This is a genomic window from Pseudomonas sp. MWU16-30323, assembly GCF_020515595.1.
GTDB classification, from domain to species: domain Bacteria; phylum Pseudomonadota; class Gammaproteobacteria; order Pseudomonadales; family Pseudomonadaceae; genus Aquipseudomonas; species Aquipseudomonas yamanorum.
In genome coordinates this window covers 1-56,703 of the sequence record NZ_JAIWYM010000017.1, presented here as the reverse complement: position 1 = coordinate 56,703, position 56,703 = coordinate 1, and the positions used below count along the sequence as shown (strand labels likewise).

Below are 56,703 nucleotides of genomic sequence, written 5' to 3'. Positions count from 1 at the left end.
TTCATGTACGGCGCGAAAGGCCGTTGAATGGACGGGGACGCCGGCTGGTGTGAGGTCGTAATAGCCCACCGGCTGCATGCCCATCACCGCGAACAGGCGGCTGATGGTCGCCAATTCCTCAGCGGTGCCCAGGCGGATGGCGCCGTGGCGCTCCATGTCCAGGCGCTGGATTTCGCCGGTGCGCTGCAGTTGGTGAGCCAGCGCGGTGTCGGTTTCCAGTACCCGGGCATTGGTCTCGGCCACCAGTTCCATCAGCGCGCCGTACAGCGGCACTTCATCGCGGTACATGTCGGACATGGCTTTGGAGAAGCCTTTGCGAATGTCGTCAGGGCTGACATGGCGGGCGGTGGGCATAGAAAAATTCCTGGCGGCTGTTGAGGTGAACTACACGGTTGCCTGATTTTGTTGGGCCCGCCATGGCCTTGCAAACGAAGATTCCTCTGGACTTCATTCTGCAAATGAATGAGCTGGATGTTATTAGCTTCACGTGCATCTCACCGCCGATGGGCTCTACACTGGCCGTCACCTCTGAATGCGACGGAAGACTCGATGACGGCACAGCCTGCGACGAACATTCTGAACACGATTGAAGGCCAGCGCCTGGCCAAGGACGACGCCGAGCGCTGGCGTGACTGGGGCCCTTACCTGAGCGAGCGGCAATGGGGCACGGTGCGCGAAGACTACAGCGCCGACGGCGATGCCTGGCGCTACTTCCCCCACGAACACGCCCGCAGCCGCGCCTACCGCTGGGGCGAGGATGGCCTGGCGGGTTTCAGCGACAAGGCCCAGCGCTGGTGCCTGGGCCTGGCCCTGTGGAACGAGCACGACGCGATCATCAAGGAGCGCCTGTTCGGCCTGAACAACGCGGAGGGCAACCACGGCGAAGACGTCAAGGAACTGTACTTTTTCGTCGATGGCGTGCCGAGCCATGCCTACATGCGCATGCTCTACAAATACCCCCATGCGGCTTTTCCCTACGACGACCTGATCACCGAAAACGCCCGGCGTGGCCTGGGGGATGCCGAATACGAAATCCTCGATACCGGGGTTTTCGAAGACAACCGCTACTGCGACGTCACGGTGGAATACGCCAAGCATCAGCCCGATGACGTGTTCATGCGCATCACCGTCCACAACCGATCGGACCAGCCCACACGCTTGCAGGTGTTGCCGCACCTGTGGGCGCGTAACGACTGGAGCTGGACCCACGATGCCCCCAAGCCGGAACTGCGGCTGGAAGGCGATCAGGTGGTGGCCCGGCACCATGAACTGTTTGATCGCCACCTGAGTGCCTGGGGCCAGGACGGTGTGGAGTGGTTGTTCTGCGAGAACGAAACCAACTTCCCCAAGCTGGACGGGCAGCCTGGGCCGGGGCCGTTCAAGGACGGGATCAACGACTATGTGACCACGGGCCTGGAGTCGGCGATTCGCCGGGATTCGGGCACGAAAGTGGCCGCGCGTTTCATCCTGGAACTGGCGGGCCAGGAAAGCAAAATCCTGTACCTGCGCTTCGCCCCGGCGGAGGCGCCGTGGATCAACGCGCGCAAGCTGTTCGAAGAGCGTCGTCAGGAGACTGATGATTTCTACGCGGCGCTGCAGCAGGGCATCGCCGATGAAGACGCACGCAACGTGCAGCGCCAGGCTCTGGCGGGGTTGTTGTGGTCCAAGCAGCTGTATTACTTCGACGTGAATCAATGGCTCGACGGCGACCCGGCCCAGCCCGCGCCGCCGCCCGAGCGTTTGCATATCCGCAATACCCATTGGCGGCACCTGTCGAATTTCGACATTCTCTCGATGCCCGACACCTGGGAGTACCCGTGGTACGCCTCGTGGGACCAGGGTTTCCAGGCGGTGGCGTTTGCCCTGATGGATCCGGGGTACGCCAAGCAGCAACTCCTGTTGTTGGTGAAAGACCGCTTCATGCACCCCAACGGGCAGTTACCGGCGTACGAATGGCGTTTCGACGACGCCAACCCGCCGGTGCATGCCTGGGCCAGCTGGCGGGTGTATCAGCAGGACAAGGCGCTGAACGGCGTGGGCGACATGGATTTCCTCGAGCGGATCTTCCACAAGCTGCTGCTGAATTTCTCCTGGTGGGTTAACCGCAAGGACGCCGAGGGCCGCAACCTGTTCCAGGGCGGGTTTCTCGGGCTGGACAACATTGCGCTGTTCGATCGCTCGGCTGATTTGCCGCCGGGTTATCAGCTGGACCAAGCGGACGGCACGGCGTGGGTGGCGGCGTATGCGCTGGACCTGATGCGTATCGGCCTGGAACTGGCCAAGCGCAACGTGGTGTATGTGGATATCGCGGTGAAGTTCTTTGAGCACTTCCTGTATATCGCCGGGGCGATCAACCGCGTTGACGATGGCGCTGACGGCTTGTGGGATGAGCAGGATCAGTTTTTCTATGACGTGCTGCATCGTCCGGACGGTGAAAGTGAGCCGGTGCGACTGCGTTCTATTGTCGGTCTGATGCCGTTGTTTGCGGTGCTGGTGCTGGAGCAGCGCGAGCATGAAGGGCTGGAGGGTTTGCGCGAGCGGTTGCTGGGGTTTATGAAGCATCGGCCGGACCTGGCCAAGCTGGTGTCGCGCTGGAACGAGCCGGGGCAGGGAAATCGCCTGTTGCTGGCGCTGTTGCGGGGGGAGCGGACCAAGGATTTGCTGCGGCGCATGCTGGGTGAGTCTGAGTTTCTCTCGACGTTTGGTGTGCGGTCGCTGTCGAAAGCGTTTGCCGAAGAGCCGCTGGCGCTGAAGATGAATGGCAACACGCTGTGTGCCCGTTATGAGCCGGCAGAGTCGGATTCGCGGTTGTACGGTGGTAATTCCAACTGGCGTGGGCCGTTGTGGATGCCGGTCAACTACATGCTGATTGAGTCGTTGCGGGAGTTTCATCGGTACTACGCGGATAATTTCTCGGTGGAGTATCCGGCGGGGAGCGGGTATCTGGCTTCGCTGGAAGAGGTGGCGGATGGGCTCAGTCAGCGGTTGACGCGATTGTTTCTGAGGGATGAGAACGGTTCGAGGCCGTCAATGGTGGGGTATGCGCAGTTGGAGGCGGATCCGGGCAGTCGCGATCTGGTGTTGTTTCATGAGTACTTTCATGGCGAGACCGGGCGCGGGTTGGGGGCTTCGCATCAGACGGGGTGGAGTGCGTTGGTGGCGCTGTTGTTGCAGCCAAAAACCTGAAAACAGCACAATCAAATTGTGGGAGCGGGCTTGCTCGCTCCCACACGGGTCTGGCCAGGGTTGCCTTGATCAGGCCGGGAACAGCTCGCTCAATTTCATGGCCAGCATCATGTCGCCTTCAGTGCGCAGTTTGCCGCCCATGAATGCCTGCATGCCGTCGGTGGAACCGTCGACGATGCCTTTCATGGTTTCGCCGTCCATCACCAGGGTGACTTGGGCGTCTGGGTTTTCACCTTCCAGCAGTTCGCAGGTTTTGTTTTTCACGACCAGCGAGAAGTTCTGGGTGTCGTCGATGCGGAAACCGAACACCAGGTCCAGGCCGTCGGCAGCGGCTGGGTTGAATTTGGCTTTCATTGCTTCTACGGCTTTAGCTACGTCAGTCATGGTTTCGATCCTTTTATGGTGAGTCCAGTGACCTTGGGGTCACGGTTGGCCGCAATTCATCGGAAGGTGATGAGCTGCGGCGCCTTCAACAGTTGCAAATGGGTATGGCTGTTGAAGGAAGCCAGTGCCACCTCGCGACCACGGAATTTCAGCTGGTTGAGCGAGGTGTTAACAATTTGCCAGTTCAGTTCGAAGGCCTGTGCAGCAGGCATCCGGGTAATCAGGTGGAGCAGGGCCGTGATGGTGCCGCCGGAGGTGAACACGGCGATTTTGTCACTGTTATCGGCGGCTTCGAGCAGGCGTTGCAGGCCGCCCTGGACGCGCTCGACAAACCCCAGCCAGCTTTCCAGCCCCGGCGGGTCGTAGGTGCCGGCCAGCCAGCGTTCGACAATCAGGGAAAAGATGCGCTGGAACTCGCCGCGATTCTGCGCGGCGTTGCGCAATATGTGCAGGGCTTCGGGTTCGCTGTGCAGCAGGTCCGGGAGCAGGGCGCGAATGATCGCCTCGGCGTCGAACTCGTTGAACGCGCTGTCGATTTCCAGCGTGGGTACCGGCAGGCCGAGGGCGCTGTATTGTTCGAAGGCAGCGGTGGCGGTGTGCTGCTGCCGGCGCAGGTCACCCGACACGCAGCGGTCGAAGCTCAGGCCCAGTTCCGCCAGGTGGCGGCCCAGCACTTGCGCCTGTTGCACACCAATGGGCGACAGCACGTCGTAGTCGTCTGCACCGAAGGAGGCCTGGCCATGTCGAATCAGGTAAATGCTGCCCACGTCCGTTTTCCCGGTACGTTGAAAGTCTGGCGAGGTTATGAGGATGCCGGGAAGCTGTCAATGAAAAAACATACGCTTGTTTTAAAAGGTCGTTAGAGGCCCGCTGCTGGCGGTTTGATCACTGGCCCCCTGGCGGTGGCGTCGGTATGCTTGGGCAATCCGCGCCTGGCGCACTGCACTTGTAAGGAGTCACATGGATTTTCTGGCCGAGTACGCTACTTTCCTGGCTAAAACCGTCACCCTGGTCGTCGCCATCCTGGTGGTGCTGATCAGTTTTGCCGCGCTGCGCAGCAAGGGCCGCCGTAAAGCTGCCGGCCAGTTGCAGGTCAGCAAGCTCAATGATTTCTACAAAGGCCTGCGTGAGCGCCTGGAGCAGACCCTGCTCGACAAGGACCAGCTCAAGGCCCTGCGCAAGTCCGAAAGCAAGACCGAAAAGAAGAAAGGCAAGAAGAAACCCGAAGCCAAGCCTCGGGTGTTCGTGCTGGATTTCGACGGCGACATCAAGGCCTCGGCCACTGAAAGCCTGCGCCATGAGATCACCGCGCTGCTGAGCCTGGCCACGCCCAAGGACGAAGTGGTACTGCGCCTCGAAAGCGGCGGCGGCATGGTTCACAGCTACGGCCTGGCGTCGTCGCAACTGGCGCGTATCCGCGAGGCGGGCGTACCGTTGACCGTGTGCATCGACAAGGTCGCGGCCAGCGGCGGCTACATGATGGCGTGCATCGGCGAAAAGATCATCAGCGCACCGTTTGCCATCCTTGGCTCCATCGGCGTGGTGGCGCAATTGCCTAACGTCAACCGCCTGCTGAAGAAGCACGATATCGACTTCGAAGTGCTGACCGCCGGTGAATACAAACGCACCCTGACCGTGTTTGGCGAGAACACCGAGAAGGGCCGCGAGAAGTTCCAGGAAGACCTGGACATCACCCATCAACTGTTCAAGAACTTCGTGTCGCGCTACCGCCCGCAGCTGGCCATTGATGATGTGGCCACTGGCGAAGTCTGGCTGGGCGTCGCGGCGCTGGACAAGCAACTGGTAGACCAGCTGCAAACCAGCGACGAATACCTGGCGACCAAGGCCAAGACAGCCGAAGTGTTCCATCTGCACTATGCCGAGCGTAAAAGCCTGCAAGAGCGGGTGGGCCTGGCCGCCAGCGGTTCGGTAGACCGCGTTCTGCTGACCTGGTGGAGCCGCCTGACCCAGCAGCGTTTCTGGTAGTACCTTGTAGGAGCGAGCTTGCTCGCGAAAAACCTGAGAGCGCCGCGGGGAGTCAGGCTCCCCGCGTTATCGTTAACGTCCATCGCGAGCAAGCTCGCTCCTACAGTTGGGTATCGGTGCAGCGGGGATCGGATTCTTCATCAACATCCCCACCACCAAAGCCCCCAGCAACCCCAACAACCCTGCCACCCACAACACCACGCTGAACCCGCCGACAAACGCTTGCCGCGCCAGTGGCTGCACCATCACCCGTGCCGACTCAGGCAGCAGCGCCATGGCCGCCGGCATATCGCCTGCCACTACCCGTGAAGCAATTCCTGCCACCTGTTCCTGCCACTGGGAGCCGATGCTCGTGTGCAGCAACTGTTCGCTATGGCTGCTCAACAACGCCCCGTACACGCCGATGGCCAACATGATCGCGCTGAAGCGCATGGTGGTGCTCATGCCCGACGCCATCCCGGCGCGGTCCCGTGGCACGCAGGCCATGATGTTTTTCTGGGTGTCGCCATTGAGCAACCCGGCGCCGGCCCCCGTGACCGCTATGGCCAGGGCGAACGGCAGATAACCGCCGACATTCACCGCCCAGGCACTCAGCAGGTTGCCGCACCCCACCAACGCCAGCCCGGTCGCCATCATGGTTGCCGGGGCAAAACGGCTGGCCAGGCGTGCGCCAATTCGCGGGCAGATCAGCATGGTCAAGGCAAACGGCAACATGCCCAGCCCCGAGGCGATCGCGGAGAACCCCAGGCCGTTTTGCAGGTAGAACGGCAGCAGCGTCATCATCACCTGGGCGCACCCGGCATAGGCGAACATCCCCAGCAACGCGCCGATAAAGCGCGGGTGCTTGAACAACAGCAGGTCCACCATGGGCCGCTGTTGCAGGCGTTCGGCGAGTACAAACAAACCTAACAGCGCAGCACCACCCAGCAGCCGCGCGTAGGTCAGCGGGTTGTCCCAGCCGATGCGATTGGCTTCGATCAGGCCCCAGATCAAACACAGCAGGCTGGCGCTGAAGGTCAGGCTGCCCCAGGGGTCGAGCCGGGCGGACTGGGCGTCCCGAGACTCCGGAATCGCGCGCAGTACCAGTCCCATCAGCACCAGGCCGACCGGCAAATTCAGATAGAAAATCCAACGCCAGCCCAGGTACTGGGTGATCAAGCCGCCGAGGGTCGGCGCGGCAGTCATCGCCACGCCCATGCACGCCCCCCAGAAGGCCCAGGCCTTGGCGCGCTCCACTTCGTCATGGAATGTATGGCCGATGGAGGCCAGGGCCGAGGTCAGCAGCAGCGCCGCGCCGACACCTTTGACGGCGCGGGCGATATCCAGGAACAACGCATTCGGCGCCGCGCCGCAGCCAATGGATGCGAGGATGAAAATACCCAGGCCCCAGATCAGGGTCTTCTTGCGCCCAAAGCGGTCGGCAATGCTTCCGGCCGGCAATAACAGGGCGGCGAAGGCCAGCATGTAGGCGCTGACCACCCATTCGATATCGGCAAAGTTCGCCCCCAGGTCCCGGGCGATGCTCGGCAGGCTGACGGCAACGATATTGGTGTCGAGCACGATCAGTGAGCAGACCCCGGAGGCGGTCAGCAGCGTCAGGCGCGGGCTAATGCTACTCATGGTTGGATTACTTCTTGGGCAATCCTGAAACAGAATTTGACGTGCATCGCAAAGGCTCTCTAAGGTGGACCTGCTGCCAGCTTATCTACGACCTGGGGTGTGTTTATTAGGCGTGGTGGAGCACTTCATTACCTTTGAGCTAATCCTGTGATGGAAATACGTCATTTCCGCTACTTCCTGGCGGTTGCCCGGCAACGCAATTTCACGCGTGCTGCCGAGCAGTTGGGCATCGCTCCGCCGACCCTGAGCCGGCAGATCCAGGACATGGAAAACACCCTTGGTACGCGCTTGTTTATCCGCCAGCAGCGCGAAGTCAGCCTCACCGAAGCGGGGGCGGCGCTGTTGATCGAGGCAGAGGCCACGGTGCGTCAGTTCGAATTCGCCCAGCGCAATGCCCAGCGCGCCGGGCGCGGTGAGATTGGTCACATTGAACTGGGGTACGTTGCGTCGGCAGTCTATTCGGGTCTGTTGCAGCGCCAGGTGCAGGCGTTCTGCAAGGATTGCCCGGACGTGAGCCTCAACCTGCGCGAGAGTCCGATGGCGACGTTGCCGGGGCTGGTCGCGGAAGGGCGCTTCGATATTGGCTATATCCGCTCGCCGATGACATTGCCCGAGGGCGTTGAGGCAGTGCGCTTGATTAGCGAAGGGTTTGTGTTGGCGTTGCCCCAGGATTCCTGGCTGCTGGGATTAAAGGCAATCAGTTGTGAGCATCTGCAAAACGAGACCTTTATCTTGCCCGAACAGATCAGCGGCACGCTGCAGGTGGCTGCGCAGGGTGGTTATGCGCCGCGCTTGGGGCCGCAGCCGGGCGGGTTGGTGGCGGTGATTGCCCTGGTGTCACTGGGGCAGGGCGTGGCGGTGGTGCCGGCGTCGGTGGTGGGGCATGTGAGCTTGCCGAACGTGGTGTACCGCACGATTGAGGGCAGTGAGGCGTCGTCCTGGTTGTCGCTGATTCACCGGCGCTTTGAAAAGGCGCCGGCGGTGGCGCGGTACATCGAGCAGGTCAAACTGAGTGCGGCTGGCTTTGGTGATAAAAGTTAAGCCGGGTCGCGGCCATCGCAGGCAAGCCAGCGCCCACAGTTGACCGAGTTGTCCGGGCGTGCGCGGTCAGCTGTGGGCGCTGGCTTGCCTGCGATGAGGCCTGACCAGGCGCTACACCAACCGATGTTGAACCGAATCCGCCAATCGCGTCAGTATCAAGCAGCACGACACCGCTCCGGCATCCAGCACACCCAGCGAGCGCTCGCCCAGGCGGCTGGCGCGGCCGATTTTTGCCACCAGGTCCCTGGTGGAATCCCGCCCCTGTGACGCGGCACTTTTCATCGCGTCCAGCGCCTCACTGAACGACGCCCCCGCCCCATGGGCCTGTTCAAACGCTTCCACCGCCGGAATCAGCGTATCCATCAAACACTTGTCACCCACGCCGGCTTCGGTGATGTCTTGCAGCGACGTCAGCCCGCCCCGCAGCAAATGCGCAAAGGTCGCCGCGTCAATCTCTTCGCGGCCCCGCACCTCATCCGCCATGCCGATAAACAGGCTGCCATACAGCGGCCCCATGGAGCCGCCGATGCCTTCCATCAGGCTCAGGGTCAACTCATCCAGCGCTTCGGCCAGGGTCAACTGGCGGCCTTCAATGGTGCGCCCGCAATGGGCAAAGCCCTTGGCCATGTTGATGCCGTGGTCGCCATCGCCAATGGCGCCGTCGACTTCGCTCAGGTATTCGCGGTTGGCAACGATCACGCTCACCAGGTCGGCGACGATGGCGCTGCCGTCGTGGGTGGAGAAATGCTGGCTCATGGTTTAGTCCGCCTGGGTCATGCCGATGGAGCGGCAGGGTTGGTCGATCAGGGTTTTCAGCTCGGCGTCCAGGCCCAGCAAGGTCAGGGTCACGCCCATCATCTCCAGGGAGGTGAAGTAGTTGCCCACGTAGCAGCGGTGAATCTTCAAGCCCTTGGCCAGCAGTTGACGTTCAACCTCGGCGTAGAAAATGTACAGCTCCATCACCGGCGTCGCGCCCAGGCCCGAGACCAGCACCACCACGCTGTCATCCTGGCTGAAGTCGCGGTCGGCGAGGATCGGCGCCAGCATGCGGGCCGCCATGGCCTCGGCGGATTCGATGGCGATCACTTCAATGCCCGGTTCGCCGTGGTGGCCGATGCCTAATTCCATCTGCCCGTCGGGAATCTGGAAGTTCGGCTTGCCCACCGCCGCGATGGTGCAGGGCGTGAGGCCGATGCCGATGGAGCGGCAGTTGTCGACGGCCTTCTGGGCGACGCGAATCACCCCGTCCAGATCGTAATCCTGGGCAGCGGCAGCACCGCCGGCCTTCCACATGAAGATCTCGCCCGCCACCCCGCGACGCTTGGCGATGTCGGCCTTGGGCGCCGAGGCCACGTCATCGTTGGCGACCACGGTGCGAATCTGCATGTCCTTGCTGGCGGCCATTTTCATTGCCAGCTTCACGTTCATGTTGTCGCCGGCGTAGTTGCCGTACAGGCACGCCACGCCAGCGCCGTGGTCCGCGGCACGGAAGGCATCGAAGAAGCTTTTGGCGGTGGGCGAGGAGAAGATCTCGCCGACGGCCACGGCGTCCACCAGGCCTGGGCCGACATAGCCGAGGAAGGCGGGTTCATGGCCAGAACCGCCGCCGGTCACGATGCCCACACGGCCCTGTGGCGACGGCTTGGCCTTGCCGATCACCCGTGGATTGGCTTCGTATTGGCGCAGTTCGGGGTGCGCGACCAGAATACCCCGCAGCATGTCCTCGACCACCTGATCCGGATCGTTTATCACTCGATTCATAACGCGGTTTCCTGTGTTCTTATTCTTGGTGTGGGAGCCGGGCAAGCCCGGCTCCCACAGGGTTCTGTGTTATTGAGCAAATCAGGGTTCCAATACCACTTTAAGCGACTTGTCCCCGCGCTCCATCACCGCAAACGCTTCCTTGAAGTCTGCCAGGGCAAATTTGTGGGTCACCACGTCGCGCATGTCGATCTTGCGGTTGCCGATAAAGTCGATGGCACGCGGGTACATGTAGGGCCCGAGGTGGGAGCCCAGCACGTCCAGTTCCTTGCGGTCGCCGATGATCGACCAGTCCACCGTGGCCTCGTCGTTGAACACGCTGAACTCCACAAAGCGCCCCAGCTTGCGCAGCATCGCCAGGCCCTGGTTCACCGCCTTGTGGTGCCCGGTGGCCTCGATGTAAATGTCGCAACCGTAGCCGTCGGTGATCTCGCGAATCTTCGCCATCACGTCGACTTCGGCCGGGTTCCACACTTCGTCCGCACCCATGCGCAGGGCGAGGGCGGCGCGCTCGGATTTCATGTCGAGCACGATGAGTTTTTTCGGGTTGCGCATGCGCACCGCGCCGATGATCCCCAGGCCCAACGTACCGGCACCGGCCACCACCACGATGTCGTCGAAATCCACATTGGCCCGTTCCGCTGCGTGCAGCGAGCAGGCCAGGGGTTCAATCAGGATGGCTTCATCCGGGGCAATCGAGTCCGGCACTTTATGGATGATGCCTTCCTTGGTGAAGATCATGTACTGGGCCATGGCGCCCTGGACGTTGTTCTGGAAACCGTACAGGTCGTGTTTCTGGCACATCCAGTACTGGCCGTGGTTGCAGAAGCGGCAGCCCCAGCACGGCACGATCTGCTCGGAAATCACCCGGTCGCCGACCTTCACCCCACGCTTTTCCGCGCCGGGGCCGAGGGCGACCACGCGGCACACGAACTCGTGGCCGGGAATCATCGGCGGCTTCACGTAGCGCGGCTGCTCGGCGTCGCCCCAGAACGACGGTGCACCGCGATAAGTCTTGATGTCGCCCATGCAGATGCCGCACAGCTCGACCTTGGTCAGGATCTCGTCGGGGCCGGGCGTCGGCACATCGACGGTCTCCAGGCGGTAGTCTTCGGGGCCATGGCAGACCACGGCCTGCATGGTTTTCGGAATGACGGGTGACAGTTGCTCGGGCGTGCGCTCGGTAACGGTAGACATGACGATAAACCTCACGACAAAAGATGAATTACTGGATGCTGTAGCCGCCGTCGATCACCACGTTTTCGCCGGTGATCATCTGCGCGGCGTCGCTGAGCAGGTACAACGCCAGCCCGGCGATTTCCTCCGGCTGGGCAAAGCGGCCCGCCGGGATCTGCAATTTGGCCCGTTCCCCCAGCTCGCCGGCCCAGGCCTTTTTACCCAGGGCGGTTTCGACGATGGTCGGAGAGATGGCGTTGACGTTGATGTGGGGCGCCCATTCCATGGCGAGCACCTTGGTCATGCCGACCACGGCGGCCTTGCTGGCGCAGTAGGCGACGTGACGGTCCAGGCCGATCACCGCCGCTTGGGAGGCGAGGTTGACGATGCGCCCGCTGCCTTGGGCGAGCATGTGTTTGGCGCAGGCCTGGGCCACAAAGAAGCTGGCCTTGAGGTTGATGTCGAGGGTGGTGTCCCAGGCGTTTTCGCTGACGTCCAGGGCCTTGTCCAGCAGCGCGACCCCGGCGCTGTTGACCAGGTAATCCAGGCGTTTGAAATGATCGAATACGTAGTCGACGGTGCTGTGCACCTGGTCGAGTTGGCGCAGGTCCACGGCGATGCCGATGTTCCCGGCGCCGAGGCTGGCGGCGACTTCGACCACGGCCGGGTCGCGGTCGAGCAAGGCCACCCGCGCGCCGCGTTCCACCAGCAGGCTGGCACAAGCCAGACCGATCCCGGCGGCCCCGCCGGTGATCACGGCGCAGCGGCCGGTGAGGTCGAAGGCTTGATTCCAGAATCCAGACATGAACATGACTCCTCTTGCTGACAATCGAGATCTAAGGGTGGAGCCCGGTCAAATGTGGGAGCTGGCTTGCCTGCGATGGCATCACCTCGGTACTCCTGATAGACCGAGTCGTCTGCATCGCAGGCAAGCCAGCTCCCACATTGATCGTGTTTTTATTTCGTACCGCTCACCTGCTGGTACAGCGCATCCGCATTCGCATTGGTCACCGGTACCCACGGCAGGATGTAGTTCTTGGCAGTGCCATCGCCCCATTTCACGTCCTTGCCATAACGTTCCCAGATTACCGACTGCGGTTTGTAATCCTTGCCGGCCAGCGCCCGCAGCGCCACATCCAGCGCGCCTTGGGATTGCGCCTGGGCATCCTGCAGGAAGGTGGTCACTTCATCTTTCTTCGCTGCCTGGATCGCATCCGGCATGCCGTCGATGGAGGTCACCGGTACGTCCTTGGAGGTCAGCCCATGGGACTTCAATGCCTGCACCGCGCCGAGGGCCATGTCATCGTTTTGCGCGATTACCCCGTTGATGCCTTTGGGGTGGGCGTTCAGCCAGTCTTCGGTCAGGGCCAGGGCCTGGGCGCGGTCCCAGTTGGCGGTTTTCTTCTCGATGATCTTGATGTCCGGGTACTTGCCCAGCACTTCCATCTCGCCCTTTTCCCGGTCGATCTGTGCCGACTGGCCAATCGGGCCCTGGATGATCACGACGTTGCCCTTGCCCTTGAGCTTGTCGACCATGGCCTGGGCCTGGAGCCGGCCGCCTTCCACGTCGTCGTTGCCGACATAAGGCACGTTGGCGTCGGCCACCTTGGTGTTGGAGGCGATCACCACCACGTCATTGCTCATGGCCGCCTTCACGGTGCCGACGCCGGCCTTGGTGTCGATCGGTACAAACAGGATCGCGTCGTAGTGTTGGGTCACCATGTTTTCAATCTGGTTGTTCTGGGTCAGGGCGTCGTAGTTGCCGTCGAACACCGTCAGTTGCACGGTACCGTCCTTGACGGCCGGGTGTTCCTTCAGCTCGCGCACCCAGTTCTGCATGAACTGGCCCTTGAGGCCGTACACGGCGGCGCCGATCTTGTAGGTCTTGCCATCGGCGGCCAGGGTGACACTGCTGGCGAGCAGGGAGAGTGCCGCGACGGCGGCCAAAGTCGTACCAAGTTTCATGAGAGAACTCCGTTATTGTTGTAGTGGTAGTTTCCAGAACTAGCGTTTCTTCTTGCGCCACACGTCAATCAGTACTGCGAACACGATGATCAGGCCCTTGGCGACCTGCTGGTAATAGGAGGACACGCCGAGCAGGTTCAGGCCGTTGTTGATCACACCGATCAGCAGTGCACCAAACAGCGTTCCGACAATCGTGCCGGTACCGCCCGACAGGCTGGTGCCGCCGATCACCACCGCGGCAATCGCGTCCAGCTCATAAGAAGTGCCCGCCTGGGGCAGGGCGGAGGTGGTGCGCGCCGACAGCACCACACCGGCCAACCCGGCGAGCAACCCCGAGACCACGTACACCGAAAACATCACCTTGCGCACGCCGATCCCGGAGGTGCGCGCGCTCTTCTCATTGCCGCCCACCGCGTACACATACCGGCCGTAGGTGGTGTAGCGCAGCACCATCCAGAAGATCAGCGCGACCACGGCGAAGATCACGATGGGCACACCGATCGGCCCGATCTTGCCAATGCCCAGCGCCAGGTACGCGTCGGGCAGGTCGGTGATCGGGCTGCCGTCGTTGAGGATGAAGGTCATGCCCCGGGCAATGCTCAACATGCCCAAGGTCGCGACAAAGGGCGGGATCGACAGGTTGGCGACCATAAAGCCGTTCACCACCCCGAGCATCGCCCCGGCGAACATCCCGGCGCTGACCGCCGCCAGCACACCATAGCCCTGGGTCGCGACCATGGCGCTGCACAGCCCGGCAAACGCCAGGATCGAACCCACCGACAGGTCGATGCCCTTGGTCAGGATCACGTAGGTCATGCCCACGGCGAGGATCCCGTTGATCGAGGTCTGGCGCAGGATGTCCATCCAGTTGCGCCAGGTCATGAAGTATTCGCTGGCGAAGGCCATCACCAGGCACAGCAGGATAAACACCAGCGGCAGGCCGAAGCGGTCGAGGGACAAGCGCAGGCGACTGCGCGGTGCAGTGGTGATGGGGGCGGCTGCGGGTGTAGAAAGTGATTTGGCATTCATGAGGCAAGACTCAGCAAGGCTTCCTGGGAAAGGGCGGTATCGCTGCTGATGGTCACCAGCCTTCCGCCTTTGAACACGGCAATACGGTCACTCAGGTGCAGCAATTCCGGGGCTTCGGACGACACCACAATCGCCGCACCACCGGCACGCACGAACTGGTCCAGCAGGTGATAGATCTCCTGCTTGGCGCCTTCATCGATGCCCCGGGTCGGCTCGTCGCACAGCAGGCAGATCGGCTGGGTCGACAGGCATTTGGCGAGCACCACTTTTTGCTGGTTGCCGCCGCTCATGGATTCCACCGGCAGGTCCAGGGAGGTGGTCTTGATTTGCAGGCGCTTGACCATGTCCTGGGCCAGCTGGTTTTCCTTGCGCGCGTTGATCAGCGACCAGCTCGACAGCTGCTTGTACGCCGACAACGCGATGTTGGAGAGGATGCTGCCGCTGAGCACCAGGCCGCTGTCCTTGCGGTCTTCGGTGACCAGCGACATGCCGGCCTGGATCGTCGCCTTGGGCAGGCCGATGGGCATCGGTTTGCCTTGCAGGGTCACGCTGCCGGAGTCCGGAGTGGTCAGGCCGTAGATGCAGTTGAGGAATTCGCTTCGGCCCGATCCCATCAGTCCATAAATGCCGAGAATCTCGCCCTGGCGCAGTTGCAGGCTGATGTCCTGGAACTCGCCGGCGCGGCTCAGGCTGTCGACGTCCAGGCAGCATTCGGCGGCGCATTCGCGGCCGACCTTGTGGTCAATGCGGGTGAGTTCCTGGCCGACGATGCCGCGTACCAGATGGGCGCGGTCGATATCCGCCATGCGCCCGGTCTCAACGAAGGCGCCGTCACGAAAGATGCTGTAGTCGTCGGCAATCTGCGCCAGTTCACTGAGGCGGTGCGACACATAGATGATGCCGGCACCACGGGCGGTGAGGCGGCGGATCGCTTTGAACAGGGTTTCGGCCTCACGCTCGCCGATGGCCGAGGTGGGCTCGTCCATGATCATCACCTGACAGTCGTGGCTGAATGCCTTGGCGATCTCCACCAGTTGGATCTGCGCCACGCTCAGGCGATGCATGGGGCTGGTGGCGTCGACGTCGAACTCCAGGCCTTCCAGCAGTTCGCGAGTGCGTCGGTTGAGTTCCTTGCTGTCGACGATGCAGCCGGCGCGGCGCGGCTCGCGGCCCAGCCAGATGTTTTCGGCGACGGTCATGTAGGGGATGGGTTCCAGCTCCTGGGTGATCATCGCGATCCCTGCCGCCAATGCTTCGCTAGGGCGGTTGAACTGGACGGGGGAGCCGTTGAGCAGGATGGTCCCGGCGTCACGTTGGGTGATGCCCATCAGGATGCTCAGGAAAGTCGACTTGCCTGCGCCATTGCCGCCGCACAGGGCGTGGACGCTGCCGGCCCGCAGAGAGAGGCGCCCCTCACGCAGGGCAGGGATCCCGGCGTAAGCCTTGGCGACGTGTTCAGCCTGGAGCAGTAATGGCGTGGCCATCGGCGTGTCCTCGTGCTGTGAATTCTTATTAGGTCGCACAGTCATGTTTCGCTGTGAGCATATGTGTATCAAATGAAATTCTGATCAGTCAATCTCTTTCACTTAAAAGTTGTAAATGGGCGGATTTGCGCAAGGTTAGCCGGTTTAGAGGGCTTTGACTGTAAGGTCAGCTAAATCCTGCTTGACAGGGCGCCTGGAATGTTCGAGAAATGACTGAGCAAAATTTCATTGAGTGATCATATGATCATTCGAAAGTACCCAAAACGGCAGCGGAGCCAAACGCCATGAACACACCTTTCCCGGTGGCTATCGGATGCGATGAAGCGGGTTATGAGCTCAAAGAACTGTTGAAGCGCCATATCGAGGCGCTGGGTTATCCGGTGACCGACTTCGGCACCCATTCCACGGCGCCGGTGCTGTACCCGGACATTGCCCTGGCGGTGGCCACGGCAATCAATGCCGGTGAGCAGCGGCTGGGGGTGCTGGTGTGCGGCACCGGCATCGGCATGGCCATCTCGGCCAACAAAGTCCTGGGGATTCGTGCGGCCCAGGCCCACGACACCTATTCGGCGGAGCGGGCGCGCAAGAGCAACGATGCGCAGATCCTGTCCATCGGTGCGCGGGTGATCGGCGCGGAACTGGCCAAGAGCATCGTCAAGGCGTTCCTGGAGTCCGAGTTCGAAGCCGCGCGCTCCGGGGCCAAGGTCGACCGCATCAACGCGATCGAGCGTGACGGGCATCAGTAGTGGACGGAACGGGGCAAGAGTCGGGAGAATGCGCCTTTGACACCGAAACGGAAGCCCGTGCCCATGAGTGACAGTACCCAGCGCATCGCCAGCGACATCGACCTGATGACCGAAGTGGCGATGCTCTATTACCTTGAGAACGTCACTCAGGAAGCCATCGCCAAGCGCTTCGACCTGTCTCGGGCAAAAGTCAGCCGCCTGCTCAAACGCGCACGGGATGAAGGGATTGTCGAGGTACGGGTGTTGCAGCACCCGGCGATGAACAACGAACTGGAACAGGCGCTGGTGGATCGCTTCCAGCTGGACCGCGCCTTGATCGCGGTCGACCACAGCGACCCCGACACCCAGCGCTCGGCGGTTGCCAGCCTGGTGGCCAACTACCTGAACAAAACCCTGAGCGACGGGATGATCGTCGCGGTCGGCATGGGCCGTAACGTCGGCGCGGTGGCCGACAATGTGTTCTTGCCGGTGACCCGCAACTGCACGTTTGTGTGCGCCATCGGCGGTTCGCTCAAGGCGGGCGAATACATGAACCCCGACCACATCTGCCGACGCCTGGCCCTGCGCTTTGGCGGCGAGAGTGAAAGCTTGTACGCCCCGGCGCTGGTGGCCAACCCGGAACTGCGGGGCGTGTTGATCAGCAACGATACGGTGCGCTCCACCCTCGACCGCGCCCGCCGTGCCGACATGGCGTTGATCGGCATTGGCGACATGAGTGAAAACAGCAACATGGTGCGCATGGGCTGGTTCTCACCCCAGGAAATCGCCCAGGCGCGGTTGTCCGGCACCGTGGGCGACATGATGGGCTATGACTTCATCGACATTCATGGCCAGCCGGCGGTCAACGCGATTCAGGGGCGGGTGATCGGGTTGACGGTGCAGGAGCTGTTCCGCATTCCGGACGTGGTGGCGATTGCCAGTGAAAATACCAAGGCGGCGGCGACGCTGGGGGCGTTGCGCTCGGGAGTGATCAATACCCTGGCGACCACGGTGACCAATGCCCATACCATCCTTGCGCTGGATGATGCGACGCGTAAAGGCTGACACCCCCGATAGTCCAAGCCCTGAACATCACCTGTGGGAGCTGTCGAGCCTTGGCGAGGCTGCGATGGCATCACCGCGGTATGACTGGAGTACCGAGTTGTCTGCATCGCGGGCAAGCCCGGCTCCCACAGTTGACTGCCTCAGGGTTTCCACACCTGCACATCCTGCGCATCCACCGCCTTGGGCAACAACCCCGCCTTGAAGAACGCATCGGCAATCTTCTGCTGTTCACCCAACTGATCCAGCGTCACCGGCTGCACCTCATAACTGCGATGAGCATTGGCCGCCTCGACAGTCTCCACATCCAGGTTGCCCCACAAAGGCCCCAGCATTTTCGCGGCATCCCGCGGATGGCTCTTCACCCACTCACCAGCGTGGTGCAACTGCTCGTAAACCAGTTTCAACACCTCGGGATGCGCCTTGGCATAAGGCGTGCCCGTCAGGTAATAGCGCTTGTAACTGGCCAGCCCGGTACCGTCCGCAAGGGTGCGGGTGGGCAATTGGCGCTGCACGCTGGTGAGGAACGGTTCCCATGTGACCCAGGCATCAACCTTGTTGTTTTCAAACGCAGCGCGACCGTCGGCGGGGGTCAGGTACGCCGGCTCGATATCGGAGAAGGCCAGGCCCGCCTTGTTCAGGGCAGCGATCAATAAGTAGTGAGTGCCGGCGGCCTTGGTCACGGCGATTTTCTTGCCTTTCAAGTCCGCCAGTTGCTGGATCGGCGAGTCCTTGCGCACCACGATCGCCTGGGCTTGGGGCGAGGGCGCTTCCTGGGCGAAATAGGTGAGTTTGGCCTGGGCGGCCTGGGCAAAGATCGGCACGGTGTCGGCCACGTCGGCGCTGATGTCGACGTTGCCGACGTTGAGCGCTTCCAGCAGTGGCAGGCCGCTGGGGAACTCGTGCCAGGTCACGTCGATGCCGTCGGCCTTGAGGGCTTTTTCCAGGGTGCCCTGGGTTTTCAGCAAGGTGATCAGGGTCGAGGATTTCTGGTAACCGATGCGCACGGTTTCCTCGGCCTGAGCGCTCAGGGCGGTGCAGAGGCCCAGCGTGGCCAGGCCAGTGATGAAAAGACGATGGAGCGAAAACAGGGGCATGGCGTGCTCGACTCTTAATGGATTAAGGTCAGCTTATTGTTCTAAAAATTATTCGATAAATAATTTTTCGGTCTTAGCTTAGGGCTTTATCGGGTGCGCCGTTCGCGGCCTTTCAGCGTCAGGATGAAGGACACAATATGCAGTTGTAGCTTGGTTGCCCATGGGGTGGTGGCCAAGGTGATTCGCGCCTTGGTTCGCAATGATTTTTCAGACTTTTTCGACTGGCAGTTGCGCAATGGAGAAGTGCTGATCCTCAAAGCCGACGAAGAGCCCAATGTGGTGAGGGAGCTTGCTCCCGTTGGGGTGCGAAGCACCCCCTGGTAGGCCACTGCAGTCCTTCAGGGTGAGCCGGTCAATGCTTTCGGGGTTGCTGCGCAACCCAGCGGGAGCAAGCTCCCTCGCCACAGGGTTTGTGTGAGTCATGTCTTACAGAGCAACGCTCAACGCCTGCGCATCCGTCGTCCGGTCGAATCCACCGTGGTCGCGCGCAAGGTCCCGCGCATCGCCGTGGTGTTCGATGGGTTGGGCGCGGCCCTGACAGATTTCCTTCAGCCGCGATAACGCAGCGCGTCAACCAGCAATGCAAATGCGGGCGAGGCCTGGCGGCGGCTGGGGTAATACAGATGGAAGCCGGCGAACGGCGCACACCAGTCATCCAGTACCTGCACCAGTCGCCCATCCGCCAGATAAGGCGCCACCAGATCGGCAGGCACGTAGCTCAAGCCGAAGCCGTCGACCGCCGCCTTGAGCAATGGGTACACGCCATTGAAGGTCACCTGGCCAGACACCCGCACATTCAGGCTTTCGTCGCCTTTCCTGAATTCCCACACATACAGGCCGCCATTGGTGGGCAGGCGCAAGTTGTTGCAGGCGTGATCGGTCAAGTCCCGGGGCGTGCGGGGGACCGGGCGCTGGGCGAAGTAGGCCGGTGAGCCCACCACCAGCATGCGCATGTCCGGGCTGATGCGCGTGGCAATCATGCCCTGGGCCACATCTTCCCCAAGCCGTACACCGGCGTCGAAGCCGTGGGCGGCGATGTCGACAAAGCCATAGTCGCAACATACCTCCACGGCGATGTCCGGGTACTGCGCCAGGAACGGTTTCAACACCGGCCACAGGATGAATTCCAGCGCGTGGTCCATGGCGTTGATGCGAATGGTGCCGGACGGCCGGTCGCGCAAATTACTCAAGCCTTCAAGCCCCACCTGGATTTCATCGAAGTGCGGCCCGACCGTATCGATCAAGTGCTGGCCGGCTTCGGTGGGTGACACGCTGCGGGTGGTGCGAGTCAACAGGCGCAGCCCCAGGCGCGCCTCCAGGGCGCGGATGGTGTGGCTCAGCGCGGACTGGGAAACCCCGAGTTTGGCCGCCGCCTTGGTAAAGCTGCGCTCACGGGCTACCGCCAGAAAGGCAAGCAGGTCGTTGGCGTTTTCCCTGAGCATTGGTGAGTCATCCTCATAAGTATTTTCGGATTCTAGCGGCTAATTATCACAATTCGTAACTGTTAGATTGGATTCAGTCCCCTTACCCGGAGAATGACCATGCGCAAACGCACACTCGGTAACAGCCAACTTGAAGTCTCGGCCCTGGGGCTCGGTTGCATGGGCATGAGCTTCGGCTACGGCCCTGCGGCCGACAAACAGCAGATGATGGCCTTGCTGCGCGGCGCGGTTGAACAAGGCGTGACCTTCTTCGATACCGCCGAAGTCTATGGCCCGTTCATCAATGAAGAACTGCTGGGTGAAGCCCTGTCGCCGCTGCGTGAGCAGGTGGTGATTGCCACCAAGTTCGGCTTTGCCCCAGACCCGTCCGGCAATGGTAAATGGTCCGGTCTCGACAGCCGCCCCGAACATATCCGCCAGGTAGCCGAAGCCTCTCTGAAGCGCCTGAAGACCGATGTTATCGACCTGTTTTATCAGCATCGGGTTGATCCGAATGTGCCGATCGAAGAGGTGGCCGGTGCCGTGAAGGATTTGATCCTGGAGGGCAAGGTCAAGCATTTCGGTTTGTCGGAAGCCGGTGCCTCAACCATCCGCCGCGCCCATGCTGTTCAACCCGTAACCGCTCTGCAAAGTGAGTACTCGCTGTGGTGGCGCAAGCCGGAGGCCGAGGTGCTGCCGTTGCTGGAGGAACTGGGGATTGGCCTGGTGCCTTACAGCCCGCTGGGCAAAGGCTTTTTGACCGGCAAGTTCGACAGCCACAGCACCTTTGACAGCTCGGACTTTCGCAGCAATCTGCCAAGGTTTACCCCTGAAGCGTTGCAGGCCAACCAGTCTTTGGTGGAGTTGCTGCGCCAGGTCGCCCTGCGCAAACACGCCACGCCGTCGCAGATCGCACTGGCCTGGTTGCTGGCCCAGAAGCCCTGGATCGTGCCGATTCCAGGCACCACCAAAACCTCGCGCCTGACGGAAAACCTGGGTGCGCTCGAAGTGCAGCTCAGTGCGGCAGAACTCAATGAACTGGACGTGGCCGCCGCGAACATAGCCGTGCACGGCGACCGCTATCCCGAAGCCCTGGAAAGGATGACCGGCCTATGAACACCAGCTTCGCCGCCACTGCACTTTCACTTTCCCTACTTGCGTTGGATTCACCGGCACAGGAGACGCCCATGCTGACCATCACGCCCAACGGTTCCCAGCCTTCAGCCAAAGGCCCGGCGGATTGTTTCACCGGCACGGTACGCGTCGACTCACCCTTCAAGGGCACCGACGCCGCACGCGTGACCGGGGCTTTCGTCACCTTTGAACCGGGTGCACGAACCGCCTGGCACACCCACCCGTTGGGCCAGACATTGATCGTCACCGCAGGCCTGGGCCAGGTTCAGGAATGGGGACAGCCCGTGCGGGCCATTCGCCCCGGCGACACGGTATGGATCGCACCCGGGGTCAAGCATTGGCATGGCGCGACGGCGAACACCGCCATGACCCATATCGCGATCAACGAAATGCTCGACGGCAAGGTGGTGGACTGGATGGAGCAGGTCAGCGACGAACAGTACGCCGCGCAGTAATCGGTCTCACCGCCGCAACTGCGGCTCGCCTTCAATGCAACTCACCAAAAACTCCATCACCACCTTCACCGAAGGCGAGCGGCGCATGTCCGGGTAAACCGTCAGCCAGATATCGCGAACCGGGCCTTCGGTGTTCGTTGCCAACCGCACCAATGCCCCGTCGTGATCCCCCACCAGCGTGGGCAACACCACCGCACCCACCTGGGCCCGGGCGGCCATTTGCTGGGTGATCAGGTCGCTGGCGGCGAAGGCAATGGTGCGGTTGCCGCGCACCTGATGCATCCACGCCTGTTGGGGCAGGTGGTCGCGGGTGGCGTCATAGGCAATGAATGTCCACTGCTCGGCAGGCAGTTGTTTGAGCTCGGGCGTGGCATAGAGGCCGAAGCGCACGGCGCCGACCTTTCTGCGTACCAGCGCTTCCTCATCGGGACGCACCGTGCGCAGGGCAATGTCGGCTTCGCCTTTGTCGAGGGCGGCGAGTGTTGTCGAGGACATCAACACGATATTCAGCTTGGGATACTGCGCCCTGAACCGGGCGACATGGGGCGCGATGCAGTGGATGGCAATCGACGGCGGGCAACTGACCCGCACGGTGCCGGCCACCTCGATGGAGGCCACGCGGGACAGGCGCATCACTTCGGTGGCCATCTCGCCCATACCGGCCGCCAGCTTCGCCAATGCCAGCCCTTCCTCGGTGAGCGGCCGGCTGCGGGGCAGGCGATCCACCAACTTTACGCCGAGGGCTTTTTCCAGGGCATCGACGCGCCGGCCCACGGTGGCGTGTTCCACCTGCAGCTCGCGGGCGGCAGCCGACAGTGACTGGGTGCGCGCCAGTACGGTGAAGTAATACAGGTCCTGCCAGTCGAACATCGGGTTATTTCCGCACGGAGGGTGGGAGGTGTTGGGGAATTCTCGTACAGAGTAGCGCCTTTTACCATGGCGCATTCCCACCGCAAACGGAGTTGTCCCGCGATGAAAGCCCTCACCCTTGAAACCTATGGCGGCCCGGAGGTCGTTCAACTGCGCCTTGATGTGCCCAAACCCCCAGTGACACCCGGCCACGTGCTGATCAAGGTGGCCTGCGCCGGGATCAACTTCATGGATGTGCATACCCGTCAGGGCAAGTACGCCCAGTCGGTGACGTACCCGGTGCGAGTGCCTTGCACCCTGGGCATGGAAGGCGCGGGTGTGGTGGTGGAAGTGGGCGAGGGCGTTAACCATCTGGCGCCAGGTGACCGGGTGGCGTGGTGCATTGCCTGGGGCGCGTTTGCTGAATACGCCCGTGTGCCGGCCGCGCGAGTGGCGCAGATTCCGAATGCGATCGGCTTCGATCAGGCGGCTGCGGCGATGTTCCAGGGCTGTACGGCTCACTACCTGATTGAAGATGTCGCACGGTTGCAGGCAGGCAACAGCTGCCTGATCCATGCCGCGTCCGGCAGCATCGGCCAGTTACTGGTGCAAATGGCCCGTCGACTCGGCGCCACGGTATTCACCACCGGCAGCAGCACTGAAAAATGTGCGATTGCCCTTCAGCGGGGTGCTGATCACGCCTGGCCATACGACGGGTTTGCCGAGCGAGTCTTGCAGGTAACGCAGGGGCGGGGTGTGGACGTGGTGTTCGATTCGGTGGGCAAGGCCACCTTGCGTGAAAGCTTCAAGGCCTGTCGTACGCGGGGGCTGATCGTCAATTACGGCAACGTCTCCGGTTCGATCACTGATCTGGACCCGATGGAGTTGGGGGAAGCCGGCTCGCTGTTCCTGACCCGGCCACGGCTCAACGACCACATGGCCGACGGGCCGACGGTGCAGAGGCGTGCCAATGCAGTGTTTGCGGCGATGCTTGAGGGTTCGCTGACGGTGGATATCGAAGGGCATTACAGGCTGGAAGAGGTGCAGCAGGTGCACGCGCGGATTGAAGCCAGGCAGCAGATTGGCAAGGCGGTGGTGTGGCTGGATTGATCAGTCTTTCTGCCCCGGCCCCGGCTTGGGTTCTCCGAAGCTGGCGATGAATTCATCGAGGATGCGTTTGCTTTCGGCCGCCTCTTCGGGGCTAGGCCCGCGGGGGTTGAACCAAGGATCCGGCTTGGGCGCGACCGCGCCGTAGCGAATGCGCACGGACTTGAGGATCGCGTCCCAGACGGCCATGGCTTCGTAGTCGGTGAGTGAGGGGTTGACGGGCTCTGGCGTGGCCGGTTGTTGCCAGAGCGGCAGGTCGTAGCCTTTGTTGGCGAACGCCGGCAATGTCCAACGGACAAGATCGGCTTCGACATCAGGGTTCTTTGGCCTGCTTTTAACCCCCCCTGCTGACAAGCTGAAACTCATGAAGGGGCTACTTAATGAGCGCGCTTCACGGTAGTTTTCGGCGAGGAATAGCAGTTGACGATGGGTGTCATCACTGAAGCCAATCAAAAGCTCCTCGGCTCGCATACTCGCGATATTCGTAGTGCCTGCTCGCAAGCTGTCGTAATCGTCGGCAAGAAAAATCCTGGTTGTTTCTTTGGTGCGGGCCAGCAAGCGCTCACTCTCTCCTGGCGAAAGCGCATTGACGTAGACCTCCAGCGATACATCCGAAGCTGGTGGCCGAAAATTAAATGTCGCGATTTCCTGATCGTGATGGCTTCTGATGACGACGGGGCCCAAGGCGAAGCCCGCACCTGCGTTCTGCGGTGCAGTAACTTTGAAGATTTCCTTGGAGAGTTTTAAAAGGCGTGCTTCAACCGGGGCGGTGTTGCCATCATACGAATCAGCGCGGAGCATGACGTAGGCGTCGTCTACCAGAAGGTGAAATTCGTGAACGAAGGTTTGACGGCGCGACGCTTGCTTGAAGTACTGCAGCGTTACACTCTGCGGTGAGACCCGTACCGCCGAAACCAACATGGACACATCAGACTGCTTATAGTTTTTGAACGCAGCGATTCGATGTGACCGCTCATTTAACGCGGCATCAAATCGCGCCTGTGTCACACCCTCTCCCAACACACGCACTTCAACGGACGAGTGATCGGCACCTAGCCCATAGAAAAGCTTCACATCCCCGCCACCGCTCCAGTTCGCGGGCAAGTCGATCAAGCCACGGCCCAGCGCCCAGGTGCGCATGTGGGTAGTCATTTCGCTCACGTTTCGTTTCTCCTGTTCACTGGGTTGTTTGAAGGTGCTACAGGCAGTGAAGGAACCCAGCACCAGGCAGGCAAAAAAAATGGTCAGCTGACGCATAGGGGCCTCTTGGCATTTGCCGCTATTTTGATGAGTGAATAGAGGGTGAACTGCTGCGTCAGCGGGTTGGCGTAGGACGCTTCATGATCAAAACCGGGTGCCTTGATTTGATGGCGGACGCCACCATTGCGCGCCTGCTTTATCGGCGCGCTGCCAGAACTGACCGGTACGGTGCCATCGCCAGAGCCGTCCTGCATTTTGCAATGCAGCTCCCAATAGCTGGTCTGCACAGTTTTAACGGGCGCATTAGGATCGCCACGCAGGGGGGGTATGGGTTGCTCATGGCCGCCGACATACACAGGGCTGCGGCCATCATCCCTGACCTGATGCATCTGCAGATTGGAAACCGTGAAGCTATCCGGGCGTGAACCATGAGGGCCATTGACGTTAGCGCCGCGCGTCATTTGCCAGGTGATGGACTCGAAGCTGGGATGCTTGTCTTCACTGCCGTAGTAGACATAGGTTTGAGGGTGATATGAACCAGCGATATCCTGGTGAAACTCCTTTGCACTCCCGATGTTCTCGGCGAAATCTTTCCACGTAATCGCATCACCATCCTTGGGCGCCAACCATTCTTCGCGCAATAACCCCCACCAACGATCGCGGCGTAAATAGATCTCTTCATAAGGATCTTTTACGGGTTGGCGCGGCATGGCCGAAACGCCTTTATCGTCGATCAGCTTCAGCCAGCCAGGGGTGTAATCCTGGGTAGGCAGCAGTTGCAAGGCACCAGGTGCCTGCGCAAAAACGGCGGTTACTTCCTGGCCAGTCGGGCCAATCACTGCACCGGCAATCGGATCTTCGTCGCTCATACCGACCTTGCAACGGCGATACGCCACAGGTGCACCCGTGGCGGGCATTACCCCATGCACAACACCGGCAATTTTGGCGGCCATACCGGGCAACTGCGCACACCGCCGGGCCACCAAGCCGCCCATGGAGTGGGTGACCAGAATCACCTGCTGACAGTTGCGACCGTATTGACGCATCAATTCGTCAATGCGCTCAGCCAGCCTTAACGCTGCCTGCTCATTGGAGTCCAACCAGTTATACCCACACGCATGCACCGGCATGCGGTAACCACCTCGCGCTACCAGCTCATCCGACACAATCGACGGCAACTGACTGGCCAGGGTGGCACCCAGCCCTGGCATGCCAATGGGGATTTCGGGCTTTAACCGGGTGATATGCGTCGGCCCAGGTTCGACAGCAACGGTATGCAGGTGCTCGGGCCGGATGTCGAACTGTGGCCATTGGTGAGGCAGAAATTCGCTGTTCAGGGTATCTTCCAGCCAAAGAAGGAAAGCGTGATAGCTAGTTTCGCTGACCTCGCCCCAACCGCGTTCTATGTAGCGCTTGGTCAGTGCCAGAGTTGATTCTTTCTTGTCCCGCCCAGGCGGCACCAAGACCGTGCCCGCAGATCGCTTGGGCACAGCACCTTGGTTATCAACATCAGTCCGAAGCGGGTGAAGTTTTTTCTGCCTGACACCCGCTGACTTTCGAATCCAGTTTGTGGCCAGCCACATATTTTTACCCAAGAATCCGGCATCCAACCTCCAGACTGGGACGCCTGAAACTTCAAGGTTTTCAGGCTTACTCTTTAAATTCGACCCCATAATCCCCGGCACGAATATCACCGGCAAAATTCCATCCGGCGGCAATATGCAGTGCACCGCGTCCGTCATGCTGCTGGGCGTCATCGTCCAGGTATGCACGGGATTACCCCGGGCGTTATAGGTCATGGGCGCCACACGAGGCGCCGATGGGTTGTCGGTCATGCGGGTTCTCCGTTATCCAGCCATTCGAGCCTCACGCCCCGTATCAGCCAAAATGGCGCTTGAAGCAGGCCGGTCCGCAGTGCTGGACACTTTAGGCAGGCGGGACTTGAGTCTCAATCACGCGTCGACAATCAAGAGCGGTCCTACATTTTGGTTGTAATAATCTGTCGGATATACCGCGCCATTGAGGCTGACAGGCACCGTCGCAAGCGCGTGATCCTCAATAACTGCAGACGAAAAAAAGCCGGCTGATCAGGCCGGCTTGGGGTGAACCGCAAGCAGCAGCGGTTATGCGCGATTTTCCATCAGGCGGTCTGCACCACCTTCAGCTACACGGTTGCCTTGAAGACGCTCAGCACCACCTTCAGCTACACGGTTGCCTTGAAGACGCTCAGCACCACCTTCAGCTACACGGTTTTCTTGAAGACGGTCAGCGCCACCTTCCGCTACACGACGTTCCAGCAGGCGATCAGACCCACCTTCAGCAACACGACGTTCCAGCAAACGGTCAGAACCACCCTCAGCCACGCGGCTGTCCATCAGGCGATCCGCGCCGCCTTCAGCGAGGGCAGGTTGGGTAAAGGCGCTTACAGCAAGTACCGAGAAAGCGAGGCTAAGCAAGAGTTGGCGTTTCATGAGGGTGTGCTCCGGGATGTCATTGGTTGGTATGGATGCGATGTTACGCGGTGGATTTTTTTAGAGAACTTCATTGGGCTGATGGTGACTATCGACGCCAGCGATGGCCCGTTTTCGCGGGCCATCGCGCCGATCATCACGGCATTTCAGGCCGTTCCTGAGGGCGCAGGTCGAACACCAGCACCTCGGCATTTTCGCCATGGCTCAGGTGAATCTCCCGCTCGTCGCGCACTCGGGCACCGTCGCCCTCGTGCAAGCGTTGGCCGTTGACTTCAACGCTGCCCCGCGCCACATGGATGTAGGCGTAGCGCTCCGGGGCCAGTGGCAGGCTGGCGGTTTCAAAGCCGTTGAACAGCCCGGCATACACCCGCGCATCCTGGCGCACGCCGAGGGAGCCGTCGGTGCCTTCCGGCGAGATGATCAACTGCAACCGGCCGCGTTTCTGCGCCTCGGTGAAGTGCTCCTGCTGATAGCGCGGTTCCGCGCCCGCCACCGCCGGCACGATCCAGATTTGCAGGAAGTGCACGCCCTGGGTGTGGCTGTGGTTGAACTCGCTGTGGGCCACGCCGCTGCCGGCGCTCATCAGTTGCACATCGCCGGGGCGAATCACCGAACCGGTGCCCAGGGTGTCCTTGTGTTCCAGGGCGCCTTCGAGCACATAGGAGAAAATCTCCATGTCGCGGTGCGGGTGTTGGCCGAAACCCTTGCCGGCGGCAACCCGGTCATCGTTGATCACCAGCAGGTCGGAAAAACCCTGTTCCTTGGGATTCCAGTAGTTGGCAAACGAGAAGGTGTGGAACGACTTCAACCAACCGTGATTGGCGGCGCCGCGTTCCGAGGCTTTGCGAAGGGTCAGCATGGGGTGTTCTCCTTAAGGGAAGCTGGGCTGCGAGATGCAGGGCTTCGGTGTGAGGAGAAGATTACTGGTTAGCAGCAGGTTGATTAAGAAGCTGAAATCGGAATGACTGTCCTGTGTGAGTTGACAGTGGGCGGCGTGCCATAATGCTCGGATTCACCTCCTGAACGGACAATTCCTGACAATGAAAACCGTGGCCATGGCGCTGTTTCCTGATTTCCTTCTGCTGGATATGGCCGGGCCGCTGGAGGTGTTCTCCATTGCCAATCGCTACCTTGAACCGCCAGCCCATTATCAGATCCTGACCATCGGTACCGAGCCCGGGCCACTGCGAGCCTCCAATGGCGTGGTGGTACACCCCGACCTGCAGCTGGACCAGGCCCTTGAGGCGTATGACTTGCTGTTGGTCCCCGGCGGCCCCGGCGCCTACAACGAATGCCATCCCGCCCTGTTGCCCTGGCTCAAGGCCGCTGCGCCCCGCGCCCGGCGGTTCGGCTCCATCTGCACCGGCGCCTTTGTGCTGGGGTATGCGGGCTTGCTGGACGGCCAGCACGTGACCACCCACTGGCATTACACCGAACGGCTGATCAAGGCCTTTCCCAAGGCCATCGTTGAGACCGACCGCATTTACCTGCAGGACGGCCGGCTCATCACCTCGGGCGGCGTGACGGCGGGCATCGACCTGGCGCTGTCCATCGTGTCCCAGGACCACGGCAAGCAGGTGGCTGTCGACGTGGCCAAAGTGTTGTTGGTGGTCATGAAACGCCAGGGTGGCCAGGCCCAGTTCAGCCCGATGACCGCCGCGGTGGCCCCTCAGGAAACCGCGATTACCCGGGTGCAGACCCAGGTGCTGGAGCGACTGGAACAGGCCTTTACCATCGAATCCATGGCGCAGTTGGCGGGCATGAGCACGCGGCACTTTGCGCGGGTGTTTGCCAAGGAAGTGCAGATGACCCCGATGGCGTTCCTGCAAGGTGCGCGCATCGATCGTGCCCGGCACTTGCTGGAAAGCACCGACCTGCCGCTCAAGACCGTTGCGTTCCATGCGGGGTTCGGCAGCGTGCGGCATATGCGGTTTCTGTTCAGTGAAAAACTCGGCTTGAATCCAACTCAATACCGCCAGCAATTCAGCTGATGTCCGTCTGGCGCACCTGAATGTCCGTGTGGATCCCCGTGCCAGCATTGTCCTGTCTCCGGTAGCTGGCAAGATAGCGGTCAGTCCCATGGAAAAGGATGCGCAGGCGCCCAAGAACGGGTGTTTCAGCGCTTTGACGAGCATGAACAGCCTTCATACGATTGAACCGGAATGCGCAGTGCGCTTCGGACCCTTCACGTTCTACCCCCAGCAGCGCCTGGTGTGCGCAGAGGGCCGGCCGCTGCCGCTGGGCGGGCGTGCGCTGGACATTCTCGCGCTGCTGGTGGAGCAGGCGGGGCAGTTTGTCAGCAAGGCGGTCCTGATCGCACGGGTGTGGCCCAGCAGCGTGGTGGAGGAGAACAACCTGCGGGTGCACATCGCGGCCCTGCGCCGTGCCTTGGCCGAGGGCGAGGGCGAGGGCGGGCGGCGCTACATCATCAACGTGCCGCAGCGCGGTTATTGTTTTGTCGCGACGCCACCCATGCAGGCAGAAGCTGCACAGCCCTTGCCTCAACATAACCTGCCAGCACGCCTGGTGCCGGTGTTCGGCCTGGAGCCGCTGGCGCATGCCCTTGCCCGGCGGTTGCCGGGGCAAACGCTGATGACGCTCACCGGGGGCGCCGGCATCGGCAAAACCACCCTGGCGCTGTACCTGGCCGCACAGGTTCTGCCGCGCTATCGCGACGGCGTATGGTTGGTGCAGCTGGCCGGGATCAGCCAGTTATCCGGCGTGCTCCGTCAGTTGGGCAAGGCGCTCGGGATGGAGGTTGAAGCGGGTGCTACGTTGCAAGGCGTTTGCCGGCACCTGGCGTCGCGGCAATTGCTGTTGGTGCTTGATGGGTGCGAACAGGCGGTGGCGGCGTGTCGCAACCTGGTGTCTGCCCTGCGGGAAATGGCGCCCCGGGTGACGCTGTTGTTGAGCAGCCGCGAAGCGCTGCATACCCCCGGCGAATGGGTTCAGCGCGTGCCTGCGATGGCGGTGCCGCCGCTGTCGGCATTGGCCTCTGTCGAGCAAGCGCTGGCTTATCCTGCGGTGCAGCTTTTTGTCAGCCGGGCCCAGGCCTGCCAGCAGGGCTTTGACTTGCGCAGGCAAGACCTGGTCCCCCTGCGGGATATCTGCCGGCGCCTCGACGGTATCCCGCTGGCCCTGGAGCTGGCAGCGGCCCAGGTCGATGCCCTGGGCATCAAGGGCTTGCAGGTACAGTTGGCGAACGGCTTGCTGGTGCTGACTCGCGGGCGGCGAACCGCGGTAGGGCGGCATCAATCCATGAACGCGGCGCTGGACTGGACCTACGATCGCTTGAGCCTGCCGGAGCGCTGGCTGTTCCTCCAGTTAGGCTTGTTCAAGCTGGCGGTGACTTTGCCGAGACTGAGCGCGCTGATTGCCGGTACTGAACTGGAACACGCCGACTTGCCCTATCTGCTGGCACGGTTGGTGGACACCTCGCTGCTGACCGTCGAACCCGGTCCCGGCCCCCGGCGTTATCGCCTGCTCAATAGCGTACGTGCCTATGCGCTGGGCCGCCTGGGTGACCGGGCACAGGTGAGGTTGTTGCAGCAAGGCTACGGGCATTATCTTGGTCCGTTCTCAGGCCGGCAGTTTGTGGTGCAGTTCGTCGAGCAGGCGGCGCACGCTCACTAGGTCCGGCGTGGAAAACCCTTCGGTAAAGCGCCCGTGGACGGCTTGCAACAGGTCGCGCGCGGCGGCGTGCCGGCCCTCGCGTTGCCATAGGCGGGCCAGTGACAGGGCGCTTCGCAGTTCCCAGGCCAAGGCGCCCTGATGACGAGCCAGCCCCAGCGCTTCCAGCAACAGGCTTTCAGCCACCTGCGTCGGGGGCGGGTCAGCCCGCTGCAGCAGGGATTCGGCGCGCACCCGCAGGATTTCTGCGGTGCACCATCCCGCATCGCCCCGCCGGGCCCGTTCGAAGCAGGCCTCATCCACGTCCCTTGTGTGCAGGGTCACAACGATGTCCTTGATCAGGCCCAGGCCTTCGACGTTCTCTTCGTGCACCACGCCGTCCAGTGCCTGGGTGTAATGCCTGGCCCAGGTGTCGAACAGCAGCACCGAGTGCTTCTGCGCCTGCTGTGACAGCAGCTCCAGCATCGATCTCGCCGCTCGGTCGTCACCGTTGTATTGAGCGATGACGACACCCGCGAGGGCCAGGGTGTAGCAGATCGAGGTGCCGTGATTGATTTGCAGCGCGAGCTCCAGCGCCTGACGGGCGGTGCGCCAGGCGCGCTCCGGGAAACCCTGGAGCCAGAGGATGCGCGCCAGCACCGTCAGCGACGCCACGCTCTGGTCGTATTGCACGCCAAACCCATGGGTAAACCGATTGCGGTGGCCGCTCTGCGCCATGCGCTGCATCACCTGTTCAGCGTTGTGCCGTGCCAGGGCCTGGTTGCCGGCAAAATGTTGCGCCAGTACCCGCAGGCGCTGTGCGCTCAAGCCCAGCAGTGGTGGGGCGTTGGGGGCCAGGTGATCGAAGTGCAGGCTTTGACGCAGGGCTTGCTGGTAGTTACCGCTGCACAGGTTGACTGCCAGGTGGCCGGACACGGCCCTGAGCTGGCCGGCGACATCCTGGCTGTTTTCAGCCAGTTGCCTGGCGCGCTCAAAGGCCTCGATGGTCTGTGGGGTTGCGCCCTGGGTGTGATAGGAAAAACTGCCCAGGGCCAACTGCAGTTGCAGGTGCAAGTGCGCGCAGGGCGTGGTTGATTGCTGGAGCAGGGCCAGGGCCTTGCCCACATACAAACCGTGCTCGGCGAGCAGCGACAGCTCCTGCCACAGCGGCATCGCGCTGACCGTCAAGCGGATGGCCAGCAACGGCGCGCCTGCCTGGCTCAACCCCCAGTCGAGGGCGGCACGCACGTCTTCGCGGCAGGCGGCATAACGGTCGAGCCACTGCTGGGTGGACACGTGTTCCCAGTCGGCCTGCGCTTGATTCATCAGCGTCAGGCACCGGGCAGCGTGGCGCTCACGACTGGCCTCAAGCTCACCGGCGGCGCTGAGTTTCTCCAGGGCATAGGTGCGGGTGATGTCCAGCAGTCGATACGTCACCGCTTCATCGCCTACCTCAACGTTGAGCAGGGACTTGGCCACCAACTGCGTGATCGAACCCAGTACCTCGGTCGGCGCAATGTGTTCACCGCCGATCACTGCCGCCGCCGATTCCAGGGTGAACACACCCCGGAACACCGCCAGGCGCCGCAGGCAGACCTGCTCGCTGGCGGTCAGCAGATCGAAGCTCCACTCCAGGGTGGCGCGCAGGGTCTGGTGCCGGGGCAGGGCGCTGCGCCGACCGCGGGTCAACAGGCGAAAGTTATCCTCCATCTGCACCAGCAAGCCCGGCAGGCCAAAGCGTTTGATTTGCGCCGCCACCAGCTCGATTGCCAGCGGAATGCCGTCCAGGCGTCGGCAGATGTCGATGGCCAGGGGCAGCTCGGCGTCACTCAGTTCAAAGCCGTCCCAGCGCGACAACGCCCGTTCCACCAGCAATTGCAGCGCGGGGTACGCCATCGCTTCGGTGCGGTCGCCCGTGGCCGGCGGGCACGCCAGAGGCTCCAGGCGTTGCACGAACTCGCCTTCGGCGCGCAGCGCTTCGCGGCTGGTGGTCAGGATGTGCAGCTGGGGGGCATTGCGCAGCAGGGTTTCGCTGATCAGCGCGATATCGTCGAGCAGGTGCTCGCAGTTGTCGATCACCAACAGCATCTGGCGCTCGCGCAGCAGGCTGGCGAGGCCGCACAAGGGCTCGTGGCTCGGTGGCGTGAGTTCCAACAGGGCCGCCAGGTTGGGCAGGATCATCGAGGGTTGGTTCAGGGGGGCCAAGTCCAGCAGGCGGATGCCGTCGCGGTAACGCCCGATCAGCAGTTCGGCCACCCGCAAGGCGACGGTGGTCTTGCCGATACCGCCGGCCCCCGTGAGGGTGATGAAGCGGTGTTGAGGCAACTGCTGCACCAGGCTTTCGATCAGGGCCTGGCGTCCCAGCATTCGGGTGCGCCGCAGTGGCAGGTTGTGCCCTGGATGAGCCCCTGTACTGTCGCCTTCCAACGCCGTGGGCTCGACGCTCAGGGGCGCAACAAAACTGTAGCCACGCTGGGCCACGGTGACGATATAGCGCTGCCCGGCCTGGCCATCGCCCAAGGCCTTGCGCAGGGCCGCCATGTGCACCCGCAGGTTGCCGTCTTCCACCACGGTCCTGGGCCAGACCCGGGCGATCAGCTCCTGCTTGCTCACCACCTGGCCGGCGTGCTCGAGCAAAATCAGCAGGATATCCACCGCCCGGCGGCCCAGGCGCAACGGTCGGCCACCCTCCAGCACCGCGCGCTGGCGCGGGTGGATCCGGTAGGGGCCGAAATGCATGGCCTGGTCGCTGGGGTTGCTCATGCGCGGTCTCTGGAACGAGGTCTGTGGTGCATATTCCAGAGGTTTGCGCTGGGGTGCAATCACCACTAGGCGGCGATCATGCGAAGTTGGTGGTTACGCCAGGTCATCGGGTTTACGCCTTCGCTGCGGCTGAATATGTGGCAGAAGTGCGCCTGGTCGCAAAATCCGCATTCCTGGCTGATTTGGGTCAGGCTCAAGGCGGAGTGGATGATCAGCTCCTTGGCCCGCTGGATGCGTTGCTGGCGAATCCATTCCTGGGGAGAGAGGCCGGTACTGCATTTAAACGCGCGGGAAAAATGGCTGCGGGACAGGGCGCAGGCCCGTGCCAGTTCGGCGACTTCCAGGCTGTCCCCGAGGTTGGCCAGGATCAACTGCTTGACCATGCGTTCGCGGCGGGGGCACAGGCCGCCGGTGGCAGGGGCTCGGGTGTGCGGTGTGGGTGCGATTTGCTCAAGTCGGGCCATGACAGATTCCGTGGTCGATGGGAGCGTGTCCTGTTGATGAAAATCCAGTGTAGACCGCCGTATTCTTGGTGCCGGACCGTCTGGCTGGCGAGTTAATCGTTGTTAATTTCGCCAGGTGCCTGCGCAAAAAAGACAGCACAGGAATGCAATTGCAGCGGCCTTGAGCGTGGTTAGCTGACGGGGTGCTCACCTCCCGGGAAACCCTATGAATCGCAACGACTTGCGCCGCGTCGACATGAACCTGCTGGTGATTTTCGAGGCCCTGATGTTCGAAAAGAACCTGACCCGGGTTGCCGAAAAACTCTTCATGGGCCAGCCAGCGGTCAGTGCGGCCCTGGGTCGGTTGCGCGACCTGTTCGATGACCCGCTGCTGTTGCGCAATGGTCGCGGCATGGAGCCCACGCCACGGGCCGTGGCGATCCTCAAGGAGTTGCAACCGGCCATGGACATCATTTCCGGCGCCGTGAGCCGCGCCAAGGACTTCGACCCTTCCACCAGTTGCGCGGTGTTTCGCATCGGGCTGTCGGATGACGCCGAGTTTGGATTGTTCCCGCCGTTGCTCAGCCAACTGCGGGAAGAGGCGCCCGGGATCATCGTGGTGGTGCGGCGTGCGAACTACTTGCTGATGTCGGCATTGCTGGCCAGTGGCGAGATCTCCGTGGGGGTCAGCTACACCACCGAGCTGCCAGCCAATGCCAAGCGCAAGAAGCTGCGGGATATTCCGTGCAAGGTCCTGCGGGGGGACGACCGGCCGGAGCCGTTGACCCTCGACGACTACTGTTCACGGCCCCATGCCATGGTGTCGTTTTCCGGTGACTTGAGCGGCAACATCGACCTGGACCTGGCGCGGGTTGGCCGGGCGCGGCGGGTGGTGTTGGCGGTGCCGCAATTCAGTGGGTTACGGGACCTGTTGGCCGGCAGCGAGATGATTGCGACGGTGCCCGATTATGCCGCCTGCGCGTTGACCCAAGGCAGCGGCTTGCGGGCCGAGGACCCACCGTTCGCCATCGACGCGGCAGAGCTGTCGATGGTGTGGAGCGGGGTGCACGACAACGATCCGGCGGAGCGCTGGTTGCGATCGCGGATTGGCGAACACATGTCCCGGACGCTTTAACAGAGCACGTACATCCAATTTTTACGCTGCGCGACGCCCCACACTGCGGCCATCGCTCACGTATTCAGGGGGGAGGGGCACGATGGACTCAGTCACGCAGCAAGGCGGCCCGGACGAGGTGGTCACCTTGGTGGTCAAACACCGCATCAAACCCGGCCACGAAGCCGATTACGAAGCCTGGCTGCGGCGCATCGTGCGCATTGCCGGCGAGCGCCCCGGCCACCTCGGCGTTGACGTGGTGCGCAGCAAGCAGGGCGGCCTGGCGTTGTTCACCTGCGTGCTGCGTTACCGCTCCACCGATGACCTGGAACGCTGGCTGGAGTCGCCGCAGCGCCTGGCGCTGATCAATGAAGCCGCACCGATGCTGGCCGACGGCGACCAGACTGAAGTCGGCGCGGTCAACGAGTTCTGGTTTTCGCCCCTGGCCGATGCCGCTGCCAAGCCGCCGCGCTGGAAGCAGGCGGTGGTCACGCTGCTGGTGATCCTGCCGCTGACCTTGCTGGTGCCGATCATCTGGGGCCCGGTACTGAGGCTGCACCCGTTCTTGTCCAACTACATCGTCGCCACCTTTCTGGTCACCCTGACCATCGTCGTGCTGGTGGTCTACCTGCTGATGCCGGCGGCCACCCGCCTGTTCGCGCCCTGGCTTGAAGCCTCTGTAAAGGAAAACCTATGAACGCCGATCTGATTCTGTTCAATGGCCAGTTCCACACCGTGGACCGTGAAAATCCTCGCGCCACGGCAGTTGCGATCCACCAGGGACGCTTTGTCGCGGTGGGCACCGACGGCGAAGCCATGGCCCTGCGCGGCAGTGGTACCCAGGTCATCGACCTCAAGGGCCGCACCGTGATCCCTGGCCTCAACGACTCGCACCTGCACCTGATCCGTGGCGGCTTGAACTACAACCTTGAACTGCGCTGGGAAGGCGTACCGTCCCTGGCCGATGCCCTGCGCATGCTCAAGGACCAGGCCGACCGCACGCCCACGCCGCAGTGGGTGAGGGTGGTGGGCGGCTGGAACGAATTCCAGTTCGCTGAAAAGCGCATGCCCACCCTCGACGAACTCAACCAGGCCGCCCCCGACACGCCGGTGTTCGTGTTGCACCTGTATGACCGTGCCTTGCTCAACCGCGCGGCCCTGCGGGTCGCCGGCTACACCAAGGACACACCGAACCCGCCCGGCGGCGAGATCGTGCGCGACCACAACGGCAACCCCACCGGCATGCTGGTGGCGCGGCCCAACGCGATGATTCTCTACGCGACCCTGGCCAAGGGCCCGAAACTGCCCCTGGAATACCAGGTCAATTCCACCCGCCAGTTCATGCGTGAACTCAATCGCCTGGGGCTGACCAGTGCCATCGACGCCGGCGGCGGTTTCCAGAACTACCCCGACGATTACGCCGTGATCGAACAGTTGGCCAAGGACCAGCAACTGACGGTGCGCATCGCCTACAACCTGTTCACCCAGAAGCCCAAGGAAGAACTCAGCGACTTCAAGAACTGGACCGGCAGCGTGACCCTGCACCAGGGCGACGACTACCTGCGCCACAACGGCGCCGGCGAAATGCTGGTGTTCTCGGCAGCCGACTTCGAAGACTTCCTCGAGCCACGCCCGGACCTGCCGCTGACCATGGAGCAGGAGTTGGAACCGGTGGTGCGCCACCTCGTAGAACAGCGCTGGCCGTTCCGCCTGCACGCCACCTACAACGAGTCGATCTCGCGCATGCTCGACGTGTTCGAGAAGGTCAACCGCGACATCCCGTTCAACGGCCTGCCGTGGTTCTTCGACCACGCCGAAACCATCACCCCGCAGAACATCGAGCGGGTGCGGGCGCTGGGCGGCGGCATCGCGATCCAGGACCGCATGGCGTTCCAGGGCGAGTACTTCGTGGAGCGCTACGGCGCCAAGGCTGCCGAGGCCACGCCGCCGATCAAGCGCATGCTCGCCGAGGGCGTGCCGGTGGGCGCTGGCACCGACGCCACCCGGGTGTCGAGCTACAACCCCTGGACCTCGCTGTACTGGATGGTCAGCGGCCGCACCGTGGGCGGGCTGGAACTGCATGCCGAAGGATTGCCCCGGCTGACCGCCCTGGAACTGTTCACCCACGGCAGCGCCTGGTTCTCTTCCGAGCAGGGCAAGAAAGGCCAGATCAAGGTCGGCCAATTGGCGGACGTGGCGGCGTTGTCGGCGGACTTCTTCAGCGTCGACGAGGAAGCCATCAAGTGGATCGAATCGGTGCTCACCGTGGTCGGCGGCAAGGTGGTCTACGGCGCCGGCGACTTTGAAGATTTCGCGCCCCCCAGCGTGCCGGTGCTGCCGGACTGGTCGCCGGTGGTCAAGGTGCCGGGCCACTGGCGCCCGACTTCACCGCTACAGGCCCAGGTGCACCAGTGCAGCGGCCCCTGTGGTGTTCATTCCCATAGCCATGAACGGGCGCGTCTTTCGAACGTGCCGGTCAGCGACTTCCAGGGTTTCTGGGGCGCGTTTGGCTGCTCGTGTTTTGCCTTCTGAATCTAACCCCAAAGGAGTGTTCCCATGACTTACAAACGCCTGAACAAAGACGACGCCGTGGTCCTGCTGGTGGATCACCAGACCGGCCTGATCTCGCTGGTACAGGACTTCTCGCCCAACGAGTTCAAGAACAACGTGCTGGCCCTGGCGGACCTGGCCAAGTTCTTCAAACTGCCGACCATCCTCACCACCAGCTTCGAAAACGGCCCCAACGGCCCGATGGTGCCGGAGTTGAAAGAACTGTTCCCGGACGCGCCGTACATCCCACGTCCTGGCCAGATCAACGCATGGGACAACGCGGATTTCGTCCAGGCGGTGAAAGCCACCGGGCGCAAGCAACTGATCATTGCCGGTGTGGTGACGGATGTCTGCGTCACCTTCCCGACGCTGTCGGCCCTGGCGGAAGGCTTTGAAGTGTTCGTGGTCACCGATGCGTCGGGCACCTTCAACGAAACCGTGCAACAGGCCGCCTGGGCGCGGATGACGGCCGCTGGTGCGCAACTGGTGAACTGGTTCTCGGTGGCCTGCGAGCTGCAAGGGGACTGGCGCAACGACATGGAAGGCCTGGCCAACCTGCTGTCGCCGCGCATTCCCAACTATCGCAACCTGATGAACAGCTACTCGGCGCTGACGGCCAAGTAACCTCAGGGTTGAAGCAACCTCCTTGTGGCGCGGGAGCTTGCTGTGGTGAGGGAGCTTGCTCCCGCTGGGCTGCGTAGCGGCCCCAGAAATCCTGGGAGCGCTTCGCACTCCAGCGGGAGCAAGCTCCCTCGCCACAGCAAGCTCCCTTGCCACAGTAAGCTCCCTGGCCACATGGGTATCGATATTTGATTGGTGGTGATGCGACAACCCGGTTATAAAGAGCTTCAGCGTCCACCGAGAAGCGACAATGAACCCCTTCGAAGACATGCGCCTGTTTTGCCAGGTCATGGAATCCGGCAGCTTCACCGCCGCCGCCGAACACCTTGGCCTGTCCAAGCAATTTGTCAGCCGCCGCCTGATCCAGCTGGAAGAGCGCCTCGGCGTACGCCTGCTCAACCGCTCCACCCGCCGCCTGGATGTCACGCCCCTGGGCCAGAGTTACTACGAATCCGCCCTGCGCCTGCTCAGTGAAGTCGAGCAAGTGGAGCAGGGTATCGCCGGGCAAAACACCGACCCCCGCGGCACCCTCCGCCTGAGCGCGCCGTTGTCGTTTGCCATGGCGCACCTGGGCAGCCTGTTGCCGTTGTTCCTGCAACGCCACCCCCACGTCACCGTGGAAGTCGACCTCAGCGACCGCCCGGTAGACCTGATCAGCGAAGGCTACGACCTGGTGTTGCGCATCGGCGCCCTGGAAGACTCGACCCTGATCGCCCGGCGCATCGCCAGTGTGCAGCGCGTCTACTGCGCCAGCCCGGACTACCTGGCCCGCCACGGTACGCCGCAGAGTCCCGATGACCTGGCCGATCACGCATGCCTGCCTTACGGCCATGGTCGCCAGGTGCAATGGCACTTCAAGGTCGATGGCAAACCCCACACACGCAACGTCAGCGGACGCATGCGCGTCAACAACGGTGAGCTGCTGCGGGACGCGGCGATCGCCGGGTTGGGTATCACGTATCTGCCAACCTTTATCGTCGCCCAAGCCTTGCAGGACGGCCGGCTGGTGACGCTGCTGGAAGACTCTACGCCGGACTCCCTGACCCTGTCAGCGGTGTACCCCCAGCACCGCCAGAGCTCGCGCCCGGTGCAGGCGTTGATCGAGTTTCTGCGTGAGCGCCTGGCCGGCGGTTGTTGAGTCAGAACGCGTACTGCACCCGGCTGTAGTAATACCCGCCGGTAAACCCGAACGGCGAATAGCTGCCCCAGTTATCGCCGAACGAAGAGTTCTTCACGCCGATATGATCCGGGTATTTGTCGAACAGGTTCTGCGCACCCACGGCCACTGTCAGCTGTTTGGTGATTGCATAGGCCACATCGAGGTCGGTGATCCACTTGGCCGAATACGTGCGGTCCAGGCTCGGGTCGCTGGAGCTGTTGACCTCGGTGTAGTTGCCGTAGCGGGTCAAGCGCAGGTTGACGTCGACGTCGTGGATCGCCCAGTCGGCGGAGAAGATCATCTTGCTGCTGGGTGAGGTTTTGGTAATCAGCGCCCGGGACTGGCGGCCCATCAACTGGAAGTCGCCCAGGGCGGCGAGCTGCGCCGGGGTGTCGTTGACGCTGAGGATTTGCGTGTGGTTGTAGTTCAGCGCCGCGGTCCATTTCACCGAGCCGTAGCGGTCGAGGTTTTGCCGGTAGTTGCCCACCACGTCCACCCCGGAGGTGCGGGTGTTGGCGCCGTTGGTGAAGTACTGCGCGCCCGCCGTGGCCGGTACGCCGATGCTGTCCAGCAAGGAGGCAATGCCCGGGCCCTGGAAGCGTTCGCTGAGTACCAGGCGGTCCCGCAGGTTGATCACGTAGCCGTCCACCGTGAGGCTCAAGTCATCGCTTGGGGTAACGGCAAACCCGAGGCTGAAGTTGGTCGAGCGCTCCGGTTTCAATGACTTGGCACCCAAGGCCTGGGCGCCGGCGGAATCCACCGGCAGGATCACGTAGTTATACGATTGGTACACGCCATTGATGGTGTCGAACCCGGTGGAGCGCGCCGTGAAAATCTCGTTGGCCAGGGACGGCGCACGAAAACCGTTGCTCACGGTGCCGCGCAGGGCAAACACCGGGTTGAACGCATACCGCGTGCTGAGCTTGCCGCTGCGGGTGCCGCCGACGCCTTCGTTGTAATGCTCGTAGCGCCCGGCCACGCCGACGTACCACTGCTCGGTGGGGTAGAACCCGAGGTCGACATAGCTGGCGACGCTGTTGCGGCTGACCTTCTGCGCGTCTTCGGGGCGGATGCCGTTGGTGACCTGGGCGCCCGGATCGGGACGCTGCCCGGCCCGTGGATGGCCCGCCGGGAACACGTAGCCGCCATCGATATAAGAGGCCTCGGAACCGGCGCGGGTCTCGTAGCTTTCGCGCCGGTGCTCCAGGCCGAACGCCACGTCCAGCGGCTTGGCCAGGCCGATCTCGTAGGTGTTTTTCAGGTCCAGGTTGGTGGTGAGCTGGTCGGCAATATAGATCCCGGAGGTGAACCTGTTCGGCGTGCTTTCACCCAGGGACGGGTTCTGGTTGTCGTAGGTACGCTGCTTGGCATAGTTGCGCCCGTAGGTGCTGCTCAAGTCCCAGGCCCAGCCGCCGCCGAGGTCGTTGCCCTTGGCACCGAAGGCGGATTGGAAGTCGGTCTCGTTGACCAGCCAGTACGGGCTGTAGCCATTGGGGTAACCATTGGGCCCGGTGGTGATGGTGTTGCGGCCATTGGGCAGGCGGAAGTTCTGGCCGTCGTTGTTCTCCCGGGTGGCCAGGGTGGAGAACGAGTACAGCGTCAGGTCGTCGTTCAGGGGCAGGTCGAGGTTGTAGGCGACGTCGGCCAGTTGGCTGCGGGGCGAGCCGTAGCCTTTGTAGGTGTGGTGGCTGGAAGTTGCTTCGCGCGGGTCGGGGGAGCCATCCGCCAGCGGGTAGTAATGGCTGCTGTAGCCGTTGCTGCCGGCCTTGTTGTCGCGCTCCTGGTAGCGGGTATCGAGGGACACGTTGAGCACCCCGGCTTCGCCTACCTGGAAGCCATAGTTCAGGGCCTCCTGGCCGGTGCCGCGCTTGCCGTCGTAGTTCTGGCCCAGGGTGGTGTCGGAACTGCCGCCGGTGGTCTGCTTGAGGATGATATTGATCACCCCGGAAATCGCATCCGAACCGTACTGCGCCGCCGCACCGTCGCGCAGCACTTCCACATGGTCGATGGCGGCCACCGGGATCAGGTCGAGGTCGCTGGGAGCGGCGCCGCTGTTGATGCCGTTGATGTTCAGGGTGGCGCTGGTGTGACGGCGTTTGCCGTTGACCAGCACCAGCACATGAGAGGCGGTCAAGCCGCGCAAGGTGGCCGAGCGCACCACGCCGCTGGCATCCCAGCCGGCGCGGTCGGGCAGGTTGAACGAGGGGATGAGCTTGCCCAGGGCTTCCAGCAAGCTCGGCTTGCCCACGGCCCGCAACTGTTCGCCGCTGATCACATCAATGGGCGTGGGGCTGGTGGTAACGGTACGTTGTTCGGCGCCACGGTTGCCGGTGACGACGACGGTGTCGAGGGTGGGAGAGCGGTCTTCGGCGGATTCGACGCCGAAGGACGCCAGGCCGCACGCCAGCGAGAGCGGCAGGAGTTTCAGATGATGGTGCCGATGTAGCCTGTTGCGGTGAGCGAGCTTGCTGTGGTGAGGGGACTTGCTGTGGTGAGCGAGCTTACTGTGGTGAGGGGGCTTGCTGTGGTGAGGGGGCTTGCTGTGGTGAGGGAGCTTGCTGTGGCGAGGGAGCTTGCTCCCGCTGGGCTGCGTAGCAGCCCCAATATCGACGCCACAGTCAGAGTCAGGCTTCAGGGCCGCTACGCGCCCCAGCGGGAGCAAGCTCCCTCGCCACAGAGGTGCCGTCAGCCAGTTGAATGTTCGCATGAGAGTGGAGCTCCTTGGTCTCGAGTGATGTCCCTGTCAGCGTTTGCGCGCGGCAACCGCTTCGATTTCTACCAGCCCACCGGGCAATGGCAGGGCGACGACTTGCACAGCGGTGCGGGCCGGTTTTTTCGGCTGCTCGGCACTGCCGAAGAACGGCGTGTAGCCTTCCTGCAAACCGGCGAAGTCGAGCTTGCCGCCCTTGGCGGGATCGCCCACCAGGAACACCCGCAACTGCACCACATCCCCCAGATCCAGGCCCTGGCTTTGCAGCACGCCCTTGAGCTTATTGAGGATCGACGTGGTCTGGATGGCCGTGTCGCCATAGGCGGCAAACGAGTCTTTCGGTGCCTTGGGGTCATGCAGGTCGGCCAGCAAGCCGCTGACAAACAGCAGTTCGGTCTGCGGCGGCACCGACACCGCCAGTGAGATCGGGAAGTTCGAGTTGGGCAGCGGCACGCGCTTGATCTCATCGGCGTGGGCGGCGAGGGTGGTGGCGGTCATCAGCAGTCCTGCAAAAAGAGTTTTCATCGGTCATTCCTTGAGTGAGCAATTTCAGGCGGCGACGCCCGGTTGCTGGCGTTCGGCATGCCGGCCGATCAGCGAGACGATGCGCCGCGCCGAATCGGCGGCGCTGTTCTGCCAGATGCCGACACCGCCGTGGGCGAGGGCGTCGCTGGCCAGGTACGTGCGGCCCTGGGGCTCGTTGAGCAGGCGGTAGGCGCTTTCGCCGACCTCGTCGTTAACGATCCACGGGCCTTTGCTGTAGCTGACTTTCGACCAGTTGATCGCCACCGGCTTCTGCAGTTTGGCGCTGTGGCCGGGATGCAACAGTTCCACCGCCTGGCGTGAAGAGGCGAACTGTTCGGCCAGGGATTTCTGGCTGAAGGCCTGGGCCGATTCGCTGGTGTTGTAGGCCGCCACCAGAATTCCCTGGGCGCTGTTGAGGCGGTCGCTGGGGTACCACAAGCCTTTGACTTCATGGTCGAGGTACGACAGGCCGCCATAAATGTTGAAGTCGGTCTCCCAGAAGCGCGGCGCCTGCCAGGCCACCTTGTTGGCCTGGTCGCTTTGCGCGGTCTGGATCGCCTGCTTGAACGGCGCGGTGAAATTGCTCGGCAGTTTCGCCAGCAGTGGCAAGGGCACGGTGACGATGGCGTAGTCGGCGCTCAGGACCTGGGTCTTGCCGCTGATACGGTCGCGGTAGCTGATGCGGCTGCCTTGTTCAGACGTCTGGATATCACTGACTTCAGCGTTGAAGCGCACCGCATCCTTGAGGTGTTCGTAGAAGGCATAGGGAATGCGGTCCATGCCGCCCACCGGCTGGAACATGGTGGAGGAAAACTCCGGGATTTCATCGAACACCAGCGCGCCCCACAGCTTGGGATTGAGCAGGGTTTGCAGCTCCAGTGGCGCGCGGGTCACGCCAGTCTGGTCGCCTGCACCGGGCACGCGGGTGTAGCCGGAGCGTACCGAACCCTTGTATTGCAGGTCGCCGTTGAGGTCGCCGTACACTTTGAGGAAACTCAGTAGCGCCTTGCGGTCATCCACGCTCAGGTCCTGGTCGAGGGCCTTGCGGCTGACGGTGCGCGCGAGCAGTTCCGAGAGCTGGCCACGGGTGTCATTGACCGCCTGGCGCAACTGGAACGCCGGCTGTTGCGTATCCGGCCGGGCCAGGGCGTTGCGGCTGCTGTTGACCAGTACTTGCAACTCCACGCCCAGCTCGCGGCAGTAGCCGAGAATCGTCTGGTGGTGGCTGGGAATACGCGCGGGGCCGGCGTTGAAAAACTGCCCGTCATCAAAGTCGACGGTCTGGCTGACGCCGTCGTCGAAGTCGACCTTGGTGCCTCGGCGCAGGGTCCAGTTGCGTCCACCCACCCGGTCGCGGGCTTCCAGGATCGTCACGTTGAACCCGGCCTTGCGCAGCTCGTAGGCGCTGACCAGCCCAGAGATCCCGGCGCCGACCACCACCACGTTCTTGCCTTTGCCGGTGCTGCCCAATTGCAGCGGGGTAAAGCTCGCGGCCACTGCCTGAGGCGTCAGCCCCAGCGCGCCCAATGCGCTGACAGCGGCGGAATAACCGCCCACGGCGGCAATACGGGAAATCAGTTCCCTGCGGGTAAAAGCCATGATTCGCTCCTTGAGATAGCGGTTTGTCAGAGGTCGTAGCGCACGGTCAGCAACAGGGTTCGCGGGTCGTTGACCGAGTAGTAGCGGGCGCCGCTGGAAGGCACGTAGCCCACCGACTGCGGGTAGGCGCGGTCCAGGAGGTTTTTCACCGCCAGGGTGGTGGTCCAGTGGCCGTCGCCGCTGATGTAGCGGGTGTTGGCGTTCCAGAAGGTCTGCTGCGGAATTTCCTGGATGTCGTCATTCAGCGCGTTGGCATAGGACTGGGTCTGGAACTGCGCATCGGTGCCTGCCAGCCAGGTGCCGGGCAGCCCGGCGGGGATGGTGTAGTTGAGGCCCAGGCTGGCGTTCCAGCGTGGCGAGAACACCAGCTGCTTGCCGTTGGCATCCACCCCCGCGCCGCTGGCGTTCTGGAAGTCGTCGTACTTGCTTTGCAGGTAGCCGAGGTTGGCGGTCAGTTGCAGGTCGCGGCTCAGGGCGGTGAGGGTTTCCAGCTCCACGCCGTAGGTGTGGGCGCGGCCGACGTTGGTGCGCAGGCTCACCCCCAGCGCCGGGTCATAGGCGTTGGTTTGCAGGTCTTTGTAGTCGTTGTAGAACACCGCGACGTTGGCCCGCAGGCGTTGGTCGAAGAAGTCGCCTTTGACCCCGGTTTCCCAGGTGGTCACATCCTCCGGGGAGAACGCCTGTTCGGCGGCGGCCTGGGTCGGTGCGCGGTTGTCGTAGCCGCCGGCCTTGAAGCCTTTGGCGACGTAGGCGTACTGGTTCAAGTGAGGGGTCCAGGCGTATTCGAAGCCGATTTTCGGGCTGGTGGACTGCCAGGATTTGCTCGATTCGGCGGTGAAGTTGGTGCCGGTGATCTGCCGGTCGGTGTTGATCGCGTAGTTGGTGAAGTCGAAATTCTTGTGCTCGCGGGTAAAGCGCAGGCCGGCGATCAGCGACAGTTGCGGCGTCAGCTTGTAGGTGCCCTGGCCGTACAGCGCGTAGCTTTCGGTGTTGGTGGTGCTGTATTGGCCCTGGCCGATCACCCGGTTGCGGGCGACGGAATAGGTGAGGTTGTCGCGGTCGGCGTCGAACTTTTCGCGGTACAGGTACACGCCGGTGCTGAAGCTGAAATCGTCGTAGTCACCGTTGAGCTGGAATTCCTGGGTGGCGTAGTTCTGCTTATACAGGATCAGGTTGTTCTGGATCAGCGCGGCTTGCCCTGAGTTGTCGTAATCCACTGGTTGGTGGAATGCCGAATAGGCGGTCACCGATTTGAAGTTCAGGTTGTCATTGATCGCGTAGATCGCCCGCAGCACCGAGCTGCCCTGGTCCAGGCGGTTTTTCGGGTCGAGGCTGCTGTAGCTCTTGAACTTGTCGAAATGCCCGTTGGCGTCGAAGGGCGTATAGCTGGTGGTGTCGCCCCGGTCGAAGGTACCGGCCAGGGTCAATTGCACATCCCAGGGCGAATCCACCGGCTTGTAGCGCAGCTTGCCGCGATAGGACTGGATGTCGACGTTGTTCACGTCCTTGCCCCGTGTGGGATCGGACACGGTGCCGTCGCGGCTCAGGCGGATAGCGGAGAAACTGCCGAACAGCGCGTTGTCCACCAACGGGCCGCTGATCAGCAGGCGTGCGTTCTGCGCGTCGTAGTTGCCGGCGCCCAGCTCTACAAAACCGCGGGTTTCCTGGGTCGGGTCGCGGGTGATCACGCGGATCGCACCGGCGCTGCTGTTGCGCCCGTACAGCGTGCCCTGGGGACCACGCAGCACCTCGACGCGCTCCACATCGTTGAAGTCGAGCATCGAGGAAATCGCACGGGGGATGTACAGGTCATCAGCGTAAACGGCGACGGCGGCTTCCTGAATCGGGTCGGTTTCACCGATGCCGCGGATGCCGTAGGTCTGGGCGCTGTAGGAGATCGACTGGCGGCTGAGTGTCAGGTTCGGTACCTGGCCCGCGAGGTCGCGCACGCTGTTGATCTGCTTGTCTTCCAGGGCCTTTTCATCGAACGCGGAAATCGCCAGCGGGGTCTTTTGCAGGTCTTCGCTGCGGTGCTCGGCGGTGACGTTGACCACCGGCAGGGCGGTGTCGTCGGCATGGGCGGCGAGGCCGAACAGGGCGAGGGAAATGGCCAGTGTCAGGCGATTGGGTACGGCGGTAGGACTCATGATGGACCCCTGGGGTGGTTGACGGTTTAGGCAAAGTCGGGCCTCCACCTGGTCAGGGGTCGGTATTGGATGTAACAGTATTTGTATAAATGCTGGGCGTAAAAGTCCGATTAGTTATAAGTTAATTATAAAAAATGGGTATGTAGTGGTTTGTTTGTAATGCGTAAGGCTGATGATATTTTTCAGCTGATGAAAAACAAATGTGGGAGCGGGCTTGCTCGCGAATACGGTGGATCAGTCAACATTGATAGTGACTGACACCCCGCATTCGCGAGCAAGCCCGCTCCCACATTTTGATCTCTATTCGGCTTAGTAACCGCGTTGGGTATCAGCGAGGTTCTCCAGCGGCCGATCACTCAGATACCTTTCCAGGTTGCCCAGGAAACTGTCCGCAATATCATGCCGGCTATTGGTCGAAATCGCCGACGTATGGGGCGATACTCTGACCCTCGGATGGCCATACAGCGCATGCCCATCCGGTAACGGTTCCGGCTCGGTCACATCCAGCGAGGCCAGTCCGAGGCTGCCGTTGTCCAGTGCTTCCAGCAGCGCCTCATGATCCACCAAGCCACCTCGGGCAATATTGATCAGGTGCAACCCTGGCTTGGCATTCTCCAGCGCCTCCCGATCCACTATATGCCGCGTGGCTTCGGTCAGTGGCGCGGCCAGCACCAGGTGGTCGGAGCGAGCAAACAGATCATGGATATCCCGCGCCGCCTCCACACCCTCCACGTCAAACGGTGTGTCACTTTGGCGTAAGGCCACGACCTTGATCCCCAGCCCATGAGCTTTTTGCGCCAGGCTGCGGCCAATCGCGCCAAACCCGAGAATCCCCAGGGTGGTGCCCTTGAGCGGGCGCAACGCAGTGAACTGCCACTGGGAATCCTTTACCCAGATATCCGGCAAATGCTTGGCCGCCGCGAAGATTGCCGCCAGGGCGAACTCCGCGATGTGCTCGGCGGCGCTGCCCCGCGAGGTGCTCACCGGCGGCCCGTTGAACAGCCACTTGGGGTAGAAATCGATACCCGACGACACCACCTGAATCCACTGCACACCGTACGGCCAACCCGGTGGTGGTGTGTCCGGGGCGGTGTAGCCGCGCACGTTGATCGGTCGGGCCAGCAGGATATTGGCCTGGGGCGGCAAGTCGCTGGGCACGCCGGCGGGTACACCGATGACCTCGGCGCCAGGGTGCGTCAGGGCCAGGCGCTGGCGGATCACTTCATTGAAATCTTCGTCCAGCTGGCTGGCGATAATCACCTGGCTCATGTGCGTTCCTTCTGACGTTGCGCGAAGACGGCTTTGCCGACGCCCTGCAGCACGGCGTCGTTCTGCGGTGTATGCACGCGGCTGCACAGCACGTCGCGGTAATGCCGTTGCAGCGGGCTGTGGCGCGACAGGCCGGGATTGCCGGAAGCCTCGATGGCCAACTCGACGGCGCGTATCGCGTTGCCGGTCACCAGGTATTTGATCTGCGCGGCATTGGCCGCCGGGGTGTGCCCGTCGGCGGCGGCATCCAGCAGGCTGCGGTTGGCAAACAGCAGGGTGTCGATATGCCCGACGGTCTCCTGAAAGCGCGGCAAGGTCGACAGCGCTGCGCCGAGGTTGGAGGGCTTGCGCTGTTCCAGCCAGTCCACCAGCCAGTCGCGCGCGGCCTGGGCCACGGCGTCGTACACCGATGAGAGCAGCACCGACATCCACAGGAAACCATCGCCGTCCAGTTCCGCCTGCGGCGCGCTCCAGGGGCTGACGCTGACCGCGTGGTCCAGCGGCACCAGCACGTTATCGAACACCACTTCATGGCTGCAGGTGGCGCGCATGCCCAGGTGGTCCCAGGTCTCGATAATGCTGATGCCGGGGCTGTCCTTGGGCACCAGCCAGGCCCCCACCAGCGGGTCTTCATCGCTGCTGCGGGCCCAGACGCTGAACCACGTCAGGCCGTGGCTGCCGGTAGAGTAGATTTTGCGCCCGCTGATGCGCCAACCGGCGGAGGTACGCCGGGCGATGGTCGCTGGCAGCCCGCCACGGGCCGGGGTGCCGAGGTCGGGCTCCACACGCAGTGCGTTGATCAGCGCGCCGTTGCGCACGGCGTCTTCGGCGACTTGGGTGCGCAGGGCGGGCGGCCAGGTTTTGCTGTCTTGCAGGCGAGCGTGCTGCAGGTACTGCATCACCAAAATCAACGCGGTGGAAGGCTCGCCCTTGGCGATGGCGCTGATGGCCTTGCGTGCCTGGGCGAGGTTGGCACCGCCACCGCCGAGGGCCTTGGGCACGGTCAGGGCGACGAGGCCGTGTTCGTGCAGCAGCTTGAAGTTGTCGTGGGGGAAGGTGCCGCTTTCATCAACGATGTGTGCAGTGGCGGCGAGCTGGGCGCTGAGGCGTTCCAGCAAGGCTTCGAAATTGGCCACTTCCACGGAGCGCAGTGACGGTTGAGAAGAAAAGCTCATGGTCGGTTCACTCTGGATGGGTGTACACCGATCAATGTGGGAGCTGGCTTGCCTGCGATAGCGGAGTGTCAGCCGCTGAAAATGCAATCTGATACACCGCTATCGCAGGCAAGCCAGCTCCCACACTGGATCGTGTTCGTCTTCTAAATGGGCAGCAACTTGAACTGCCGGTCCCACAACGGGCTGACATCCAGCCGCTCGCTCAGCACCCCGGCGTTGAAGAACAGATCCGCCACTTCCTGCTGCGAAGCGATGGCCTGGTCGTTCACCTCGATCACGCTGTAGGGCTGGCTGCGGTTGTTGTACACATCGAGGAACACCGCTTTATCCACCCCCAGCAACTTCGCCGATTTCTCGGCCCAGGGCTCGGGGTTGTTGTTCATCCATTCCAGGGTGCGGGCCTGGCGCTGCAGGTAATCCTGGATCGCCTGTTTGCGCAGCGGGTCTTCCAGGGCTGCGGGGCGGGCGCCGATCAGGTAGTTGCCGGAGAGGTAGCCAAGGGCGGTTTTCAAAACTCGGGCACCGCTGCGGAATTTCGCCAGTTGGATAAACACCCCGTAGATCACCCAGGCGTCCAGCTGGCCGCTCTGGAACGCGCTGAAACCATCCTGCGGCGTCAGCGCCACGGGGGTGATGTCGTTGAAGGTCAGCCCTTGCTCCTTCAAGGCCTTGATCAGAAAGTAGTGGGAGGTGGTGGAGCGTACGTAGCCCACACGCTTGCCTTTGAGCTGAGCGATGGATTCAATTTTCGACTCCTTGGGAATCAGGATCACCTGGTTATTCACGTCGCCTTGCAGCACCGCGATCAACTTCGGCTCGCGGTGGCTCTGGATCGAGAAGATCGGCGGGATCTCACTCATGCCGCCAATGTCCAGGCTGCCCGAGGCCAGCGCTTCGACGATCAGGTTGCCGCCGGCAAACTCGGCGTAATCGACCTTGTAGGGGGTGTTGGAGGTGCCGGCGTCGTCGGTGAAGTACGAGTCCTGGCCACGGTAGGTGGCGACGGCCAGGGTCAGGTCTGACAGCTTCGCAGGTGCAGCGAAAGCCCGTGGCACCAGCGAGGCGAGGCCCAGCGCGCCAAAGGCAATCGAACTGGCGCCCAGGAAGCCGCGACGATTGAACTGTCCGTGTTTGATCGTGTTCGTCATGGTCGTGCCCTGGTCAGATGGCGATCTGTGTGGGTTGGGTTTCAAGGGCGGCGCTGTAGCGGTTGGCCGGCACGTCCAGGCCAAGGTTTTCCCGCAGGGTGACGCCGCTGTATTCACGGCGGAACAGACCGCGTTGTTGCAGCACCGGCACTACCAGCTCGGTGAAGTACTGCAGGCCATCGGGCAGCAGTGAATTGATGATGAAACCATCGGCGGCACCCGCTTCGAACCAGGTCTGGATTGCGTCGGCGACCTGCTCCGGGGTGCCGACGAAATCACGCTTGGGCCGGGAGAACCGCAGGGCCACTTCCCGTAGGGTCAGGCGTTCATCGCGGGCCAGTTGCTTGATGCGGTCGGAGCCGCCTTTCTGGCTGTTGGAGCCCAGGTCGCCGAGTTCCGGGAAGGGTTCGTCCAGCGGGTACTGGCTGAAATCGTGGTCGTTGAACGGGCGGCCCAGGGCGACGATTGCGTCCTCGACAGTCACCAGCTCCACGGCTTGCTGATAGCGGCGTTCCACCTCAGCTTCGTCGCGGCCAACAATGGGCCGGATGCCCGGCAGGATCGACAGGTGATCGGCAGCGCGACCGAAACTGCGGGCGCGTTTCTTCAAGTCCTGGGCGTAGGCTTTGGCTTCGTCGAAGGTCTCGGCGTGGACAAAAATTGCGTCGCTGTACTCGGCGGCAAAATTGCGCCCGTCCTCGGAAGTGCCCGCCTGGAAAATCACCGGCTGGCCCTGGCGTGACCGGGCGATATTCAGCGGGCCCTTGACCGAGAAAAACTCGCCCTTGTGCCCCAATGCATGCAGCTTGCCGGGGGTGAAGAACTCGCCGCTTTGCTTGTTGTAGGCGAAGGCATCGTCTTCCCAGGAATCCCACAGGCCCTTGACCACATTCACGTGTTCCTTGGCGATGCGGTAGCGCACGGCGTGGGGCGGGTGTTCGGCCTTGCCGAAGTTGTCGGCGGTGCCGCTGAGCCACGAGGTCACCACGTTCCAGCCGGCGCGGCCGCCGCTGATGTGGTCCAGGGAGGCGAACTGGCGTGCGACCTGGAACGGTTCGGTGTAGCTCACGGTGACGGTCGCCACCAGGCCGATATTCGAGGTCAAGGCGGCGAGGGCCGAAAGGATGGTCAGGGGCTCAAAACGGTTGAGGTAATGGGGGCTGGATTTTTCATGGATATGCAGGCTGTCAGCGATGAACACGAAATCGAACTTCGCGCCTTCGGCCAGTTGCGTTTGATGCTTGTAGAACCCGAAGTTGACGCTGGCGTCGGGTTGCGCCCGCGGGTGGCGCCATTCGCCCCAGCCGTGACCGACGCCGTGCACCATGGCACCGAGTTTCAGTTGGCGTTTGCTCATGTTCTCTCTCCTTTTAGCGGGAAGCCTGGGTAAGTGGGGCACGCTTGGCGTTGAAGCTCTTGTCGAAGCCTTGGGATACGTCGATGTGTTTGGTCAGCAGGCCTTCGTCCTGGTAGATGTCGGCGGTGGTTTGCAGGCCGCTGATCACCGTGTCGTCAATCGCCACGGGCTGCATATGGGTGGCGTTGGCCACGGCCACATGCACCTCCAGCGGCAAGCCGGTGATTTTGGCCATGGCGGCGGCGAACGCTTGCGGATGATCGTTGCTCCAGCGGTAGGCGCGGTCGACCCGGGCGACGAAGTCGTCCAGCTGCACGCGCTTGTCGGCAATCGCCTTGCTGGTGGCGGCGAGGTACAGGTGGTTGCTCAGCAGGTTGTTGCCGCTGGCGAGGACCCTGGCCTGGCTCTGGCTGGTGACCACGGTGGTGTAGGGGTCCCAGGTCGACCAGGCATCGGCGGTGCCGTTATCCAGCACCAGGCGTGACTCGCTGGGCAGCAGGAAGATGAACTGCACGTCGTGGGTGGAAAGGCCGGCGCTGCGCAGTGCCTTGATCGCCAGGAAATGCCCGATGGAGCCGCGTGTAGTGACGATGCGCTTGCCCTTGAGGTCGGCGAGATCGTTGATCGGCGAGTTTTTCGGAACAATCAGCGCGGTGGTGTTGCGGCCTTCGGCGTGGATGATGCTCACCACTTTCAGGGGCGCACCGGCACCGAGGGCGAACACGTAGGGCGCGTCCCCCAGGGCGCCGATGTCCACGGCGCCAGCGTTGAGGGCTTCGCCCAACGGCGCGGCGGCGGGGAACTCGGACCACTGGATTTCGTAGGGCACCTCCCGGGTTTCGCCGGCGACTTCCAGCAGCGCCTTGATGGTGGATTTCTGGTTGGCCACCCGCAGGGGTTGCAGGTCGGCGGCCTGGCAGGTCGCGCCCAGGGTGAGGGCGGCCAGTAAAAGGGCAAGGGTCAAGCGCATCGGGCGGGCTCCAGGCTAGGTCTTGAATTCAGTCGCCTCCGCCTGGAGAAGGGGTCGGCCGGTAGTGGGAAGAGGAGCGAGCGGGCTCGCTCCCGATGGTATTCAGATCACATAAAACCCATGGGTGCCGTCGCGGGCCAATTGGTCCACCAGGCCGAATTCCCAGTCGAGGTAGGCCTGCATGGCTTCCCTTGGGTTGTCGGTGCCTTCGTACGGGCGCCGGTAGCGGTCGATGCGCGGTGAAGCGAGGCGGGTCTCGCCTTCCTCCAGGGGCAGCTGCGCGGCGATCCAGCTGGCGGTGCCGTCCTGCAGCAGGAACACCGGCTTGCCGGTCAGCGCTTCGACTTCGGCTACTGCAAGGCGCGCCAGTTGGCTGCTGCCGCAGGTCAACACGTAGCGTTCGGCCGCAGGTACTTTGCGCAAGGCCTCTGGCAGTTGCCCACGTAACGCCCACCAGGCACCGGGGATATGGCGCTTGACGTAGTTGGCGCTGGCAGTGAAATCCAGTACCGCGGTGTCGCCATGGGCCTGCCATTCGGCGAGGGTGTGCGGGCTGATCAGTTCGGCCTGTTGCGGTGGAGGGACGGGGGCGACCCAGGCGCCCGGTTCGCTGAAGTGCGCAGGTTGCAGGTCGTCCAGCACATACACTTTCCAACCCAGTTGTGCGAGCCAGGACGCAGACATATTGGCCCGCACGCCGTCGTCATCCGCCAGTACCAGCCGGGCGCCGCGTACGCTGGCGACATGGTCGGTTTCCTGCACCAACTGGCCCCCCGGCGTGGAGCGCGAGCCGGGCAGATGGCCGGCGGCGAATTCTTCCGGGGTGCGTACGTCGAACAGGTAAGTGGTGCGTGCCGCTTCCTGCTGCCAGCGTTGCAGGTCGGCGAGGGTGGCGCGGCCTACGCGGGCCTTGTCGGCGACCTGGCGGGCGTCCCTGGCGGCGATCTGGCGGTGTTCTTCCGAGGTCGGCGCAAAGCGTCGAGCCTGGCCGTGTTGCAACTTCTGCCCGGCGAGGGTCCAGCCGATGGTGCCGTTGCGCAAGGCCGACACCGGGTTGGCGATGCCCGCATTGATCAATGACTGGGTGCCGATAATGCTGCGGGTACGCCCGGCGCAATTGACGATGATGCGGGTGGCCGGGTCCGGCGCCAGCTCACGGGCGCGCAGCACCAGTTCGGCGCCGGGCACGCTGATGCCGGTGGGAATGCTCATGGTCTGGTATTCATCAAAGCGCCGGGCGTCGAGCACCACCACGTCGGCGTTGCTGTCGAGCAAGGCCTGCACTTCTTCAGCCGCCAGGGACGGCGTGTGGCGCTGGCTTTCCACCAGTTCGCCAAAGGCTTTGCTCGGCACGTTGACGTCGATAAACAGCTCGCCACCGGCGTTGCGCCAACCGTCCAGGCCGCCTTCCAGCAGGCTGACCTGGGTATAGCCGAGGGCTTGCAAGCGTTGGGCGGCGACCTGTGCCAGACCTTCACCGTTGTCGTACACCGTCACCTGGGTATCCCGGCGTGGAATGCGTGAATACACTTCCAGTTCCAGCTTCGACAGCGGGATATTCGCGGCGAACAGCGGGTGGGATTCGGCGAAAGGCGCTTCCTCGCGTACATCCACAAGGGCGACTTCTTCACGGTCCAGCAGGGCCTGGCGAATCTGGGCGAAGCTGCGGTTCGATGCAGTCATGGGGCAGGGCTCTCTTTGGACAGGGCGTCTTTGGACAAATCCCAGATGTTCGGGAGAAAGGCGTTGGAATAACCGGAGATAAACAGTTTCTCGCTGCCGTCCGGCTGGTACACGGCGCGGCGCACGGCACCGATATTGGCGCCGTAGACATGAATGCTGATGGACACCTGGTCGCTGAAGGCATTGCTGACCTGATGGATATCACCGATCTTCGGCGACACGGCTTCCACCTGGCCGGGCTCCAGCTGAATGCGTTTGCCGTCGGCGACCAGTGCGCCCTCGGCGTTGCGCTCAAAGCCTTGGGAATACTCGGAACCCCGCAGCATGCCGATCAGTCCCCACACGCGATGGTCATGGATCGGCGTGGTCTGCCCCGGCCCCCAGACAAAACTGACGATGCTGAAGCGCTGGCGCGAATCGGCGTGCAGCAGGAACTGCTGATAGCGCTCGGGGTCGGGTTGGGCAAACTCGTCCGGCAACCAGTCATCGTGGCTCACCAGTTGCGCCAGCAGCTTGCCGCCGCGGTGCAGCAGGTCGCCTTCGCGAGGGTTGCCGTCGATCAATTCCGCCAGGGCGCCAATGAATGCTCTGAGTCTCTCCGGGTGTCGGGCCTGGGTCATGACAATTCCATCGTGGGGTGGTTCGTGGTGATGGGTTTATCTAAGCATAATGTTTATAGTTAATATGCTATTTTTTAATGATTAGGATATAGCCGAAAGTAATTTAGAACCGGTTTGAATAGCGTTAGACGTTATCGATCGAGCGGCAGGCTATCCAGCCTCCGTTTATGGAACTATGCTTTTCACACATCTTAATGACGGTTCTCTATGTGCGGCCCAAATGAAAATTGACGATATCGATGCCTTTGTCGAAGTGATTCGTTGCCAGTCCATCAGCCATGCCGCCGAGTCGTTGCAACTGACCCAGCCGGCCATCACCCGTCGCGTGCAGAACTTCGAGCAGGCGCTGGGGGTGGAGTTGTTCGACCGCAACACCAAGCCGCTCAAGCCTACTTTGATCGGTACGCGGGTGTATGAACAGTGCCGTTCGATCCTCCGGGAAATGGACGCCCTGCGCGAACTGGTGGCCACCGACGCACCGCCCACCGGCCTGCTGCGCCTGGGGGTGCCGCAAACCATCGGCGACGTGGTGCTGCTGGATGCCCTCAAGCACCTGCGCAGTGAATTCCCCGAGCTGCGCGCCCAGGTGGCTACCGGCTGGGGCAGCCAACTGGTGGGCAAGATCGAACGCGGCGAACTGGACGCGGCGGCGGCGCTGTTTCCGGCGGGCAAGATCTTCCCGGACAACATCGTTGGCGAGTCCATCGGCAAGATGGAACTGGTGGTGGTGTGTGCCAAGGCCCAACTGCCGAAGAAGCCCTGCAAGTTGGCGGACGTGTACCAGAACGGCTGGATCCTCAACCCGGATGGCTGCGGTTTCCGTGCCGGGCTGCAACGCACCTTGTCGGACCAGGGCCTGGCGCTGCGGGTCAACCTGGAGACCTTTGGCACCGAGCTGCAACTGGGCCTGGTGGCTGACGGCCTGGGCCTTGGCCTGGTGCCACGCCCGCTGCTGGAGCGCAGTGCCCATCGCGATCAACTGGCGGCCATGCCACTGAAGGACTTCAAGCCGGTGATGGACCTGTGGCTGATCTACCCGCATTTCCTTGGCAACCTGCAAGGGCCGGTGGATGCGTTTGGCAAGCTGGTGGCGGCGTCGTTACACAAGGTGCGCAATGCGGCGTGATATGAAAAAAAATAATAATTAGCTTAGATTAAAATGTGCTTTTTATTATTTTTGGTCATCCCCTAGGCTTGCCTGGAAGTCCTTAAGGCCATCCAGGAAGTTTTGCCATGAGCAGCGTCACCTCGATCTCCAGTGTCTCGAACAACGTCCGCCAGCGGGTCACCCCGGAAGAGTGGGAGGTGCGCGTCAAGCTGGCGGCGGCCTATCGGCTGGCGGCCTTGTACAAGTGGACCGACCACATCTACACGCACTTCTCCGCCCGGGTGCCGGGGCCTGAGGAGCATTTTCTGATCAATGCCTATGGGCTGTTGTTCGATGAGATCAGCGCTTCGAATCTGGTCAAGGTGGATATTGACGGTACGATTGTCGATGACCCTACGGGCCTGGGGATCAACTATGCGGGCTATGTGATTCACAGTGCTATCCATGGGGCTCGCCACGATTTGCAGGCGGTGCTGCATACGCATACACGCGATGGTATTGCGGTGTCGGCGCAGAAGGATGGGTTGTTGCCGATCTCCCAGCATTCCATCGGGTTTTCCGGGCGCGTGGCGTACCACGGGTATGAAGGTGTGGCCCTTGACCTGGATGAGCGTGAGCGGTTGGTGGCGGACCTGGGGGACAAGAGTGTGATGATCTTGCGTAATCATGGGTTGCTGACGGCGGGGGTGAGTGTGGAGCATGCGTTCCAGCAGCTGCAGGGGCTGGAGCGGGCGTGCAATATTCAGATCGCGGCGCAGGCGGGGGGGAATGCCGAGTTGATCTTTCCGCCGGCGGAGGTGGTGGCCAAGGTGGAGAAGCAGGCGGAGGTGTTCAAGAGCGGGGATGGGCCGGGGGTGGCGCGGCATTGGAATGCGTTGATTCGGCAGTTGGAGCGTACGGATACTGATTACAAACTTTGAAGTTGGTCTGCGATCAGGGCAGGGGAGTACATATCCATTCCTTCGGTTACGGCTTCTATT

Annotated in this window: 49 protein-coding genes (1 of these 49 only partly in view); 18 read left to right on the top strand and 31 right to left on the bottom strand. The window is 62.4% G+C overall.

Annotated elements, in window-relative coordinates:
* A protein-coding gene (locus LIY45_RS19430; protein ID WP_226477277.1) for a VOC family protein crosses the window boundary here: on the bottom strand, nt 1-354 show its 5' portion. The gene continues 1,014 nt to the left of window position 1, outside the view; 354 of the gene's 1,368 nt are visible here — the first part of the coding sequence; it begins with the start codon at nt 352-354; the stop codon falls past the left edge of the window.
* A 195-nt stretch (nt 355-549) separates the two neighbouring features.
* Here LIY45_RS19430 and LIY45_RS19425 point away from each other — a divergent pair, with 195 nt between their 5' ends.
* Nucleotides 550-3,186 (top strand): glucosidase, encoded by a 2,637-nt coding sequence (locus LIY45_RS19425; protein WP_017479028.1) that lies wholly within the window; start codon nt 550-552, stop codon nt 3,184-3,186.
* Between the two features lie 69 nt (nt 3,187-3,255).
* On the opposite strand, the gene LIY45_RS19420 is transcribed toward LIY45_RS19425, so the two are convergent.
* Both LIY45_RS19420 and LIY45_RS19415 read right to left on the bottom strand, forming a co-directional pair.
* Entirely contained in the window at nt 3,256-3,570 is a 315-nt protein-coding gene (locus tag LIY45_RS19420) for an SCP2 sterol-binding domain-containing protein (RefSeq protein ID WP_017479029.1), read from the bottom strand.
* Nucleotides 3,571-3,626: 56 nt separating this feature from the next.
* Complete coding sequence (locus LIY45_RS19415; protein ID WP_093198097.1) at nt 3,627-4,337, bottom strand: histidine phosphatase family protein; 711 nt, start codon at nt 4,335-4,337, stop codon at nt 3,627-3,629.
* 193 nt (nt 4,338-4,530) lie between these two features.
* Between LIY45_RS19415 and sohB the strand changes: the two genes are divergently transcribed.
* Nucleotides 4,531-5,556, top strand: a complete 1,026-nt coding sequence (gene sohB / locus LIY45_RS19410) for a protease SohB (protein WP_017479031.1) — start codon at nt 4,531-4,533, stop codon at nt 5,554-5,556.
* Nucleotides 5,557-5,628: 72 nt separating this feature from the next.
* On the opposite strand, the gene LIY45_RS19405 is transcribed toward sohB, so the two are convergent.
* Entirely contained in the window at nt 5,629-7,176 is a 1,548-nt protein-coding gene (locus LIY45_RS19405) for an MFS transporter (RefSeq protein ID WP_226477276.1), read from the bottom strand.
* A 150-nt stretch (nt 7,177-7,326) separates the two neighbouring features.
* On the opposite strand from LIY45_RS19405, the gene LIY45_RS19400 reads away from it, so the two are divergent.
* A complete protein-coding gene (locus LIY45_RS19400) occupies nt 7,327-8,217 on the top strand; it encodes a LysR substrate-binding domain-containing protein (RefSeq protein ID WP_226477275.1) in 891 nt (296 codons plus the stop codon).
* Between the two features lie 111 nt (nt 8,218-8,328).
* Here LIY45_RS19400 and dhaL read toward each other — a convergent pair whose 3' ends face one another.
* The 7 genes from dhaL to LIY45_RS19365 all read right to left on the bottom strand — a co-directional run bounded on the left by dhaL (nt 8,329) and on the right by LIY45_RS19365 (nt 15,632).
* Nucleotides 8,329-8,973, bottom strand: a complete 645-nt coding sequence (gene dhaL, locus LIY45_RS19395; RefSeq protein WP_226477274.1) for a dihydroxyacetone kinase subunit DhaL — start codon at nt 8,971-8,973, stop codon at nt 8,329-8,331.
* Nucleotides 8,974-8,976: 3 nt separating this feature from the next.
* Nucleotides 8,977-9,978, bottom strand: a complete 1,002-nt coding sequence (locus tag LIY45_RS19390; RefSeq protein ID WP_226477273.1) for a dihydroxyacetone kinase subunit DhaK — start codon at nt 9,976-9,978, stop codon at nt 8,977-8,979.
* 81 nt (nt 9,979-10,059) lie between these two features.
* On the bottom strand, nt 10,060-11,175 hold the full coding sequence (locus LIY45_RS19385) for an alcohol dehydrogenase catalytic domain-containing protein (protein WP_226477272.1): 1,116 nt from the start codon (nt 11,173-11,175) through the stop codon (nt 10,060-10,062).
* Nucleotides 11,176-11,203: 28 nt separating this feature from the next.
* A complete protein-coding gene (locus LIY45_RS19380) occupies nt 11,204-11,959 on the bottom strand; it encodes an SDR family oxidoreductase (RefSeq protein ID WP_076016986.1) in 756 nt (251 codons plus the stop codon).
* A gap of 152 nt (nt 11,960-12,111) precedes the next feature.
* A complete protein-coding gene (locus LIY45_RS19375; RefSeq protein ID WP_226477271.1) occupies nt 12,112-13,119 on the bottom strand; it encodes a substrate-binding domain-containing protein in 1,008 nt (335 codons plus the stop codon).
* Between the two features lie 39 nt (nt 13,120-13,158).
* Nucleotides 13,159-14,148: an ABC transporter permease gene (locus tag LIY45_RS19370; RefSeq protein ID WP_010172022.1), complete on the bottom strand. Its 990-nt coding sequence runs from the start codon at nt 14,146-14,148 to the stop codon at nt 13,159-13,161.
* Entirely contained in the window at nt 14,145-15,632 is a 1,488-nt protein-coding gene (locus tag LIY45_RS19365; RefSeq protein WP_003215714.1) for a sugar ABC transporter ATP-binding protein, read from the bottom strand. The genes LIY45_RS19370 and LIY45_RS19365 overlap by 4 nt, the downstream gene beginning before the upstream one ends.
* Before the next feature lie 284 nt (nt 15,633-15,916).
* Here LIY45_RS19365 and rpiB point away from each other — a divergent pair, with 284 nt between their 5' ends.
* Nucleotides 15,917-16,378, top strand: coding sequence for a ribose 5-phosphate isomerase B (rpiB, locus tag LIY45_RS19360; protein WP_226477270.1), 462 nt, complete (start codon nt 15,917-15,919; stop codon nt 16,376-16,378).
* Nucleotides 16,379-16,441: 63 nt separating this feature from the next.
* A complete protein-coding gene (locus tag LIY45_RS19355) occupies nt 16,442-17,422 on the top strand; it encodes a sugar-binding transcriptional regulator (protein WP_226477269.1) in 981 nt (326 codons plus the stop codon).
* Nucleotides 17,423-17,562: 140 nt separating this feature from the next.
* Here LIY45_RS19355 and LIY45_RS19350 read toward each other — a convergent pair whose 3' ends face one another.
* Nucleotides 17,563-18,516, bottom strand: coding sequence for an aliphatic sulfonate ABC transporter substrate-binding protein (locus tag LIY45_RS19350; RefSeq protein WP_226477268.1), 954 nt, complete (start codon nt 18,514-18,516; stop codon nt 17,563-17,565).
* A gap of 414 nt (nt 18,517-18,930) precedes the next feature.
* On the opposite strand from LIY45_RS19350, the gene LIY45_RS19345 reads away from it, so the two are divergent.
* On the top strand, nt 18,931-19,077 hold the full coding sequence (locus LIY45_RS19345) for a hypothetical protein (RefSeq protein ID WP_177325537.1): 147 nt from the start codon (nt 18,931-18,933) through the stop codon (nt 19,075-19,077).
* Here LIY45_RS19345 and LIY45_RS19340 read toward each other — a convergent pair.
* Nucleotides 19,065-19,958 carry a LysR family transcriptional regulator gene (locus LIY45_RS19340; protein ID WP_226477267.1) on the bottom strand — a complete coding sequence of 298 codons (894 nt, stop codon included), beginning with the start codon at nt 19,956-19,958 and terminating at the stop codon, nt 19,065-19,067. The two genes, LIY45_RS19345 and LIY45_RS19340, sit on opposite strands and share 13 nt — an antisense overlap.
* A gap of 99 nt (nt 19,959-20,057) precedes the next feature.
* Here LIY45_RS19340 and LIY45_RS19335 point away from each other — a divergent pair, with 99 nt between their 5' ends.
* The gene (locus LIY45_RS19335; RefSeq protein WP_226477266.1) at nt 20,058-21,053 is read left to right on the top strand and encodes an aldo/keto reductase; all 996 of its coding nucleotides are present in this window, start codon (nt 20,058-20,060) and stop codon (nt 21,051-21,053) included.
* Between the two features lie 71 nt (nt 21,054-21,124).
* The gene (locus LIY45_RS19330) at nt 21,125-21,526 is read left to right on the top strand and encodes a cupin domain-containing protein (RefSeq protein ID WP_226477265.1); all 402 of its coding nucleotides are present in this window, start codon (nt 21,125-21,127) and stop codon (nt 21,524-21,526) included.
* Nucleotides 21,527-21,532: 6 nt separating this feature from the next.
* Here the strand turns inward: LIY45_RS19330 and LIY45_RS19325 are convergent, their stop codons facing one another.
* Nucleotides 21,533-22,396, bottom strand: coding sequence for a LysR family transcriptional regulator (locus tag LIY45_RS19325; protein WP_226477264.1), 864 nt, complete (start codon nt 22,394-22,396; stop codon nt 21,533-21,535).
* A gap of 102 nt (nt 22,397-22,498) precedes the next feature.
* Here LIY45_RS19325 and LIY45_RS19320 point away from each other — a divergent pair, with 102 nt between their 5' ends.
* On the top strand, nt 22,499-23,485 hold the full coding sequence (locus tag LIY45_RS19320) for a quinone oxidoreductase (RefSeq protein WP_226477263.1): 987 nt from the start codon (nt 22,499-22,501) through the stop codon (nt 23,483-23,485).
* Here LIY45_RS19320 and LIY45_RS19315 read toward each other — a convergent pair whose 3' ends face one another.
* The 4 genes from LIY45_RS19315 to LIY45_RS19300 all read right to left on the bottom strand — a co-directional run bounded on the left by LIY45_RS19315 (nt 23,486) and on the right by LIY45_RS19300 (nt 28,012).
* Nucleotides 23,486-24,739, bottom strand: a complete 1,254-nt coding sequence (locus LIY45_RS19315) for a T6SS immunity protein Tli4 family protein (RefSeq protein WP_226477262.1) — start codon at nt 24,737-24,739, stop codon at nt 23,486-23,488. It lies immediately after the preceding gene.
* Entirely contained in the window at nt 24,727-26,517 is a 1,791-nt protein-coding gene (locus LIY45_RS19310; protein WP_226477261.1) for an alpha/beta hydrolase, read from the bottom strand. The genes LIY45_RS19315 and LIY45_RS19310 overlap by 13 nt, the downstream gene beginning before the upstream one ends.
* Before the next feature lie 288 nt (nt 26,518-26,805).
* The gene (locus LIY45_RS19305; protein WP_226477260.1) at nt 26,806-27,153 is read right to left on the bottom strand and encodes a hypothetical protein; all 348 of its coding nucleotides are present in this window, start codon (nt 27,151-27,153) and stop codon (nt 26,806-26,808) included.
* A gap of 136 nt (nt 27,154-27,289) precedes the next feature.
* Entirely contained in the window at nt 27,290-28,012 is a 723-nt protein-coding gene (locus tag LIY45_RS19300; protein ID WP_226477259.1) for a pirin family protein, read from the bottom strand.
* 181 nt (nt 28,013-28,193) lie between these two features.
* On the opposite strand from LIY45_RS19300, the gene LIY45_RS19295 reads away from it, so the two are divergent.
* Nucleotides 28,194-29,144 (top strand): GlxA family transcriptional regulator, encoded by a 951-nt coding sequence (locus LIY45_RS19295; protein ID WP_226477258.1) that lies wholly within the window; start codon nt 28,194-28,196, stop codon nt 29,142-29,144.
* Nucleotides 29,145-29,232: 88 nt separating this feature from the next.
* On the top strand, nt 29,233-30,786 hold the full coding sequence (locus tag LIY45_RS19290) for a winged helix-turn-helix domain-containing protein (protein ID WP_226477257.1): 1,554 nt from the start codon (nt 29,233-29,235) through the stop codon (nt 30,784-30,786).
* Here LIY45_RS19290 and LIY45_RS19285 read toward each other — a convergent pair.
* A complete protein-coding gene (locus tag LIY45_RS19285; protein WP_226477256.1) occupies nt 30,733-33,525 on the bottom strand; it encodes a winged helix-turn-helix domain-containing protein in 2,793 nt (930 codons plus the stop codon). The two genes, LIY45_RS19290 and LIY45_RS19285, sit on opposite strands and share 54 nt — an antisense overlap.
* 65 nt (nt 33,526-33,590) lie before the next feature.
* The gene (locus tag LIY45_RS19280; RefSeq protein ID WP_226477255.1) at nt 33,591-33,989 is read right to left on the bottom strand and encodes an AraC family transcriptional regulator; all 399 of its coding nucleotides are present in this window, start codon (nt 33,987-33,989) and stop codon (nt 33,591-33,593) included.
* Nucleotides 33,990-34,194: 205 nt separating this feature from the next.
* Between LIY45_RS19280 and LIY45_RS19275 the strand changes: the two genes are divergently transcribed.
* The 5 genes from LIY45_RS19275 (at nt 34,195) to LIY45_RS19255 (ending at nt 39,391) form a co-directional block, all read left to right on the top strand.
* Nucleotides 34,195-35,103 carry a LysR family transcriptional regulator gene (locus LIY45_RS19275; RefSeq protein WP_017479054.1) on the top strand — a complete coding sequence of 303 codons (909 nt, stop codon included), beginning with the start codon at nt 34,195-34,197 and terminating at the stop codon, nt 35,101-35,103.
* 82 nt (nt 35,104-35,185) lie between these two features.
* On the top strand, nt 35,186-35,779 hold the full coding sequence (locus LIY45_RS19270) for an antibiotic biosynthesis monooxygenase (RefSeq protein ID WP_226477254.1): 594 nt from the start codon (nt 35,186-35,188) through the stop codon (nt 35,777-35,779).
* On the top strand, nt 35,776-37,614 hold the full coding sequence (locus LIY45_RS19265) for an amidohydrolase (RefSeq protein ID WP_017479056.1): 1,839 nt from the start codon (nt 35,776-35,778) through the stop codon (nt 37,612-37,614). Before LIY45_RS19270 ends, LIY45_RS19265 begins: the two co-directional genes overlap by 4 nt.
* A 24-nt stretch (nt 37,615-37,638) precedes the next feature.
* Nucleotides 37,639-38,256, top strand: a complete 618-nt coding sequence (ycaC, locus tag LIY45_RS19260) for an isochorismate family cysteine hydrolase YcaC (protein ID WP_226477253.1) — start codon at nt 37,639-37,641, stop codon at nt 38,254-38,256.
* Between the two features lie 247 nt (nt 38,257-38,503).
* Nucleotides 38,504-39,391 carry a LysR family transcriptional regulator gene (locus LIY45_RS19255; protein ID WP_226477252.1) on the top strand — a complete coding sequence of 296 codons (888 nt, stop codon included), beginning with the start codon at nt 38,504-38,506 and terminating at the stop codon, nt 39,389-39,391.
* Nucleotide 39,392: 1 nt separating this feature from the next.
* Here the strand turns inward: LIY45_RS19255 and LIY45_RS19250 are convergent, their stop codons facing one another.
* The 11 genes from LIY45_RS19250 to LIY45_RS19200 all read right to left on the bottom strand — a co-directional run bounded on the left by LIY45_RS19250 (nt 39,393) and on the right by LIY45_RS19200 (nt 54,615).
* Nucleotides 39,393-42,119 (bottom strand): TonB-dependent receptor, encoded by a 2,727-nt coding sequence (locus LIY45_RS19250; RefSeq protein ID WP_226477251.1) that lies wholly within the window; start codon nt 42,117-42,119, stop codon nt 39,393-39,395.
* 36 nt (nt 42,120-42,155) lie between these two features.
* Nucleotides 42,156-42,647 carry a RidA family protein gene (locus tag LIY45_RS19245; protein WP_226477250.1) on the bottom strand — a complete coding sequence of 164 codons (492 nt, stop codon included), beginning with the start codon at nt 42,645-42,647 and terminating at the stop codon, nt 42,156-42,158.
* Nucleotides 42,648-42,671: 24 nt separating this feature from the next.
* Complete coding sequence (locus LIY45_RS19240; RefSeq protein ID WP_226477249.1) at nt 42,672-44,246, bottom strand: FAD-dependent oxidoreductase; 1,575 nt, start codon at nt 44,244-44,246, stop codon at nt 42,672-42,674.
* Between the two features lie 26 nt (nt 44,247-44,272).
* Complete coding sequence (locus LIY45_RS19235; RefSeq protein ID WP_226477248.1) at nt 44,273-46,393, bottom strand: TonB-dependent receptor; 2,121 nt, start codon at nt 46,391-46,393, stop codon at nt 44,273-44,275.
* A 309-nt stretch (nt 46,394-46,702) separates the two neighbouring features.
* Nucleotides 46,703-47,662 carry a D-isomer specific 2-hydroxyacid dehydrogenase family protein gene (locus tag LIY45_RS19230; protein WP_226477247.1) on the bottom strand — a complete coding sequence of 320 codons (960 nt, stop codon included), beginning with the start codon at nt 47,660-47,662 and terminating at the stop codon, nt 46,703-46,705.
* On the bottom strand, nt 47,659-48,837 hold the full coding sequence (locus LIY45_RS19225; protein ID WP_226477246.1) for an acyl-CoA dehydrogenase family protein: 1,179 nt from the start codon (nt 48,835-48,837) through the stop codon (nt 47,659-47,661). The genes LIY45_RS19230 and LIY45_RS19225 overlap by 4 nt, the downstream gene beginning before the upstream one ends.
* Nucleotides 48,838-48,980: 143 nt before the next feature.
* Nucleotides 48,981-49,985, bottom strand: coding sequence for an ABC transporter substrate-binding protein (locus tag LIY45_RS19220; RefSeq protein ID WP_201141557.1), 1,005 nt, complete (start codon nt 49,983-49,985; stop codon nt 48,981-48,983).
* A gap of 13 nt (nt 49,986-49,998) precedes the next feature.
* Complete coding sequence (locus LIY45_RS19215) at nt 49,999-51,342, bottom strand: LLM class flavin-dependent oxidoreductase (protein WP_226477245.1); 1,344 nt, start codon at nt 51,340-51,342, stop codon at nt 49,999-50,001.
* A 13-nt stretch (nt 51,343-51,355) separates the two neighbouring features.
* Entirely contained in the window at nt 51,356-52,312 is a 957-nt protein-coding gene (locus LIY45_RS19210; RefSeq protein ID WP_226477244.1) for an ABC transporter substrate-binding protein, read from the bottom strand.
* Nucleotides 52,313-52,414: 102 nt separating this feature from the next.
* Nucleotides 52,415-53,995: a rhodanese-related sulfurtransferase gene (locus LIY45_RS19205; protein ID WP_226477243.1), complete on the bottom strand. Its 1,581-nt coding sequence runs from the start codon at nt 53,993-53,995 to the stop codon at nt 52,415-52,417.
* Nucleotides 53,992-54,615 (bottom strand): cysteine dioxygenase, encoded by a 624-nt coding sequence (locus LIY45_RS19200; RefSeq protein ID WP_008434600.1) that lies wholly within the window; start codon nt 54,613-54,615, stop codon nt 53,992-53,994. Before LIY45_RS19200 ends, LIY45_RS19205 begins: the two co-directional genes overlap by 4 nt.
* 220 nt (nt 54,616-54,835) lie before the next feature.
* On the opposite strand from LIY45_RS19200, the gene LIY45_RS19195 reads away from it, so the two are divergent.
* Entirely contained in the window at nt 54,836-55,741 is a 906-nt protein-coding gene (locus LIY45_RS19195) for a LysR family transcriptional regulator (RefSeq protein WP_008434597.1), read from the top strand.
* A 107-nt stretch (nt 55,742-55,848) separates the two neighbouring features.
* Nucleotides 55,849-56,643, top strand: a complete 795-nt coding sequence (locus tag LIY45_RS19190) for a class II aldolase/adducin family protein (protein WP_063031004.1) — start codon at nt 55,849-55,851, stop codon at nt 56,641-56,643.
* Nucleotides 56,644-56,703 lie beyond the last annotated feature (60 nt).

Bases quoted from the DNA above. Each gene is read 5' to 3' on its own strand.
- LIY45_RS19330 (WP_226477265.1), top strand. From the start codon at position 21,125: ATGCTGACCATCACGCCCAACGGTTCCCAGCCTTCAGCCAAAGGCCCG.
- LIY45_RS19245 (WP_226477250.1), bottom strand. From the start codon at position 42,647: ATGAAAACTCTTTTTGCAGGACTGCTGATGACCGCCACCACCCTCGCC.
- LIY45_RS19275 (WP_017479054.1), top strand. From the start codon at position 34,195: ATGAATCGCAACGACTTGCGCCGCGTCGACATGAACCTGCTGGTGATT.
- LIY45_RS19385 (WP_226477272.1), bottom strand. From the start codon at position 11,175: ATGTCTACCGTTACCGAGCGCACGCCCGAGCAACTGTCACCCGTCATT.
- LIY45_RS19220 (WP_201141557.1), bottom strand. From the start codon at position 49,985: ATGACGAACACGATCAAACACGGACAGTTCAATCGTCGCGGCTTCCTG.
- dhaL (WP_226477274.1), bottom strand. From the start codon at position 8,973: ATGAGCCAGCATTTCTCCACCCACGACGGCAGCGCCATCGTCGCCGAC.
- LIY45_RS19320 (WP_226477263.1), top strand. From the start codon at position 22,499: ATGAAAGCCCTCACCCTTGAAACCTATGGCGGCCCGGAGGTCGTTCAA.
- LIY45_RS19370 (WP_010172022.1), bottom strand. From the start codon at position 14,148: ATGAATGCCAAATCACTTTCTACACCCGCAGCCGCCCCCATCACCACT.
- LIY45_RS19355 (WP_226477269.1), top strand. From the start codon at position 16,442: ATGAGTGACAGTACCCAGCGCATCGCCAGCGACATCGACCTGATGACC.
- LIY45_RS19295 (WP_226477258.1), top strand. From the start codon at position 28,194: ATGAAAACCGTGGCCATGGCGCTGTTTCCTGATTTCCTTCTGCTGGAT.
- LIY45_RS19325 (WP_226477264.1), bottom strand. From the start codon at position 22,396: ATGTTCGACTGGCAGGACCTGTATTACTTCACCGTACTGGCGCGCACC.
- LIY45_RS19195 (WP_008434597.1), top strand. From the start codon at position 54,836: ATGAAAATTGACGATATCGATGCCTTTGTCGAAGTGATTCGTTGCCAG.
- LIY45_RS19405 (WP_226477276.1), bottom strand. From the start codon at position 7,176: ATGAGTAGCATTAGCCCGCGCCTGACGCTGCTGACCGCCTCCGGGGTC.
- LIY45_RS19300 (WP_226477259.1), bottom strand. From the start codon at position 28,012: ATGCTGACCCTTCGCAAAGCCTCGGAACGCGGCGCCGCCAATCACGGT.
- LIY45_RS19350 (WP_226477268.1), bottom strand. From the start codon at position 18,516: ATGCCCCTGTTTTCGCTCCATCGTCTTTTCATCACTGGCCTGGCCACG.
- LIY45_RS19210 (WP_226477244.1), bottom strand. From the start codon at position 52,312: ATGCGCTTGACCCTTGCCCTTTTACTGGCCGCCCTCACCCTGGGCGCG.
- LIY45_RS19230 (WP_226477247.1), bottom strand. From the start codon at position 47,662: ATGAGCCAGGTGATTATCGCCAGCCAGCTGGACGAAGATTTCAATGAA.
- LIY45_RS19205 (WP_226477243.1), bottom strand. From the start codon at position 53,995: ATGACTGCATCGAACCGCAGCTTCGCCCAGATTCGCCAGGCCCTGCTG.
- LIY45_RS19235 (WP_226477248.1), bottom strand. From the start codon at position 46,393: ATGAGTCCTACCGCCGTACCCAATCGCCTGACACTGGCCATTTCCCTC.
- LIY45_RS19400 (WP_226477275.1), top strand. From the start codon at position 7,327: ATGGAAATACGTCATTTCCGCTACTTCCTGGCGGTTGCCCGGCAACGC.
- LIY45_RS19255 (WP_226477252.1), top strand. From the start codon at position 38,504: ATGAACCCCTTCGAAGACATGCGCCTGTTTTGCCAGGTCATGGAATCC.
- ycaC (WP_226477253.1), top strand. From the start codon at position 37,639: ATGACTTACAAACGCCTGAACAAAGACGACGCCGTGGTCCTGCTGGTG.
- LIY45_RS19270 (WP_226477254.1), top strand. From the start codon at position 35,186: ATGGACTCAGTCACGCAGCAAGGCGGCCCGGACGAGGTGGTCACCTTG.
- LIY45_RS19290 (WP_226477257.1), top strand. From the start codon at position 29,233: ATGGAAAAGGATGCGCAGGCGCCCAAGAACGGGTGTTTCAGCGCTTTG.
- LIY45_RS19310 (WP_226477261.1), bottom strand. From the start codon at position 26,517: ATGACCGACAACCCATCGGCGCCTCGTGTGGCGCCCATGACCTATAAC.
- LIY45_RS19335 (WP_226477266.1), top strand. From the start codon at position 20,058: ATGCGCAAACGCACACTCGGTAACAGCCAACTTGAAGTCTCGGCCCTG.
- LIY45_RS19420 (WP_017479029.1), bottom strand. From the start codon at position 3,570: ATGACTGACGTAGCTAAAGCCGTAGAAGCAATGAAAGCCAAATTCAAC.
- rpiB (WP_226477270.1), top strand. From the start codon at position 15,917: ATGAACACACCTTTCCCGGTGGCTATCGGATGCGATGAAGCGGGTTAT.
- LIY45_RS19365 (WP_003215714.1), bottom strand. From the start codon at position 15,632: ATGGCCACGCCATTACTGCTCCAGGCTGAACACGTCGCCAAGGCTTAC.
- LIY45_RS19200 (WP_008434600.1), bottom strand. From the start codon at position 54,615: ATGACCCAGGCCCGACACCCGGAGAGACTCAGAGCATTCATTGGCGCC.
- LIY45_RS19305 (WP_226477260.1), bottom strand. From the start codon at position 27,153: ATGAAACGCCAACTCTTGCTTAGCCTCGCTTTCTCGGTACTTGCTGTA.
- LIY45_RS19425 (WP_017479028.1), top strand. From the start codon at position 550: ATGACGGCACAGCCTGCGACGAACATTCTGAACACGATTGAAGGCCAG.
- LIY45_RS19285 (WP_226477256.1), bottom strand. From the start codon at position 33,525: ATGAGCAACCCCAGCGACCAGGCCATGCATTTCGGCCCCTACCGGATC.
- LIY45_RS19375 (WP_226477271.1), bottom strand. From the start codon at position 13,119: ATGAAACTTGGTACGACTTTGGCCGCCGTCGCGGCACTCTCCCTGCTC.
- sohB (WP_017479031.1), top strand. From the start codon at position 4,531: ATGGATTTTCTGGCCGAGTACGCTACTTTCCTGGCTAAAACCGTCACC.
- LIY45_RS19390 (WP_226477273.1), bottom strand. From the start codon at position 9,978: ATGAATCGAGTGATAAACGATCCGGATCAGGTGGTCGAGGACATGCTG.
- LIY45_RS19340 (WP_226477267.1), bottom strand. From the start codon at position 19,958: ATGCTCAGGGAAAACGCCAACGACCTGCTTGCCTTTCTGGCGGTAGCC.
- LIY45_RS19240 (WP_226477249.1), bottom strand. From the start codon at position 44,246: ATGGCTTTTACCCGCAGGGAACTGATTTCCCGTATTGCCGCCGTGGGC.
- LIY45_RS19380 (WP_076016986.1), bottom strand. From the start codon at position 11,959: ATGTCTGGATTCTGGAATCAAGCCTTCGACCTCACCGGCCGCTGCGCC.
- LIY45_RS19250 (WP_226477251.1), bottom strand. From the start codon at position 42,119: ATGCGAACATTCAACTGGCTGACGGCACCTCTGTGGCGAGGGAGCTTG.
- LIY45_RS19265 (WP_017479056.1), top strand. From the start codon at position 35,776: ATGAACGCCGATCTGATTCTGTTCAATGGCCAGTTCCACACCGTGGAC.
- LIY45_RS19225 (WP_226477246.1), bottom strand. From the start codon at position 48,837: ATGAGCTTTTCTTCTCAACCGTCACTGCGCTCCGTGGAAGTGGCCAAT.
- LIY45_RS19315 (WP_226477262.1), bottom strand. From the start codon at position 24,739: ATGCGTCAGCTGACCATTTTTTTTGCCTGCCTGGTGCTGGGTTCCTTC.
- LIY45_RS19190 (WP_063031004.1), top strand. From the start codon at position 55,849: ATGAGCAGCGTCACCTCGATCTCCAGTGTCTCGAACAACGTCCGCCAG.
- LIY45_RS19280 (WP_226477255.1), bottom strand. From the start codon at position 33,989: ATGGCCCGACTTGAGCAAATCGCACCCACACCGCACACCCGAGCCCCT.
- LIY45_RS19215 (WP_226477245.1), bottom strand. From the start codon at position 51,342: ATGAGCAAACGCCAACTGAAACTCGGTGCCATGGTGCACGGCGTCGGT.